Genomic DNA, 56,404 nt, shown 5'->3' on the forward strand with positions numbered 1-56,404 from the left:
CGGGTGCGCTGTCCAGCGTGCCGGTGGGGGCATTCGGGGCAGGCGTCGGGTCCGCAATCGGCCTTTGGGCAGGGGGTGCGCCTTTTGCACCGGTTGCGGCTTGGGCGGCGGGCGGCGTTGGGGTGGGTTTGGGCGGCTGCGGGGTGGGCGGTGCCGCGGGCGCGGGAGCTGGGGGCTCGGGCGCTGGCGGCGCAATGAACTGGGCAATCACCTCGGCCGGAATGATCTGTGGCTCTGGGGGGCGGTCCATACCGCTTTGCAAGGCCCAGATGCCTGCGGCATGCAAGGTCAGCACCACGCCGGTGATCATGGTCTTGTGACCAAAATGTCCGGCAGGCGCGAATTTTTCAGAAGGAGACATAGATATCAAAAAGCCGGCTGTCGCAGCCAGCAGGCCTGCCATCGCGGCCTAGTGCGCAAGGTGGAAGAAATCGTACGCCCAAAGCGTCGGTGCTGCGTCCGCTATTTGCGGAAGATCCACCATGAGCAGCCCAGAACCAGGATCAGGCTGCCTGCAACTGTTGAGACGAATGCCATGCTTTGCTCTCCAAGATAGGGGTGGCAAGCTGAACTGTCTGTACGCTGGCTTCGTTGTGAATGGCCGCCGCGGCACCGCTGCTGCAGCACTTGGCCACCACGTCACGGGCGCAGGTTTCGCAGCGACCGCATTGGGTGGCCACACCCAGTTCGAATTGAATTTCGTCAAAACTCATGCCCGCATGTGCATGGCGCGCGATCTCGCGATCAGAAACTCGGTGGCATACACAAACGATCATGGCTGCAAGCAGTTGTGGCTGGCTATTGATGTGATGTAGAAATTATAAATGCGAATTCATCGCATTTGCAAGCACTTTCTATGCGTCGGGTTAAAGCGAGGCCGCAGACAGGCGTAAAAAAACCGGCCGAAGCCGGTTGTCTGTGCGTCAGGTGAATCAGCTGACGTGCTTGCCGATCAGGCCAGCCATTTCGAACATCGAAACTTGGGGCTTGCCGAACACTTCCTTGAGCTTGGCATCTGCGTTGATCATGCGCTTGTTGGCAGCGTCTTGCAGCTTGTTGGCCTTGATGTAGACCCACAGCTTGCTGATGATTTCGGTGCGGGGCAGAGGATCCTTGCCCACCACGGCCGCCAGAGCCGGGCTGGGGGTCAGGGGTTTCATGAAGGCGGCGTTAGGAGTGCGCTTTTTTGCGGGAGCTGCGGTTGCAGCAGTTGCCTTCTTTGCAGTTGCCATGTTTGCTTTCCTTGTTGGGATGGGTGTTGTGCCAGCTTGGCGGGGCGCGGGCCTGCGCCACGACTGGTTGAGCCTGATGCTAATGGGAAAAATTAGGCTTTCCAAGCGGGCGAACCAGTTTTTTTCACCAGAGTTGTTGCAACAGAGCACGTCTTGACGCAAAAGCGTACCGTTTCTTTCCAGTCCGCCCAAGAAATGGGAGCATGCCTTTGTGTGAATCCAGAATCAAACCAAGGGCGTTGACCTGCCCGCAAGAGGAGATGTGATGCCAGTCAATTTTCAGACCTGTGACCTGTGCGACGCCCACAAGAGTGAGGACGGCGGGGCCTTCAGGGTGTTGCCGCCGGTGTTTCACCACTATGGGGGGCGGCGGCAGTTTGCGGGTCCCGTGGTCACCGTGAAGTGCTTTGAGGACAACAGCCTGGTCAAGCAGGCGGTGGACTCTGCCGGGAACGGGCGGGTCTTGGTGGTGGACGGCGGCGGGTCCCTGCGCAAGGCGCTGGTGGGAGGCAACCTCGCAGCGGCAGCGGCGCGCAACGGCTGGGCGGGGGTTCTGGTCGATGGGTGTGTGCGTGACGTTGCGGAGTTGCGCCGTGCGGAGGTGGGCATCATGGCCCTGGGTCTGATGCCCATGCCCACTGAGAAGCGCGGCGAAGGCCAAAAGGATGTAGCGGTGATGCTAGCGGGCGTGCCCGTGCGTCCGGGGGACTGGCTGTATGCGGATGAAGACGGGGTGGTGGTGACACATGGGCCGGTGCACATGGCCGCAAGCTGAATCAGCCTTTCAGCCGCAATTTTCACTTGGCAAGGATGTGTTTTCATATTGCAAAATTTCTCAATGTTGCAATGCAATAAAAAATTTCACGGATAAGAATTTGATTTTGTATTGAGAAATATGTGTATAAGTATTTGATTTTTAATGATGAAAATATTTGTCTTGTATAAGACATAAGAGCTTGCTTAACTCTTCTATAAGACTTAAATTTATCTCCAGGCCGACAAGAAATCGGCACCCAAGTTCGGACCATTGATTGACTTTTAACTGGAGACCCACCATGCCTGAATCCCTGAACCAACAACTCAGCCGTGAACAGCAGATCGCCGCCCTGGAAAAGGATTGGGCGCAAAATCCCCGCTGGAAAGGTGTGAAGCGTGGCTATACCTCTGCCGACGTGGTCCGTCTGCGTGGCAGCCTGCAGCCTGAGTACACCCTCGCCCAGCGCGGCGCAGCCAAGCTGTGGGAAAAGATCAACGGCGGTGCCAAGAAGGGTTATGTGAACGCCTTCGGCGCGATCTCTGCAGGCCAGGCCATGCAGCAGGCGAAGGCAGGGCTTGAAGCGGTGTACCTGTCGGGCTGGCAAGTGGCTGCCGACGGCAACACTTCCGAGACCATGTACCCCGACCAGTCGCTGTACGCCTACGACTCGGTGCCCACCATGGTGCGCCGCATCAACAACACCTTCAAGCGTGCTGACGAAATCCAGTGGGGCCGTGGCATCAATCCTGGCGACAAGGAGTTCATCGACTACTTCCTGCCCATCGTGGCGGATGCCGAAGCCGGCTTCGGTGGTGTGTTGAACGCCTTCGAATTGATGAAGAACATGATTGCCGCTGGCGCTGCTGGTGTGCACTTCGAAGACCAACTGGCTGCGGTGAAGAAGTGCGGCCACATGGGTGGCAAGGTGCTGGTGCCCACGCAGGAAGCCTGCGAGAAGCTGATCGCCGCGCGTTTCGCCGCTGACGTGATGGGTGTGCCCACCATTGTCCTGGCCCGTACCGATGCCGAGGCAGCCAACCTGATCACCAGCAACCACGATGCCAATGACCAGCCGTTCCTGACTGGCGAGCGTACCCAGGAAGGTTTCTACCGCGTCAAGAACGGCCTGGAGCAGGCGATCAGCCGTGGTGTGGCCTACGCACCTTATGCGGATCTGGTCTGGTGCGAGACCGGCGTGCCTGATATTGGCTTTGCCCGTGAGTTCGCACAGGCTGTGCACGCTGCCTGCCCTGGCAAGTTGCTGTCGTACAACTGCTCGCCCTCGTTCAACTGGAAGAAGAACCTCGACGACAAGCAGATCGCTGCGTTCCAGGACGATCTGTCGGCGCTGGGTTACAAGTACCAGTTCATCACGCTGGCCGGTATTCACGTCAACTGGTTCAATACCTTCCAGTTCGCCCATGCCTATGCCCGTGGTGAAGGCATGAAGCACTACGTGAACATGGTGCAGGAGCCCGAGTTCGCGGCGCGTGACAAGGGGTATACCTTCGTGTCGCACCAGCAGGAAGTGGGTGCGGGCTACTTCGACGACGTGACCACCGTGATCCAGGGTGGCTCTTCCAGCGTCAAGGCGCTGACCGGCTCGACCGAAGAAGAGCAGTTCCACTGATTGAGCGCCTGCCGGCGCAGAGCAAGGTGGGGTTCTGCGCTGGCTTGGGGTGATATGGCTTGGCCTGCAGTCGCTGACTGCGGGCTTTTTTGTTGTTGCAGCGTTAAAATGCGCAAATACTTAATCAACAAGGGCGAGAAAGGCAATCTGGTTATGACACCGCGAACGACGAGCACGGAGTTCTCTCGCAGCCATTGAGGCTGTGTGTTCGCGCCTGCCTGCAGTTGTTTGCCCTCCAGCGCGGACATGTCCGCGCTTTGTTTTTCAGCCACTGCGCGCTTCTGTCACAGACAAGTTTCCAAGGATTTTCATGCTAAAGATCACACTTCCAGACGGCTCGCAACGCGAATTTGACGGCCCTGTCACGCCCATGCAGGTGGCTGCATCGATTGGTCCTGGCCTGGCCAAAAACACGGTGGCTGGCAAGGTCAATGGCCGTTTGGTGGATGCCTGCGATCTGATCGAGCAAGACGCGCAGCTGCAAATCATCACACCCAAGGACCAGGATGGCCTGGACATCATTCGCCACTCCTGTGCCCACTTGGTGGGGCATGCCGTCAAACAGCTGTATCCGACCGCCAAGATGGTGATCGGCCCTGTGATCGACGAAGGCTTTTACTACGACATCTCGTACGAACGCCCCTTCACGCCCGAGGATATGGCGGCGATTGAAGCGCGCATGAAGGAGCTGATTGCGCAGGATTACGACGTTGTCAAGAAGATGACTCCGCGCGCCGACGTCATCAAGGTGTTTCAGGAGCGTGGCGAAGACTACAAGCTGCGTCTGGTCGAGGACATGCCGGACGAGCAGGCCATGGGCTTGTACTACCACCAGGAATACGTGGACATGTGCCGTGGCCCGCACGTGCCCAACACCCGTTTCTTGAAGGTCTTCAAGCTGACCAAGCTGGCGGGTGCGTACTGGCGTGGTGATGCCAAGAACGAGCAGCTGCAGCGTGTGTACGGCACAGCCTGGGCCGACAAAAAAGACCTGCAGGCCTATATCACCCGCATCGAGGAAGCTGAAAAGCGCGACCACCGCCGCCTGGGGCGCGAGCTGGACCTCTACCACATCGACGAATGCTCGCCCGGCACCGTGTTCTGGCACCCCAAGGGCTGGCGCGTGTGGCAGGAGGTGGAGCAGTACATGCGCCGCATTTACCGCGATAACGGCTACGAAGAAGTCAAGGGCCCCCAGATCCTAGATAAGACGCTGTGGGAGAAGACCGGTCACTGGGACAAGTACCGCGACAACATGTTCGTGACGGAGTCCGAGAAGCGCGACTACGCCTTGAAGCCCATGAACTGCCCCGGGCACATCCTGATCTTTAAGCAGGGCATCAAGAGCTACCGCGAATTGCCGCTGCGCTATGGCGAATTCGGCCAGTGCCACCGCAATGAGCCCACCGGTGGCTTGCACGGCATCATGCGCGTGCGCGGCTTCACGCAGGACGATGGTCACATCTTCTGTACCGAAGACCAGATCCAGCAGGAAGTGCTGAACTTCAACCAGCTGGTGCAGAAGGTGTATGCCGACTTCGGCTTCACCGACATCATTTACAAGGTGGCCACCCGCCCCGCAGCGCGCATCGGCTCGGACGAGATCTGGGACAAAGCCGAAAAAGCCTTGTTCGATGCACTGAAAGCATCGGGTTGCGACTACCAGATCGCGGTGGGCGATGGTGCCTTCTACGGCCCCAAGATCGAGTACACCCTCAAGGATGCGCTGGGTCGCCAGTGGCAGTGCGGCACCATCCAGGTGGACTTCTCCATGCCAGAGCGCCTGGATGCCGAGTACGTGGGCGAAGATGGCGCACGCCACCGCCCCGTGATGTTGCACCGGGCCATCGTCGGTTCGCTGGAGCGTTTCATCGGCATTCTGGTCGAACAATATGCGGGCGCCTTGCCTGTGTGGCTGGCGCCAGAGCAGGTCGCGGTGCTCAACATCACGGACGCACAGGCCGATTACGTGAAGGAAGTTGTGGCAAAGGTGCAAAAAGCATTGCCCCATCAAAGCCTTAAGGTCGTGTCTGATCTGCGCAACGAAAAGATCACGTATAAAATACGCGAGCATGCATTGCAGAAGCTGCCTTACATCCTGGTCGCTGGCGACAAGGAAAAAGCGGCAGGCACCGTCGCTGTGCGTGCCCGAGGTAACAAGGACTTGGGCGTCATGTCGGTGGAAGCGTTCATTGAACTGCTGACCAGCGATATCCACAATAAAGTCTGATGCAGTAAGGCGCGGCCAGTCCGCGCCGATCTCATCAATGCAAGCAGCTACGCTTTTCGTAGCGTTTTCAATTTAGGGTGAAAGCCATAGCTACAGAATTCCGTGACCGTCGCCACCGCGAGGAACGCAAACACCGTCTGAACCGTGAAATCATGGCGCCTGAAGTGCGTCTGTCGGGTCCTGAGAATGAGCCCCTGGGCATTGTTTCCTTGCAGGAAGCATTGCGCATGGCCGGTGATTTGGACGTTGATCTGGTGGAAATTGCCGCAACGGCAACGCCGCCCGTATGCCGCTTGATGGACTACGGCAAGTTCAAGTACCAAGAGCAGAAGAAGGCGGCGGAAGCCAAGGCCAAGCAGACCGTGATCGATATCAAGGAGGTGAAATTCCGTCCGGGTACCGATGATGGCGACTACAACATCAAGCTGCGCAACATCCGCCGTTTCCTGGCGGATGGCGACAAGGTCAAGGTGACCCTGCGTTTCCGCGGCCGTGAAATCACGCACCAGCAACTGGGTCTGGACCTGCTGAACCGTCTGCGCGACGAGCTGGCGGACTCCATTCAGGTGGAGCAATTCCCCAAGCTGGAAGGTCGCCAGATGGTGATGATGATCGCTCCTGCGCGCAAAAAGCCTGCCGGTGGCAAGCCCGCCGCAGACACGGGCGCACAAACCGCGTAAAATGCATCGTTTTTCGGGAGCCTGCCCGCAAGGGCGGGTTTTCGTTTTGCAGCTTGCAAAGCTGTAAAAGCCGGCGCAAGCCAGCACCCAGAAGTGTCTCGGGGCCTACAAGTTGGGGCAGGGTTGCCACAACGCCTCACGAGCACAACAAACAGGAGCATTCACATGCCCAAAATGAAGACCAAGAGCAGCGCGAAGAAGCGTTTTCGCGTTCGTCCCGGTGGTACCGTCAAGCGCGGTCAAGCCTTCAAGCGTCACATCTTGACCAAGAAGAGCACGAAGAACAAGCGCCACCTGCGTGGCATCACTTCCGTGCATGAAGGCGATATGGGCTCCATCGCAAAGATGTTGCCTGGCGCTGGTCTGTAATTCACTGACGAACTAGGAGAAAACACATGCCTCGCGTCAAACGTGGTGTAACGGCTCGTGCCCGTCACAAAAAAGTTCTGACCCTGTCCAAGGGTTTCCGCGGTCGTCGCGGTAACGTCTTCCGCGTCGCCAAGCAGGCGGTGATGAAGGCAGGCCAATACGCCTACCGTGACCGTCGTACCAAGAAGCGCGTGTTCCGCCAGCTGTGGATCGCCCGTATCAACGCCGCTGCACGTGAACTGGGCCTGACTTACAGCCAGTTCGCCAACGGCCTGAAGAAGGCTTCCATCGAAATCGACCGCAAGATGCTGGCCGATATCGCTGTGCACGACAAGGCTGCTTTCAGCAGCATCGTTGACCAAGTGAAGGCCAAGCTGGCTGCTGCTTAAGTTAACGGTTGGTTGCTACTCTTCGGGTAGCTGCTAGCGCACAAACGGCAAGGGCTAGGGCTTGAAAAGGCACTAGCCCTTGTTTATTTTTACAAGTCGATAAAGAGTCGATATGAACGAGTTGGATTCTCTGGTCGAAAGCGCGCAGCAGTTGTTTGCGCAGGCCCACACCCCCGCTGATCTGGAAAATGCCAAGGCGCAGTTTCTGGGCAAGTCGGGCAAGATGACCGAGCTCATGAAGGGCATGGCGCAGCTTTCCGTCGAAGAGAAAAAGTCGCGTGGCGCTGCCATCAACGTGGCCAAGCAGGCGATCGAAGCGGCCCTGACCGCGCGCCGCAAGGCGCTGGCCGATGCCGAGCTGCAGGCCCACCTGAAGGCCGAAGTGCTGGACGTGACCCTGCCGGGCCGCCGCCGCGGCACGGGCGGTCTGCACCCCGTGTCCGTGACGATGGAGCGCATCGAGGGCATTTTTGGCTCCATGGGCTTTGACGTGGCCGAAGGCCCCGAGATCGAATCCGACTGGTTCAACTTCACGGCGCTGAATACGCCCGAAGACCACCCCGCGCGTTCCATGCACGACACCTTCTATGTGGAAGGCGGCACGCAGCACGCGCCCAACCTGTTGCGCACGCACACCAGCCCGATGCAGGTGCGCCATGCCGTGCAGCACGTCAAGAAATACCGCAATGCGCTCGATGCCGGCCAGTCCATGCCCGAGATCCGCGTCATTGCCCCCGGCCGCACCTACCGTGTGGACTCGGACGCCACGCACTCGCCCATGTTCCACCAGTGCGAAGGCCTGTGGATCGGCGAGAACGTGAGCTTCAAGGACCTGAAGGTCGTGTTCACCGACTTCTGCAAGACCTTCTTTGAATCGGACGACCTGGTGCTGCGTTTCCGCCCCAGCTTCTTCCCGTTCACCGAGCCTTCGGCCGAAATTGACATCCAGTTCCAGAGCGGCCCGCTGGCTGGCCGCTGGCTGGAGGTGGCCGGCTCCGGCCAGGTGCACCCCAATGTGGTGCGCAACATGGGCCTGGATCCCGAAAAGTACATCGGCTTTGCCTTTGGCATGGGCCCCGATCGCCTGACCATGCTGCGTTATGGCGTGAACGACCTGCGCCTGTTCTTCGACGGCGACATCCGTTTCCTGTCGCAGTTCCAGTAATTCATAAAGTGAGCGGTTTGCGCGTGCCCATCAAGCGTTTCAGATGGTTTTGATATGGAAGTCCTTGATCGCCGCGCGCCAACAGCTCCTGCTTTTGAAAGTACGCCTGCCCAGTCCGCTGCAGACCTGCAAGGTGCAACGGGCATGAACGCCAAAGAGTCTGACTATGCAATTTCCTGAATCCTGGTTGCGCGAATACTGCAACCCGACACTGACGACCCAAGAGCTGGCCGACATCCTGACCATGGCTGGTCTGGAAGTCGAAGAACTCGACCCCGTGGCGCCTCCCTTCACCGGCATCGTGGTCGGTGAAATCAAGGAAGCCGTGCAGCACCCCGACGCCGACCGCCTGCGCATCTGCCAGGTCGACGTGGGTGGCCCCGAGCTGCTGAACATCGTCTGCGGCGCGCCCAATGCGCGCGTAGGCATCCGTGTGCCTTGCGCCACTGTGGGCGCCGAGCTGCCACCCGGTGAGGACGGCAAGCCCTTCAAGATCAAGATCGGCAAGCTGCGCGGTGTGCAGAGCTTTGGCATGCTGTGCTCGGCCAAGGAGCTGGGCATCGACGACGACGCCAGCGGCCTGCTGGAGTTTCCCGCCGATGCGCCCCTGGGCCAGAACGTGCGCGAGTACCTGAACCTGGACGACACGCTGTTCACGCTGAAGCTCACGCCCAACCTGGCGCACTGCCTGAGCGTGTATGGCGTGGCGCGCGAGCTGTCGGCCCTGACCGGCACGCCGCTCAAAGCCCTGTCCTTCCCCGCCGCCGCCGTGGCGCTGCAGGACAAGCTGCCCGTGAAGATCGAGGCGACCGACCTGTGTGGCCGCTTCTCGGGCCGCATCGTGCGCAACGTCAACACGCAGGTGAAGACGCCCCAGTGGATGGTGGACCGCCTGGCGCGCTGCGGCCAGCGCGCGGTTTCGCCCCTGGTGGACATCTCCAACTACGTGATGTTCGAGCTGGGCCGTCCCAGCCACATCTTCGATCTGGACAAGATCCACGGCGGCCTGAACGTGCGTTGGGGCAAGGAGGGCGAGACGCTCAAACTGCTCAACGGCAACACCATCCAGGTCGATGATTTCCTCCAGGTCGGCGTGATTGCCGACGACCAGGGCTTGGAATCGCTGGCTGGCATCATGGGCGGTGACGCCACGGCCGTGTCTGACGACACGAAGAACATCTACATCGAAGCCGCGTTCTGGTTCCCCAAGGCTGTGGCCGGGCGCTCGCGCCACTTCAATTTCTCGACCGACGCCGGCCACCGCTTCGAGCGCGGTGTGGACCCTGCGTTCACCACCGAGCACATCGAGCGCATCACCGCCCTGGTGCTGGAGATCTGCGGCACGCCCGACACACAGGTCGGCGCCCTGGACGACCAGCAGCCCAACATGCCCGCGCCCAAGACCGTGCAACTGCGCGTGGCGCGTGCGGCCAAGGTCATCGGCATGGCCGTGACGCAGCAGCAATGCCTGGATGCCTTGAATGGCCTGGGCCTGCCAGCCACCGTGGCCAGTGAAGGCGTGATTGCGGTCACCGCGCCCACCTTCCGTTTCGACATCAATCTGGAAGAGGATTTGATCGAGGAAGTGGCGCGCATGATCGGCTACGACAACCTGCCGACCACCAAGCCGTTGGCGCCCATCGCGCCCAAGCTGCGCGCGGAAAACCGCCGCAGCCCCTACGCCGTGCGCCATGCGCTGGCCGGCCTGGGCTACCAGGAAACCATCAACTTCTCGTTCGTGGAGGCCAAGTGGGAAGCCGAGCTGGCGGGCAACCAGGACCCCGTCAAGCTGCTGAACCCGATTGCCAGCCAGTTGAGCGTGATGCGCTCCAGTCTGATCGGCTCGCTGATGCAGGTGCTGAAGTTCAACGTCGACCGCAAGGCGCCGCGTGTGCGCGTGTTCGAGCTGGGCCGCGTGTTCTTCAAGGATGCGTCCGTGGTCGACTCCGACACCACCGTCAAGGGCTTCTACCAGCCCATGCGCGTGGCCGGTCTGGCCTATGGCGCGGCCGAGCAGCTGCAGTGGGGCCGTGCGGATGCCAAGGTCGACTTCTACGACGTCAAGGGCGATGTGGAAGCGCTGCTGGCACCGCTCAAGCCCGTGTTCGAGCCTGCCGAGCACCCCGCCATGCACCCCGGCCGTTGCGCGCGTGTGCTGCTGGACGGCCAGGCCATCGGCTTTGTCGGCGAGCTGCACCCCCAATGGCGCCAGGAATGGGATCTGGCCCAGGCGCCGGTGATGTTCGAGCTGGAGCTGGACGCCGTGCTGGCCCGTCAGGTGCCCGTGTTTGCCCCCGTGGCCAAGCACCAGGCGGTGGAGCGCGACATTGCTGTGGTGGTCAAGGAGGCCGTGACCCACGCCCAGGTGATGCAGGCGATTGCCGCGGGTGTGCCCGGGGGTATGCTGCGCCATGCCGTGCTGTTTGACGTGTTCCGTCCCAAGAAGCTCAAGGCCGGCGAGGAAGCGGCACCCGGTAGCCTGGCGCAGGATGAGAAGAGCCTGGCCGTGCGCCTGACCCTGGGTCGCGATGATGCATCGCTGACCGACGTGGACATCGACACCGCCATGCAGGCGGCGATTGCCGCCTTGCAAACCCAAGTGCAGGCCCGCCTGCGCGGATGAGGCACACCATGGAAGCAAGCAAAGTGCTGATGGACAGCGACGTGGACACGGCGGGTGCCTTGACCAAGGCCCAACTGGCCGATCTGCTGTTTGACCAACTGGGCGTGAGCAAGCGCGAGGCCAAGGACATGGTCGATGCCTACTTTGACCTGATCGCGCAAAGCTTGGTGCAGGGCGAGGAGGTTAAGCTCTCGGGCTTCGGCAACTTCCAGATCCGCACCAAGGCGCCGCGCCCCGGACGCAACCCGCGCACCGGCGAGCTGATCCCCATCGAGGCACGCCGCGTGGTGACCTTCCACGCCAGCACCAAGCTCAAGGAGCAGATCCAGGGCTGAGTGGAGGGCTAGGTCCTTGATTTCAAAGGATCTGGTTGAAATCTGTGGTTTGCGGCGTCTGATTTGCCTCAGATGCTACAAAAACTGGATTACAATCATGGCTTCGGCGTGTAGCGCAGCCTGGTAGCGCACTTGCATGGGGTGCAAGGGGTCGCGAGTTCGAATCCCGCCACGCCGACCAATTTATCGAAAATGTGCCAGATACCCATCTGGCACATTTCACTTTCCAAGCATCCTCAGTGTTTGGAAAAGTGGGTGTCAAAACCACGGTATAATCTGAGGCTTCGGCGTGTAGCGCAGCCTGGTAGCGCACTTGCATGGGGTGCAAGGGGTCGCGAGTTCGAATCCCGCCACGCCGACCAGTTTGAAAAGGTCTTGATCTTCGGATCAAGGCCTTTTTCATTGGTGCATATAAATCACCAAGCATAGCGGCCAGCGCAGGCCTGGCCGGCCTTTGCAATATCTTTGGCACCGAACGCCAGAAACAGTGCGCGCGAGTAGATATGTTTTTGGTAGCGGGTCAAGCCCTTTCTGTGCTTTGTTTTACGCAGGACAAGGCTTGGATGCCGCCGCGTTAATTAACGTCAAACTGTCATCGTGGGGCCGTGGCAGGCACTTAGGATCGCGCCTTTGTCTGGCGCCAGCCATGCCTTGCACCGATTTTGTGCGTGTGCGGGCTCTCTGAGAACGATGTGTATGCGCGAAAACCTTCCCGTGATGGACCAAGAATTTGATTACCCGGCGGACGAGCTGTTGATGTCCACCACCGACAGCCAGGGGCGCATCACCCACTGCAATGCCACTTTCGAGCGCGTCAGCGGCTACACCATGCAGGAATTGATGGGGCAGCCGCACAACCTGGTGCGCCACCCGGATATGCCGCCGGAGGCCTTCAAGGACATGTGGTCCACGATTGGCCATGGCCGCAGCTGGAAGGGGCTGGTCAAGAACCGGCGCAAGGACGGCAGCTTCTACTGGGTGGCAGCCCATGTCACGCCCATCGTGCACCAGGGTAGGCCGGTGGGCTATATGTCGGTGCGGGCCAAACCCACGCGGGCGCAGGTGCAGTCGGCCGAGGCCCTGTATGCGCAATTGCATGCGCAGCGGGGGCAACCACAGCCTTCGGTGGCGCTGCATGCCGGCCACGTGCGCCGCCAGGGCTGGCGCAACCACCTGGGCAAGCTGCAGCGCCTGTCCTTCACGCAGCGCATGGCCTGGTTGCTGGCGCCGGTGCTGGCGCTGGCCCTGATTTTCCCCTGGATGGGCTGGACCCAGGCGTGGCAGCTGGCTGTGCAGGCGTTGGCGCTGCTGGCGTTGATGGGGCTGGCGCTGTGGCGCTTGCATGTGCGTGTCAGCCAGCCGTTGGCGCAGGTGCAGGCGCTGGCCACGGACCTGGCCGGCTGCCAGCTGAACAAACCCTTGCCGCCCTTGCTGCCGGGGCGCCATCCCATGGCCTTGCTGATGGAGCGCTTGCAGCAGATTCACATCAACCTGCGCGCGGTGGTGGGTGATGCGCGGCATGAGATCGGCAGCTTCACCGATTTGTCGCACGGTATTGCGGCGGGCGCCACCCACCTGGCGCAGCGCACCGATGTGCAGGCCGGCAAGCTGCAGGAAACGGCCAGCACCATGCAGGTGCTGGCCCAGGCGCTGAGGCAGTCGCAACAGACCACGCTGGAGGTGATGGCGGAAAGCCAGAAGAGTGCGCAGCTGGCATCCGAGGGTGGCAAGGCCATGGAGCACGTGGAAAGCCTGGTGGAGAGCATCCGTCGTTCGTCGCAGCAGATGGGCAGCATCATCGCCACCATCGAGTCGATCGCGTTCCAGACCAACATCCTGGCGCTGAACGCCGCGGTGGAGGCCGCACGCGCCGGCGAGCAGGGGCGTGGCTTCGCGGTCGTGGCCGGGGAGGTGCGGGCCCTGGCGCAAAGCAGTGCCCAGGCGGCGGGGGAAATCCGGCGGCTGATCTCGGATTCGCACGCACAGATGGGGCAGGGGGTGGAGAAGATGCAGGATGCTGGGCGTACCATCACCGAGGTTGTGCAGGCCGTGGCCCATGTGAGTGATCTGATGGGGGCGATTGGCGATGCCTCGCGCGACCAGGCCAGTGGCATCGGTCAGGTGGATGCCGCGTTGCGCGATCTGGACACGGTGACCCAGGGCAATGCCCGCCAGGCCGAGGAATCGGCGCAGGCCGCCCTGGGCATGAGCAGCAATGCCACCATCCTGGGTCGCACCCTGGAGGTCTTCAGGCTGTAGCGGAGTGCGGTCCCCATCGGTGGATGGGGGGTGGCAATCAAAAAGCCCCGGAGCGCATGGCTGCCGGGGCTTTTTTGATGGGGTGTGCGCGGCTTAGGCGGCTTGCTGGTCCTGGATCAGGAAGTTCAGGCGGTCCTGGCCGGCGATCCACAGCGGTGGCTTGCCGCGGCCGGTCCAGGTGGCGCCCGTGGCGGGGTCGCGGTACTTGGGGGCCACGATCTTGGCGCCGGTGCTGGCGGCCGCGCGGGGGGCTTTCTTGGAGAAGACGTCTTCTTCGGTCAATTCGTACTCGGCCACGATGGCGCGCACCTGGGCGATGGCAGAAGCCAGGGCTTCTTTGCGTGCCGCTTCAATTTGCTTTTCCAGTTCTGCGCGCTGGGCCAGTAGCTCTTTATAAGTAGTCATCAAGTTCAGAGGGGTCGGTGAAAAGGGGAGTTACGCCGAAACGCAATCTCAATTGGGTTTCCATTTTATCTGAGTTTGCAGGAAACAAAAATTAATACGGACAGGGAGTGCAGCTTTCTTGCGGAAATCGTGGGTCGCTGAAGAAAAGGTGCTGCGCTCTACGTAATTCCACGAATGAAAATTGCATTCCATGGGCGTCAGCTTGTCGAAAGAGCGCCGTGAATAATGGCCGGCAGATAAAAAGTCAAGGAGACGAAACCATGGTGTCATTTGCTGAATTCCATCAGCGCTCGATTGATCCCGCCACCCGCGACGCATTTTGGTCCGAGCAGGCGCGCTGGGTGGATTGGGCGCAAGCGCCGCAGCAAATCTGCGATTACAGCAACCCGCCATTTGCGCGCTGGTTTGCCGATGGCCGATTGAATCTGTGCCACAACGCCGTGGACCGGCACTTGGCCGATCGTGCGGAGCAGGCCGCCTTGATCGCGGTATCGACCGAAACCGAAACGGAAAAGACCTACAGCTACCGCGAACTGCATGCCGAAGTGCAGCGCATGGCGGCGGTGCTGCAATCGTTTGGGGTGGAAAAAGGCGACCGGGTGCAAATCTATATGCCCATGATTGCCGAGGCCGTGTTTGCCATGCTGGCCTGCGCCCGTTTGGGGGCCATTCACAGCGTGGTATTTGGCGGTTTTGCGGCGGTGTCGCTGGCATCGCGCATCGAGGACGCCCAGCCCAAGGTGATTGTCAGTGCCGATGCCGGCTCGCGTGGCGGGCGCGTGGTGCCTTACAAGCCTTTGCTGGATGAGGCCCTGGGCCTCAGCGCCCACAAACCGCAGGCGGTGCTGCTGGTGAATCGCGGACTGGCCAAAATGGATTTGCGCGCGGGGCGCGACCACCTGTGGGGTGATTTGCGCGCCCGCTATCTGGATGCCCAGGTGCCTTGTACCTGGGTGCAATCCACCGACCCCAGCTATATCCTCTATACCAGTGGCACGACCGGCAAGCCCAAGGGTGTCCAGCGCGATACGGGCGGTTATACCGTGGCCCTGGCCGCCAGCATGCCGCATATTTTCGGCACCAAACCAGGGCAAACCTTTTTCTGCACCAGCGATATTGGCTGGGTGGTGGGCCACAGTTACATCGTATATGGCCCCTTGATTGCCGGCATGGCCACCATTTTGTATGAAGGCCTGCCCATCCGGCCCGATGCCGGCGTGTGGTGGAGCCTGGTCGAGAAATACCGCGTGACCCACATGTTCTCTGCGCCCACGGCAGTGCGCGTGCTCAAAAAGCACGATGCGGCTTTTCTGCGGCAATATGACCTGTCGAGCCTGCAGGCCCTGTGGCTGGCGGGCGAGCCCCTGGATGAGCCCACGGCGCAATGGATCAGCGAGGCCTTGCAGGTGCCCATCATCGACAACTACTGGCAGACGGAAACCGGCTGGCCGATTCTGACGCTGTGCAATGGCGTGCAGCCGCAGGTCAGTCGCTTTGGCAGCCCCGGCAAGGCCGTGTATGGCTACAACGTGCAGTTGCTGGATGACAAGACCGGCGAGGAACTGACCGAGCCGGACCACAAGGGGGTGCTGGCGATCGAAGGGCCCCTGCCGCCGGGCTGCATGCAGACCGTGTGGGGTGACGATGCCCGCTTTGTCAAAACCTACTGGCAGAGCATCCCGGGCAAGCTGGTCTACAGCACCTTCGACTGGGGCATCCGCGATGCCGATGGCTATTACTTCATCCTGGGGCGCACCGACGATGTGATCAACGTGGCGGGCCACCGGCTGGGCACCCGGGAGATCGAGGAAAGCATTGCCGCCCATCCGGACATCGCCGAGGTTGCCGTGGTCGGCGTGGCCGACAACCTCAAGGGGCAGGTGGCGATGGCGTTCGCGGTGGTGCGCGATGCCGGCAAGGTGGCCGATGCTGCGGCCCAGGCGCGCATGGAGGCCGATGTGATGAAGCTGGTCGACAGCCAGCTGGGGGCGGTGGCGCGTCCTTCGCGGGTGGTGTTTGTGTCGGCCCTGCCCAAGACGCGCAGTGGCAAGCTGCTGCGCCGTGCGCTGCAGGCGGTGGCCGAGCGCCGTGACCCCGGGGATCTGACCACCATGGAAGACCCGACGGCCCTGGCCCAGGTCAAGCAGCTACTGGAAGCCTGATCGACCTTTGCCCAGCACCAGGGACCGCAAGGTCCCTTTTTTGTGCCGGTTTTTTCAAAAAAAGGAGCTGTCAGCGCAAGCAGGATAAGCGCTGTAAGCCTATTTCTTGCATTTTCTGGGCGACGCAACGCGTCGTGGCCCGTGGGGGTGGTCGTGTACCCCGTGGGGGCTGGTGGCGTTGTCGGTCGCCCGATCTTCAGCGCATGGCGGCGGGGGCGACGGGCGGAGTGGCCTGGGCGGTTGACCAGGTCGACAGCCAGGCGGGCAACTGGGCCAGCGGCATTGGGGCCGCGAAGTGGAAGCCCTGGGCGATGTGGCAGCCCATGAGTTCCAGGGCAGTGCACTGGTCGGCGCTTTCCACGCCTTCGGCGATCACCGCGTAGCCGAAGGCCTGGGCCAGGCTGACGACGCCATGGACGATGGCGCAATCCCCGGGGTCGCTGAGCATGTCGCGCACAAAGCTGCGGTCGATCTTGAGCGAGTCCAGCGGCAGGCCGCGCAGATAGGTCAGCGAGGAGTAGCCGGTGCCGAAATCGTCCAGGGTCACGCTGATCCGCTGCGCGCGCAGTTGCGCCAGCACCTGGGCCACGTGCTGCAGGTCGTACAAGGCGGCGCTTTCCGTGATCTCCAGGTCCAGCCAGTGCGGGGGCACGTCCGGGTGGGCCTGCAGCAGCTCGGTCACCCATTGGGCAAATCCCGGCTGCTGCAGGTGCCGCGCGGAGATGTTGACGGCCACCTGCAACTGCAGCCCCTGTGCGATCAACTGCTCGATGCAGCCCATGGCATGGCGCAGCGCCCATTGGCCGAACGGCACTTCCAGCTCCGTGCCTTCGATCAGTGGCAGAAAGTCCTGGGGGCTGAGCACGCCGCGCTCCGGATGCAGCCAGCGTGACAAGACCTCCACGCCCACGACGCGCTGGTGGCGGGTGTCGACCTTGGGCTGCACGTAGAGCGTGAACTCCCCGCCCTCCAGCCCCTCGCGGATGCGCAGACCCTGGATCTGCTGCGCGCGCTGGCTGCGCTCCTGGCTGCTGTCAAAGGCCTGAATGCGGTTGCGCCCGCTTTGCTTGACTTGGTACATGGCCTGGTCGGCGTGGCGGATCAGGGTGTCGGCGTCGCAGTCGTCTTCGGGGTAGAGGGTGTAGCCGATGCTGGCGGTGACCTGCACGGCTTCGCCATCCAGGGTGTAGGGGCGGGAGATGCTGGCCATCAGCCGCTGCAGCAGGTTTTCGCACTGCACACGGGTGTGGATCTGGCTGAGCAGCAGCACGAATTCGTCGCCGCCAAAGCGTGCCACGCAGTCATCGGCGCGCAGGGCGTGCTGCAGGCGCTTGGCCACCAGGACCAGCAGCCGGTCGCCGGCGTCGTGGCCCAGGCGGTCGTTGATGGGCTTGAAGCCATCCAGGTCCAGGTAGACCACGCCCAGCAACTGCTGGCTCTGGCGCGCCTGGACCAGGGCTTCGTGCAGGCGCGCCGCCAGCTCGATCCGATTCGCCAGCCCGGTCAGGGCGTCAAAGTGCGCCAGCTGCTGCAGGCTGTGCTTTTGCTCCTGCTGGGTGGTGACGTCCAGGCACACGCCCAGCATGCGCATGGCGCGCCCATGCAGGTCGTAGCGCACCACCTTGCCCATGGAGCGCAGCCAGCGCGAGCGGCCATGCGCCGGCTGCAGGCGCCAGGTGACATCGAAAGGTCCGTCCTCGGGGTGGTCGATGTGGCGCAGCAACTCCTGGTTGAAGCGCGCAATGTCGTGGCTGCCAACGAGCTCGGTCCAGTGCCAGTCCTGGCGGGCCTGGCCCAGGCTGGCCGGGCCATCCTGCACGGGCAGGTGGTTGAGCGTGCTCCAGAACGCATCGCCGGTGATCAGCCCGGTGTGCAGGTCCCAGTCCCAGCGGCCCAGCGAGGCCGCCTCCAGCGTGATGGACAGCAGGGCTTCGCGCTCGCGGATGGATTCTTCCTGGCGCTTTTGCGCATCGATGTCCTGCATCACGCCGCGCATGGCAGTGATGCGGCCGTCGTCGTCCAGGACGGCTTCACCGCGCGAGCGCACCCACAGCTTGCGCCCGTCGGTGCGCAGGATCTGGATTTCCAGCTCCCAGTCGCTGCGTGCGCGCAGGCAGTGCTGCAACTGCGTGCGCATGCGGTCACGGTGCTCGGGCACCACAAAGGTGTTCAGGTAGTCGCGTGGCAGCGCACTGCCGCGGGGCACGCCATGCATGTCGTAGCAGACGTCGGACCAGTAGACCAGTCCCTGGCCGCGCCGGTCTTCCCAGGCGCCCAGGCGCGCCAGGTGGCCAGCTTGCTGCAGCTGGCGGTTGAGGGCGTACAGCTCCTGCAAGGTGCGTTCATGCTCGCGCATGTCGTGGAAGACGAACAGCATGCACTCTTCGCCCGCCACCGTGATCGGGATGGCCGAGATCGTGCCTGGCACCAACTCGCCCCCGGTCTGGCACAGGATGCGCATTTTGTCGACCTGGCCCTTGAGGGACAGCTCGTCCAGCAGCTTGCTGCGTTCGTCCGGGGTGGCGTAGACCTGCAGCTCGGCATTGGTGCGGCCGATGACCTGCTGCAACTCCAGCCCCATCATGCGGCAGAACGCCGGGTTGACATCCACAAAGCGCCCATCGCGCAGCGAGGTGATGCCGGCGGCATCGGGCAGGGTGCGGTAGGCCGCGCTGTAGATGGTCTGCACCACCTGGCGCTGCGCGCTGATGTGGTTGTGCCAGAGGTGGGCCAGGGCGGCCCAGGCCAGCGCAACGGCCAGCCAGGGCAGGTTCAGCCAGTCCCAGCCCTGGCCCCACCAGGCGCCGGGGTGCTGCGGCCACTGCTGCGTTTCCCAGATCGCCACCAAGGTGACGGCCAGGGCCACGGCCAGGCCCAACGCCGCGGTGCGGGTGCGCAGCAGGGAAAGAAAGAGCGGACGGAGGGCATTCATGGACCAGGGAGTGTGGGGCAGCCGAGTGCAGCCGCAATGCTGGGGGCGGTCCCCGCCCGTTGGAATCGGGGATTTCCTTGTAACAACATGTTTTTCGTGCTGCATCAAGCTTTCGCCTGGGCTTGTGCAGACGGGGTGGACGGCGCCACTAAAATGTGGCTGCAGGCACGACGGACGTGCCTTGTTTTTTTGCAGATCCAACGCTGAGGACACCACTGTGCAGATTGCTGCTTCCATCTTCAAGGCCTACGACATTCGCGGCATCGTGCCTTCCACGCTGAACGAGGACGTGGCGCGCAGTGTCGGGCGGGCCTTTGGCCAGGCTGCCCTGGCCGAGGGGGAGCGGGTGGTGGCCGTGGGGCGCGATGGTCGCCTGTCCGGCCCGGCGCTCAGCCAGGCGTTGATGGCCGGGTTGGTGGAGGCGGGGGTCGACGTGCTGGACGTGGGCATGTGCACCACGCCCATGCTGTACTTTGCGGCCAGCACCTTGTGCACCAGCGGCATCATGGTGACTGGCAGCCACAACCCCAAGGATTACAACGGTTTCAAGATGGTGCTGGCCGGTCGGGCCATCTATGGCCCCGAGATCCAGGCCCTGCGCCAGACCATCGAGACCGAGCACTGGTCGCTGCCCGGTGGCGGCCAGGTGCGCCAGGCCGATGTGCTGGAAGCGTACAGGGCGCGCATCGTGGGCGACGTGCAGCTCAGTCGCCCGATCAAGGTGGTGGTCGATTGCGGCAATGGCGTGGCCGGTGCCACGGCGCCGGGCATCTTCCGCGCCCTGGGCTGCGAGGTGCTGGAGCTGTTCTCGGAGGTGGATGGCACCTTCCCCAACCACCACCCCGACCCCAGCAAGCCCGAGAACCTGCGCGACGTGGTGCGTGCGCTGCAGGAGACGGATGCCGAGCTGGGCCTGGCCTTTGACGGCGACGGCGACCGCCTGGGCATCGTCACCAAGGATGGCCAGACCATTTACCCCGACCGCCAGATGATGTTGTTTGCCAAGGACGTGCTGTCGCGTGTGCCGGGCGGCACCATTTTGTTCGACGTGAAGTGCACGCAGCGCCTGGCGCCAGCCATCCGGGAAGCCGGCGGCGTGCCCGAGATGTACAAGACCGGCCACTCGCTGGTCAAGGCGCGCATGAAGGAGGTCGACTCGCCCCTGGGCGGCGAGATGAGCGGGCACATCTTCTTCAAGGAGCGCTGGTTCGGCTTCGACGACGGCACCTATGCCGGCTGCCGCCTGCTGGAAATCCTGAGCCGCGAGGCCGACCCCAGTGCCGTGCTGAATGCGCTGCCCACCAGTTTTTCCACGCCCGAGCTGAACGTGGCCTGCGCCGAGGGCGAGCCCCATGCGCTGACCGCCGAGTTGCAGGCCCTGGCCCCCACGGTGTTGACTGCGCCGGCGCAGATCAGCACCATCGACGGCCTGCGCGTGGACTGGCCCGATGGCTTCGGCCTGATCCGTGCCAGCAACACCACACCCGTGCTGGTGCTGCGCTTCGAAGGCCAGACCGAGGCTGCGCTGCAGCGCATCGAGGCGCAGATGCTGGCGCTGCTGGAGCGTGTCAAGCCGGGCGCCCAGGTGGGCCATGCGGCGCACTGAACCGCAGACCCTGGCTGCATAGGGACCCCGCGCATGAACTGGAGTTTGGCTGCCTATTCGGCCCTGGCCTGGGCCGCACAACCGCTGCTGCGGCGCAAGCTGCGCCGCCGTGCGCAGGCCGAACCCGGCTACGGCGAGTCCGTGGAGGAGCGCTTTGGTCGCTACGCCCCGGCCGACCTGGGCCGTGACGGCGCCGGACACTGGGTCTGGGTGCATGCCGTCTCGCTGGGCGAGACCCGGGCGGCCGCCCTGTTGATCGCAGAGCTGCGCGTGGCCCTGCCCGGCATGCGGCTGTTGCTGACCAATGGCACGGCCACCGGCCGTGCCGAGGGGCGCAAGCTGCTGCAGCCCGGGGACCTGCAGGTCTGGCAGCCCTGGGACAGCCCACAGGCCGTGCGGCGGTTTTTGCGCCAGTTTCGCCCCGCCGTGGGCGTGTTGATGGAAACCGAGATCTGGCCCAATCTGGTGGCCGGTTGCCACCAGGCCGGCATCCCCCTGGTGCTGGCAAATGCGCGGCTCAACCCCAAGTCCCTGGCCGGTGCGCGGCGCTGGCCGGCGCTGTTCGGCCCCACCTACGCCGCCTTGCGGGCCGTCTGGGCGCAGTCCCAGGAGGACGCCGAGCGCCTGCGCAGCCTGGGCGCGCCGGTGCAGGCCGTGCTGGGCAATCTGAAGTTCGATGTCCAGCCTGACGCGCAACTGCTGGCCCGCGGCCAAGCCTGGCGCGCCGCCAGCCCACGCCCGGTGGTGATGCTGGCCAGCGCCCGCGAGGGCGAGGAAGCCCAGTGGGTGGCCCAGTGGGATGGCCGCAAATTCCACGGTGTGGCGGGCCAATGCCAATGGCTGATCGTGCCGCGCCATCCGCAGCGCTTTGAGGCGGTGTATGCCCTGTTGCAGGGGGCCGGCCTGCGCGTGGCCCGCCGCAGCGATTGGGGCGATGGCCTGCCGCCTGCGGATGTGGATGTCTGGCTGGGCGACAGCGTGGGCGAGATGCCGCTGTACTACGCCGCCGCCGATGTCGGGCTGCTGGGTGGCAGTTTCGAGCCCCTGGGCGGGCAGAACCTGATCGAGGCGGCCGCCTGCGCCTGTCCGATGGTACTGGGGCCGCACACCTTCAACTTTGCCCAGGCTTCGCAGCAGGCCTGCGAGGCCGGGGCCGCGTTTCGCGTGCTTGACATGGAGCAGGGCGTGCAACTGGCCACCGCCCTGGCGCGCGATGCCGATGGGCTGCGCCGTGCGCGCCAGGCGGCGCTGGAGTTTGCCCAGGCCCACCGCGGTGCCGCGCGGGCCACGGCCCAGGCGATTGCAGCGATCGTGCACGCGGGCGATACTTTGAAAAAGTGAGCTATCAGCGCTTGCCAGTTGTGCGCTGGAAGCCATTTTTATTGATATTTTTGCGACCGCATCGGTTCGGCGCTGCACGATGTACAACACCCACGATCCCCAAGTCCTTCCCATCCGCGACGGCGTCAAGCCCAGTTGCGTGGTCTTGCCCAGCACCGGGCAGTGCCGCACCCTGGACTATCTGGTGCAGCGCCTGCCCGCTGTGACCGGGGACGACTGGCTGGCCCGTATGGCGCGCGGCGAGGTGGTGGATGAACTGGGCCGCCCGGTGCAGCCGGACACCCCGCTGCTGCATGGCCTGCGCGTGTACTACTACCGCGAGGTGGACACCGAGCCCCATATCCCGTTCGAGGCCGAGGTGCTGTACCAGGACGCGCACATCGTCGTGGCCGACAAGCCGCACTTTCTGCCCGTGGTGCCCGGCGGGCGCTACCTGCAGAACACCTTGCTGGTGCGGCTGAAAAAGCAACTGGGCCTGCCCGACCTGTCGCCCGTGCACCGCATCGACCGGGACACGGCGGGGCTGGTGCTGTTCGCCATCCGGCGTGAGGACCGCGGGGCCTACCAGGCCCTGTTTCGCGAGCGCACGGTGCACAAGACCTACGAGGCGATTGCGCCCTGGAACCCGCAACTGCACTTTCCCCGCGAGCACGCCAGTCGCATGGTCGAAAGCCAGAACTTCATCCGCATGCACGAGGTGGCGGGCGTGCCCAACAGCCTGACGCGCATGGAGCTGCTGGAGCACAACCGGCAATGGGCACGCTACCGGCTCAGCCCCGTCAGCGGCAAGCGCCACCAGCTGCGCGTGCACATGGCCGCCCTGGGCCTGGGGCTCAAGGGCGATGGCCTGTACCCGGTGGTGGACGATGCGCCGGAAGGCGACTTTTCGCGCCCGCTGCTGCTGCTGGCCCAGACCCTGGCGTTCCAGGACCCGGTCACCGGCGCGGCGCGGCAGTTCCGCACGCGCCGCAGCCTGGGGCCGTTGCCAGACCCGGCGCCGGCAGCCTGAACCTGCCCGCGTGGTGCGCGAGGCGCAATTGCAGGCCTGCGCCCGTGGTACAGGCCTGCAAACCTATAATCCCCGGTTGTCCCGTGCCGCGAGCTTTGCGCACAACGAAACCACATATCCATGAGCACTCCCACTTTCTCCGTTGCAGACATCCGCAAGACGTTCCTGGACTTCTTTGCCTCCAAGGGCCACACCATTGTGGAATCCAGCCCGCTGGTGCCCGGCAATGACCCCACCTTGATGTTCACCAACTCGGGCATGGTCCAGTTCAAGGACGTGTTCCTGGGGACCGACAAGCGCCCCTACACGCGTGCGACCAGCGTGCAGACCTGCCTGCGCGCCGGCGGCAAGCACAACGACCTGGAGAACGTGGGCTACACGGCCCGCCACCACACCTTCTTCGAAATGCTGGGCAACTGGTCGTTCGGCGACTACTTCAAGCGCGAATCGCTGAAGTGGGCCTGGGAGCTGCTGACCGAGGTCTACAAGCTGCCGGCCGAGCGCCTGCTGGCCACCGTCTACGCGGAAGACGACGAGGCCTATGACATCTGGACCAAGGAAATCGGCCTGCCCCCCGAGCGCGTGATCCGCATCGGCGACAACAAGGGCGGCCGCTACAAGTCCGACAACTTCTGGATGATGGCCGACACCGGCCCCTGCGGCCCCTGCTCGGAAATCTTCTACGACCACGGCCCGGAAATTCCCGGCGGCCCTCCAGGCTCGCCCGATGAAGACGGCGATCGCTACATCGAGATCTGGAACAACGTGTTCATGCAGTTCGACATGGCCGAAGACGGCTCGGTCAAGCCGCTGCCCGCACCTTGCGTGGACACCGGCATGGGCCTGGAGCGCCTGGCGGCCATTCTGCAGCACGTGCACAGCAACTACGAGATTGACCTGTTCCAGAAGCTGATCGCCGCGGCCGGCCGCGAGACCCACACCGCCGATCTGGCGACCCCCTCGCTGAAGGTGATTGCCGACCACATCCGCGCCACCGCCTTCCTGGTGGCCGACGGCGTGATCCCTTCCAACGAAGGCCGTGGCTACGTGCAGCGCCGCATCGTGCGCCGTGCCATCCGCCACGGTTACAAGCTGGGCCAGAAGACCCCGTTCTTCCACAAGCTGGTCAAGGACCTGGTCGCCGTGATGGGTGATGCCTATCCCAAGATCCGCGAACAGGAAGCCCGCATCACCGACGTGCTGCGCGTGGAAGAAGAGCGTTTCTTCGAAACCCTGGCCAACGGCATGGACATCCTGGACAGCGCGCTGGCCGGTGGTGCCCAGGTGCTGCCCGGCGATGTCGCCTTCAAGCTGCATGACACCTACGGCTTTCCGCTGGACCTGTCCAACGACGTGGCGCGCGAGCGTGGCGTGACGGTGGACGAGGCTGGTTTCCACGCGGCCATGGAGCAGCAGAAGAACCAGGCCCGCGCGGCCGGCAAGTTCAAGATGGACCGTGCGCTGGAGTACACCGGTGCCTCCAACACGTTCACCGGCTATGACCGTCTGGTGGAATCTGCAAAGATCGTAGCGCTGTACGTCGATGGCACGCCCGTTTCAGCGCTGAACAACGGCCAAAGCGGCGTCGTGGTTCTGGACACCACACCCTTCTACGCCGAATCCGGCGGCCAGGTCGGCGATCAGGGTGTGATCAGCGCAGGCTCGGCCCGCTTTACCGTGGCCGACACCCTCAAGATCAAGGCCGACGTGTTCGGTCACCACGGCACGCTGACCACCGGCACGCTGAACGTGGGCGATAGCGTGCAGGCCGAGGTCGACACCCAGCTGCGCGCGGCCACCATGCGCAACCACTCGGTCACGCACATCATGCACAAGGCCTTGCGCGAGGTGCTGGGTGAGCATGTGCAGCAAAAGGGCTCGCTGGTCAACGCCGACCGCACCCGCTTTGACTTCACCCACAACGCCCCCGTGACCGCGGAAGAAATCCGTGAGATCGAGCGCCGTGTGAACGCGGAAATCCTCGCCAACACCGCCACCGACGCTCGCGTGATGGACATCGAAGCGGCCAAGGCCACCGGCGCCATGATGCTGTTCGGCGAGAAGTACGGCGAATCCGTGCGTGTGCTGGACATCGGCAGCAGCCGTGAACTGTGCGGCGGCACCCACGTGCACCGCACCGGCGACATCGGCCTGTTCAAGGTCGTGGGCGAGTCCGGCGTGGCCGCTGGCGTGCGCCGTATCGAAGGTATCACCGGCGAGAACGCGCTGGCCTATCTGCAATCGCTGGAATCCACCGTGGACCAGGCCGCTGCGGCCTTCAAGGCACCAGCGACCGAGCTGACCCACCGCATCGGCGGCGCCCTGGAGCAGATCAAGGCCCTGGAAAAGGAAATCGCTGCCCTTAAGGGCAAGCTGGCCTCCAGCCAGGGCGATGAGCTGCTGACCCAGGCGGCAAACGTCAAGGGTGTGAAGGTGCTGGCCGCCAAGCTGGAAGGTGCCGATGCCAAGACCCTGCGCGACACCATGGACAAGCTCAAGGACAAGCTGGGCGCGGCCGTGATCGTGCTGGCGGCCGTGGACGGCGACAAGGTGCAATTGGCGGCGGGCGTGACCAAGGCCGAGACCGCCAAGGTCAAGGCCGGCGAACTGGTGAACTTTGTGGCCCAGCAAGTGGGTGGCAAGGGGGGCGGCAAGCCCGACATGGCCATGGCCGGCGGCACCGATGCCGCGGCGGTGCCCGCTGCGCTGGCCTCCGTGCAAGCCTGGGTGACCGAGCGCATCTAAGACGCAAACGGCCCAGCCGTTCGACAGCCAGGGCTTCCGCTCCCTGGCTTTTTTTTGCCTGCCATCCGGGAAAGGGAAGGGTAGTGCTTCGCTTATTCCTATTGGATTGCTTGGTCTATTGATTTTTTAAAAGCTTTTACGCTTAATCTGTATCCATGTCTGTATGCAAGCGGCTGACTTCAGCGCTTACGGTGGCCTGCTGTTTGTTGCGTCACGCCAAGTCGGTGGGCTTGTGCGTGGCTGCCGCATGGGCCGCCATCTGCATGCCGGCCACTGCGCAGTCGGTGGTGTTCATCAATCCCGGTAAAGCCACTGAAACCTTCTGGGCCTCTGCTTCCGACGCCATGCACAGGGCGGCCCAAAGTCTGGGCATGCAATTGCGCGTTATCTATGCCGAGCGGGATCGGCTGGAGCCGATTGCGATTGCCCAGCGTTTGGCGCAGCTGCCGCCTGCACAACGTCCGCAGTACGTGGTCTTCTCCAACGACTACAGTGTGGCACCGGCGGTGTTGCGTGCCCTGGAAGGCTCCAGCATCCAGGCTTTCCTGGCCTACAGTGCCATCCAGCCGGAGCTGCGTGACCAGGTCGGGGTGCCCAGGGGGCGTTACCCATTCTGGCTTGGCAGCCTGGAGCCCCGAGCCCAGGACGCCGGTTATCTGACGGCCAAGGCCCTGATCGAGGCCGCGCGCAAGCGCCCCGTGCTCAAGGCCGCGGATGGAAAATTCCACCTGCTGGCGATTGCCGGGGATCGCTCCACCGCCTCCTCCATCGCGCGCAACCAGGGCCTGCACCGGGCTGTGCTGGAAGCGCCGGATACCGTGCTGCTGCAGGAGGTCTATGGCGAGTGGCGGCGCGACAAGGCGCGCTTGCAGGCGCAGGAGTTGTTCCGCCGTTATCCGGAAGCGCGCTTGGTCTGGAGTGGCAATGATGAAATGGCCTTGGGCGCCATGCAGGCCTGGCAGATCCAGGGCGGCAAACCCGGCAAGGACGCGCTGTTCAGTGGGATCAATACATCGGCACAAGCCTTTGAGGCCTTGCGCCAGCAGGAATTGAGCGCCCTGGCGGGCGGGCACTTTCTGGCGGGGGCCTGGGCCTTGGTGCTGCTGTTTGATTACCACCACGGGGTGGACTTCAGCTCCGAAGGCCTGGAGCTGGTGTATCCGATGTTTAAACTCTTTGGTACATCCAGCAGCCTGCGATTTGAGAAAAGCTTTGGCACAGGACAGCACCCCCTGGACTTCAAGCCGTTCAGCAAATACCACCATCCTGCTTTGCGACGTTACGACTTTGACTTGGACCAGCTGCTGCGTTAGCAGCGTGTGAATGTATGTACCGTGAAGCCGGGGAGTTCCGCTCGATTGCCACTTTGATGTTGCAGCGCATCATCGCGCTGGCACTGGTCTGCCTGATCGGGACGGGGGGGCTGCAGCTGTGGCTGGAGCGCCAGCAGCAGGAAAAGCTGTTCTTCCAGACCATGGCCTTGATGGTGGAGACCAGCAGTCAGGCGATGGCGCATGCCATCTGGGACATTGATCGCGATGTGCTGAGCTTCCAGATCCGTCGTCTGACGGAGCTGGAGGCGGTGGGGCTGGTCCGGGTGTACATCCGGTCGACCGGCGAAATCCTGACATCCGGGCGTGCCGGGGTGGCTCAGGATGTGCCGTCCTACCAGACGGTGATTTACGCCCCCCACGCGCTGCAGCAGCCCTTGGGCACGATCGAGGTCTGGGCCGATCGCACCTATTACCGCAATCTGTTGTGGGAGTCCCAAAAGCGCGTGATTCCCGGCTATCTGATCTTCACGGTGCTGATGTGCCTGATGGTGGCCTGGGTCATGCGCCGCGACCTGGGTCTGCCGCTGCGCCAGATCGCGGACTTTGCGCGCAATCTCAGGCCCGAGACGTTGAACCAACCGCTGGAAGTCCGGCGCCCGGAACGGGCCCGCGCCGACGAGATCGATATGGTGATGAAAGGTTTCGAGCACCTGCAACAAGCCCTGGATCGCCACATCAAGGACCTGGATGGCATGGTCAAGGAGCGCACGGCGGAGCTGAGCGCCCTGGTGGATGAAGTCAAGCGCCTGTCCCAGCTGGATGCGTTGACTGGGACCTTCAACCGCCGCGCCATGGAGCAGCGCCTGCCGCTGGAGATGGAGCGTTGCGTGCGCTATGGGCGCCCGTTTGCGATCATTTTTGCGGACATTGACCATTTCAAGCGCATCAACGACCAGCACGGCCATGCCGTGGGGGACGCTGTGCTCAAGGCCGTGGCATCGCGCTTGCAGGCATGCCTGCGGGCCAACCTGGACTGGATGGTGCGTTTCGGTGGCGAAGAGTTCGTGATCTTCATGCCCGAAACTGATCTGTCACACGCCCAGGCCGTGGCCCAGCGGCTGGCCGAGGACATGCGCGCTACGCCTTGGGCGTGCAACGGCTTGAGCCTGTGGCTGACCTGCAGCTTCGGCGTGGCCGAATACCAGTCGGGGGATTCGATGGAGAGCCTGCTGGAGCGTACCGACCACATGCTTTATCGGGCCAAGGACCTGGGGCGGGACCGCGTGTGTGCGGATGCCACGGTGTGAGTCACGGCAGTGCGGTGCTTCGGCCCAGCCCATCCCTTGGCGCAGGTGCGGTTAAGGGGCTCAGAACAGCTCGACGTCCGCGTGTGACACCTGGGAGCCACCCAGCAGGCCTTGATCCTGCAGGCTCTCGAAGTGGCAGACGCGGTTGCGGCCATGTTCCTTGGCGTAGTACAGGGCCTGGTCTGCCTGCCCCAGGATTTCCACGGGCGAGCAGAGTTTGGCGCCGGCAAAGCCGACACTGACGGTGACCTGCCCGACCTGCGGAAAATCATGCCGCGCCACCATGGCCCGGAAGGCTTCGAGCGAGGCCTGCGCGGATTCCTTGGCCATCGGGGGCATCAGCACCACGAATTCTTCGCCACCAAAGCGGAAGATGCGGTGGCGCGGGCCGAAGGCCGAGCGCAGCAGGTTGGCCACCAAGATCAGCACCTCATCACCGAACAGATGACCAAAGCGGTCGTTGACCAGCTTGAAGTGATCGATGTCGATCACGGCCAGCCACGGCTGGATCTCGGTCTGCATGCTGACGGCGCTGGCAAAGCGCAGCAGGTGCTCGTCGAAGGTCTTGCGGTTCAGCAGATCCGTCAGCGCATCGCGTTCGCTGTAGTCCAGCAGGCTTTGGTAGTTCTGGTAGACGTTGAACACCCCGGTGATCACGTCCAGGTTGTGGGTGTTGAAGGGCTCGGACTGGGTGATCTCAATGCACACATGCACTTGTTCGTGCATCCAGACGGGCAACCAGATGGTGTGCTGGTGCGCGTCGGAGTGCTGGGCCTGTTGCGCCTTGTGGGCAATGCAGGCCTTCAGGTGGGGCAGGGCCTGCAGCGGAATGCGCTGGGCATCGTTGGCAAAGTCCTGCTCGGCCGCCACCAGTTGGCCGGCTTCGTACCAGGTGCGGGGGCGCACCCAGTATTGGTCACCGAGCTTGAGCAGCTCCAGTGCCCGAACATTCGTGATGTGCGGTAACTGCAAGAACGTGGAGAGTACGGACAACTCCAAGCGCAAATGATCGCGTTGGCCGGTCATTTGAACCAAGTTTTGCAGAAGGTGCATGAAGTTCGGCGCGGTGGTGACAACCAGGAAGCGCGCAGCTTAACACTTGGTGAAGACTAAGTCCCAGACTCCGTGGCCTAAACGCAGCCCCCGATTTTCAAATTTTGTTAACGGGCGGTAATCTGGCTTGGCGGCATAGCCCTGCGCGGTGTTGGCCAGCTGCGGTTCGGCGCTGAGCACTTCCAGCATCTGCACGGCATAGGGTTCCCAGTCGGTGGCGCAGTGGATGTAGCCACCGGGTTTCAGACGGGTGGCCAGCTTGGCGACCAGCGGCGACTGGATCAGGCGGCGCTTGTTGTGCTTTTTCTTGTGCCAGGGGTCGGGGAAGAAGATGTGCACGCCGTCAATGCTGCCTTCGGGCAGCATGTGGTCGATCACCTCCACGGCATCGTGCTGCAGGATGCGGATGTTGGTGATGTCGTGCTCGCCAATGCGCTTGAGCAGGGCGCCGACGCCGGGCTCGTGCACTTCGCAGCACAGGAAGTTGTCGTCGGGGCGTACGCGGGCAATGTGCGCGGTGGCCTCGCCCATGCCGAAACCGATCTCCAGGATCAGCTTACCGGGGCGGCCGAATGCGGCCTGGGCGTCGAGCGGTGCGTTCGCGTAGCTCAGCAGGAACTGGGGGCCCAGGTCCTCGAACGCCTTGGCCTGGCCGGTGGTCACACGGCCGGTGCGGCGCACATAGCTGCGAATGGTTTTGGGAAATGCCACATCCGCCGGGGCCTGGCCTGCGGCGTGTGCTTGGGGGGCGGCTGCGTCCGGGGCAGCCTGGGGGGTGTTTTGTTGCTCAGTCACGCTGCGCATTGTAAGTGGAGCGCCAGATTTCAACCCACTGCGCCAGCGCATCGGCCACCGTGGTTTCGGGGTTTGCCGCGGGCAGTTGCAGCACCTGGGCTGCGGCATTCAAGGCCTGCAGCGGCTGGTGCAGCTCCACCGCCGGGGCGCCATGCTGTTTGGAGAGTTTTTCGCCATCGGGCATGCGCACCAGGGGGGTGTGCAGGTACTGCGGATGCTGCAGACCCAAGGCGTGCTGCAGCAACAGCTGGCGGGGTGTGTTGTCGGCCAGGTCCTCGCCGCGCACGACGTGGGTGATGCCTTGCAGGGCATCGTCCACCACCACGGCCAACTGGTAGGCATACAGGCCATCGGCGCGCTGCAGCACAAAGTCGCCGGCCACCTGGCCGGGGCATTGCTGCTGCGGGCCCAGGCGGCGGTCGTGCCAGTGCAGGCAACCGTCAATTATGGAAAAAGGAGCACTCAGCGCTTGCCCTGTCTGCGCTGCAGGCCAATTGGATACATAGGCGTCAAGGGCAAAGCGCCAGCTGCGCACCGGCTTGCCGTGCAGCCCCTGGCGGCAGGTGCCGGGGTAGGGGCGTTCCACATGCCGCTGGTGGGACAGTCCCAGGTGCTGCCACGCGGCCTCGATGTCCTTGCGGGTGCAGCCGCAGGCATAGGCCAGGCCCGCCTGCTGCAACTGGGCCAGGGCCTGGGCGTAATGGCTGTGGCGCTGCGATTGCCAGGTGGGGGCTTCATCCGGCAGCAGGTGGCACTGGGCCAGCTGCTGCAAGATGGTCTGGTCCGCCCCGGGGGGCAGCGCGGGGGGTCGATGTCCTCGATGCGCACCAGCCAGGTGCCGTGGTGGGCGCGCGCATCCAACCAGCTGGCCAGGGCAGCCACCAGGGAACCCGCATGCAGCGGCCCGGTGGGCGAGGGCGCAAAGCGCCCGCGGTACGCGGTGCGGGGCATGGGGTCAGGCCTGTACCGGGCCGGCCACGGCCGTGGGCGACAGGCGGTGGTCGTTGAGCAGGGCTTTCTGGGTCACCGGGCTTTGCAGCTGGGTCAGCCACCAGTGCAACGCCTTGCCCAGTCCGCCACTGCTGGGTTTTTTCCAGGCATAGCGCATGCGCAGCTGGCGTGTGGGGCGGGTGACGGGCTTGGTGACCAGCAGTCCGGCTTCCACATAGGGGCGGGCCATGCTTTCGGGCAGGAAGCCGCAGCCCAGGCCACGCACCTGGGCGTCGATCTTGGCCTGGACGGTGTCGACCGTGAACGTGTCCTGGCCGCCCAGCAGGCCGATGGAGGTGCGCTCGCGCTGGGCCGAGTCGGCGACGACGATCAGGCGGTGCTCCAGCAGCAGTTCGTCGGTGATGGGCTGCTCCACCTGCGCCAGGGGGTGGAACGGCGCCACGGCAAAGACAAAGGTGATGTCGCCCAGGTCCTCCAGCTGCAGCCCGGGCACGCTGGTGTTGTTGCTGCCCACACCCAGGGCCAAGTCGGCCCGGCCGGTGCTCAGCAGCTCGACCGGTCCCGTCAGCGTGCCCATGCCCAGCTTGATCCGGGTGGGGGACTTCAGGGCATAGAAGGCCTCGACCAGGTCGAACAAGGTGGCCTGGGAGATCACGCCATCGGCGACCAGGGTGAGTTCCGGCTCCCATCCGGTGGCAACGCGGCGCACGCGGTGCGCCACGGCGTCGATGTCCTGCAGCAAGCGGATGCCCTCGGTCAGCAGGGCCTGGCCCGCCTCGGTGGCCTGGGCCTGGCGGGTGCTGCGGTCGAACAGCAGCACATCCAGCGCTTCTTCCATCTGGCGCACGCGATAGGTCAGCGCACTGGGCACCAGGTGCAACTGTCGCGCCGCAGCGGCAAAACTGCCAGTGTCGGCAATGGCCTGCAACATGGCCAGGCTGTCTGGCGTTAAAACATCACGAGGGCTGGGCATGCGGTGGAACGCTCATTCAAAGAGTTTGAATGATGCCATCAAACGGTGGCGATCAACGCTGGAACTGGCGCCCTTACAGTTCTGGACATGGCAGGTCACGACCTGCAGATGCAAGGAGCACCCCATGATTCAAATCCGCAAATCCCACGAACGTGGCTACGCCGACCACGGCTGGCTCAAGTCGTTCCACAGCTTTTCGTTCGCCGGCTACTACGACCCGGCCCACATGGGCTGGGGCAACCTGCGCGTCATCAATGAAGACCGCATCGCAGCCGGCACCGGCTTTGGCGCCCACCCCCACCACGACATGGAAATCGTCAGCTATGTCATGGAGGGCGAGCTGTCGCACAAGGACAGCATGGGCAACGTCCAGACGATTGCGCCGGGCGAAGTCCAGCGCATGACGGCCGGCACCGGCGTGGTCCACAGCGAACACAACCACGCGGCCGGCCGCACCACCCATTTTCTGCAGATCTGGCTGCTGCCCAGCCGCCAGGCGCTTGAGCCTGGCTATGAGCAAAAACGCTTCAGCGATGCTGAGAAGACCAATGTCCTGCGCCTGGTGGCGTCTCCCGACGGCCAGCAAGGCTCCGTCCACCTGAATGCCGATGCCAGCATCTACGCCAGCCTCGTGCGACCGCAGCCCGGGCAGACGGTACAGCTGGAGCACGTGTTGCCCCAGGGACGCAAGGCCTATGTCTTGGTGGTCCAGGGCCACATCGAGATTGCGGGACAAAAGCTGACAAGCGGCGATGCGCTGCTTGCAGAAAATGAGCGCAGCCTGCGCATGGAGAGCCAGCAGGCTGCCGAGTTACTGGTGTTTGATTTGGCACCCTGAGTGCCTGGTTTGTTGATGGATTCCCCCAAGGACACTGCCCATAGAAAGCAATAGATATGAACAACTCTCTTCAAGACACTCTGGCCTTGATGGGCCGCATTCTGCTGGCATGGCTGTTTGTGCCCGCCGGTTTTGGCAAGATTGCCGGCTTTTCCGGCGCTGTCGGCTATGCGACATCCGTGGGTCTGCCCCTGCCCGAGGTTGGGGTGGCGGTGGGGCTGCTGATCGAGCTGGTGGGCGGGCTGATGCTGCTGGTCGGCTTCATGACGCGCCCTGCTGCTGTGCTGCTGGCGTTCTTCACCTTGGTGGCCAGCTTCTTCTTCCATGCCTATTGGTCGCTGCCGGCGGACCAGGCCATGATGCAGCAACTGATGTTCAACAAGAACATCGCCATCTCGGGCGGTTTGCTGGCCTTTGCCGCCTTCGGGGCAGGCCGCTGGAGCCTGGACGCCAAGCGCCTGCGCGTTTGAGCGTGATCGGTGGTGGCTTGGCCGCCACCGTCATCTAACCATCAAAAAGAGCTGCATAACGCAGCTCTTTTTTGATGGGCATCGCGCAGCAATCACTCGGGCTGCGGCGCAGGCAGCATGGACTTGATGCGGCTGGCCAGTTGGGCCACCGCAAGCGAGGCCGCACAGCCCGGGGTGGCCTGCAGCAACAGTTGGCGGCGCATCACGGCATCGCGCACGGCCTTGTCGGCAGGGATGTCGCCCATGTGGATCAGGCGCATGGGCAGGCCCGACTCGGTGTTGACAAAGCGGTTCAGCACCTGTTGCAGCTGGCCGGTGATGGCGCGGCCATCGCCAGGGCGGATGGCCTGGTTGATCACCAGGCGCATATTCTGGCGCTTTTGCTGGGTGGCCAGCACCTTGATGGCCGCATAGGCATCGGTCAGCGAGGTGGGCTCCGGCGTGGCCACGATCAGCACTTCCTTGGCCAGCGAGACCGAGAACAGCACCACGTCGGAGATGCCGGCGCCCGTGTCCAGCAGCACCACGTCGTAGTTGGGGGCCAGGGTGTCGATCACATGGATCAACTGATTGCGCACCTCGGGTGTCAGGCGCGAGTATTCGACCATGCCCGAGCCGGCCAAGAGCGCATGGAAGCCGCCGGGGGCTGTGACCACCGCGTCTTGCAGCGAGGCCTTGCCGGTGAACACATCGTGCAGCGTCACCTTGGGGTAGAGGTTTAGCACCACGTCCAAGTTGGCCAGGCCCAGGTCGGCGTCCAGTACCAGCACGCGCAGTCCCAGGCGGGTCAGCGCGGCGGCCAGGTTGGCGGAGACAAAGGTCTTGCCCACCCCGCCTTTGCCACTGGTGACGGCAATGATGTGCGCGTTCGAGGTGCGGATGGTGCGCAGTTCGCCGCCAGGGATGGTGGCCTTGGTGGGGTGGAGGGGGGACAGCACGTCGCTCATCTCAATGCTTTCAGTTGACGCCATCTGTCGAGCCCAGGGGGGCGGCGAATACATCGGACCAATCCCCGGGCCAGCTGGTATCGCCAGTCAAATCGGGGACAAAAAGCAGTTTTTTTTCTTCTGCAGTCACGGTGCTGTCAGGTTGTTGTTCGATTTCAATCCGGTTGCGGCCATGGCTCTTGGCTTGGTACAACTGCTGGTCCGCGCGCTCGATCCACAGCTTGCGCGTGCTGCGTATCCATTGCAGGGCGTAGGCACCGCCGATGCTGACGGTGACGGTCAACTCCTGGCCCGGCGCGATCGGCACGCGCAACGCTTCGACCGCCTTGCGCACGCGTTCGGCCACATTCTGGCCATAGGCGGGCTGGCAGGCCGGCAGGACGATGGCGAATTCCTCGCCGCCATAGCGGGCCAGCGTGTCCATGGGGCGCACACAGCTATTCAGGGCCTGGGCCACCACTTGCAGCACCAGGTCGCCGACGTTGTGGCCGTGCAGGTCGTTGACGCGCTTGAAATGGTCCACGTCGATCATCAGCAGCAGGGCCACGTCACCGGAGCGTGCCACACGGTCCAGTTCACGGTCCAGGATGGTGTCGAACTGGCGGCGGTTGGCGCAGCCGGTCAGCGGGTCGCGCAGGGAGAGGTCGCACAGCTCATCGATGATGGCTTGCAAGTGGCCGGAGGGATCGTGGTCCGCTGGAGGCAGGCCTGCACTTTCTTCTTTACCCAGCAGTGCAAGCGCTCCGTCCAGACGGAGCTGATGCAGCGTGATGGGGAGAGTTGTGGCAGTACCAGTCACAAAAAACGATCCAGCGTGGTTAATTCGTTCAAGTGTAGCAGTCCATGCAGACTGGGTGCGGGCTTCCTGCCATTTACCTCAATAAGCGTTGCGCAAAAAAGCCAGTGCTTGTGTATTGGTACGGTGCAGGTGCAGGCCGGTGCCGGGGGTCAGGCATCCTGCTTTGTCCAGTATCGCTTGCACCGGCAATTTCAATCCGCCGATATGCAGGTCAATCCCGCGCTTTTGCAGGCTTTGGCGCAAGCGCAGAAAGCTCTCCACGCCGGTGACATCGATCCGGTTGATGGGCTGGGCGTCCAGGTACAGGGCCTGCAGGTCCGGATGCTCCTGCAGTGCCTGGGCCAGATGGCGTTCCAGCGCGGCGGAGGAGGCGAAGTCCCACTCGGCATCCAGGCGCACGGCCAGCACGTGCGGGGTGATGGGGGGCAGGTTCCAGATGGCCCGCGAGCGCAGGCTGCCATCCGCGTGTTCGCCGATCTCGACGATCCGCGGGTGCAGGCGGTGGTACAGGAAGTGGCATAGGCTCAGCAGCACACCCGTGAGCACGCCCCAGTACAGGCGCGGCGCGGTGGCCAGTGTCAGCACGAAGGTCGTCAGGGCGATGCTGCCTTCCACCGCCGAGATGCGAAACAGCGCCTGCAGGCTGCGCGGCTGGATCAGGTTGATGACGGCCGAGACCACCACCGCTGCCAGGGCCGCCTGGGGGATGTGGTACAGCCAGGGCGTGAGCCACAGTACCGTCACCAGCACCATGCCGATCGCGAACACGCTGGTCCAGCCGGTCTTGGCGCCCACGTGCAGCGTGACGGCCGAGCGGGAAAACGAGGCACTGATGGCAAAGCTGCCGCTCAGGCCAGACACCACTTTGGACATGCCCTGGGCGATCAGGTCCTGGTTTTCATTCCAGCGCGTGCCGGCCTGGCGGTGCTCCAGCTGGGCACTGGACGCCACCTCCAGAAAGCTCACTAGGCTGACCATGATCACGGGCAGCAGCAGGCGCGAGACCTCGTCCCAGCCGATGGCGGCCGGCCAGCTCAGCCCGGGCAGGCCCGCCGGCAGGTGGCCGACGATGTTGCCGTCGCGTTCGGCATAGCCCAGGGCGGCGCTGAGCATGCCGCACAAGGCCACCACGAGCACGGCCGCGGGCCAGCGCGGGGCCAGTTTCTTGAGCAGCAGCAGCAGGCCCAGCCCGCCCAGGCCGAAGCCGGCGGCCCAGCCGTCGAAGTGGTGCAGGTCGGGGTTGTGGAACCAGGCGCTCCAGGTGCTGCGCAGCCCCAGCAGGTCGGGCAGCTGCGACAGCAGGATCAGAATGCCCGCCGCCTGGGTGAAGCCGTTCAGCACCGGCGAGGTGACCAGGTTGACCAGCCAGCCGCTGCGCAGCGCGCCCAGCAGCCACTGCACGGCACCGGCCATAATGGCCATCCAGCAGGCCAGGGTGACCCAGTGGGCGCTGCCGGGTTCGGCCATGCCGGCAAGCGATGCACCGATCAGCAGGCTGGTCAGGGCTGTGGGGCCGACGCCCAGGCGGGGGGAATTGCTCCACAGCACGGCCACCAGCGAAGGCAGCAGGGCCGCGTAGATGCCGGTGACCAGCGGCATGCCCGCGAGCGCGGCATAGGCCACGCCCTGGGGCAGCAGCATCAGGCCGACTGTGACCCCTGCCAGCATTTCGCCGCGGGCCAGCGCCCAGGTGGGGCGGGGCCAGGCCAGGAAGGGGAACCACTGTTTCAATTGCATAAGCCGCTATTGTGGAGGGATTGCAGGGCGTCTTGGATGTTCGCGCTTGTCCTACGGACGCTTCGGCCCTCTCCGACCGGGCGGGATTCGGGTTGCCCCTAGGATTCACCCCACGTCGTCACGGTGTTGAGGCCGTGGCTTTGCCTATATGAAGATTGATGAGGAGCTTTCACACATGTCGATATCTCACAAGCGCGTTGTTCAAGTGCTGGCTGTCTCGGCCCTGGCCCTGGGCCTGGCCGCATGCGGTCCCAAGGAAGAAACCGCCGGCCAGAAGCTGGACAACACCATTGAGCGTACCGAGCAAGCTGCTGAAAAGGCCAAGATGGAGGCAGACCGCGCCGCCGAGGCAGCCGGTCAGAAAATGGAAAACGCCGTAGAGGCCACCAAGGAGGCCGCGCAGCAGGCCGCCGATGCCACTAAGGATGTGGCCAGCGACGCCTTGGCCGTGGCCAGCGAGGCCAGCATTACCGCCAAGGTCAAGGCCGCACTGGTGGGCGATGCCGACCTGAGCGCGCTGAAGATCAATGTGGACACCAAGGGCAGCGTGGTCACCCTGCACGGCGAAGCCCCCACCCAGGCAGGCAAGGACCGTGCCGAGCAACTGGCCAAGGCCGTGGAGGGCGTGTCCTCCGTCAACAACCTGCTGACCGTGAAGTAATCCGGCGCACGGTTTCCAAGAAGGCCGCCTTCGGGCGGCTTTTTCTTGGCCGGCGTGCGCGGTGGGCGGCTTAACATGTGGGCATGAAGCAAGCACGCCACATCACGACCGAGCTGGTACACCACGTGTACCAGGCCCCCGCCGCTTTCTCCGCGCCGCAGCCGGCGGTGCACAAGGCTTCCACCGTCCTGTTCGACAACGTGCAGGACATGCGCACGCGCCGCTGGTTGGACAAGAGCGGCTACACCTATGGCCTGCATGGCACGCCCACGACCTACCAGCTGGAAGAGCGCCTGTGCAGCCTGGAAGGCGGCCAGCAGTGCCTGCTGGTGCCCAGCGGGCTGAGCGCCATCAGCACCGTGGCCCTGGGTCTGCTGTCAGCGGGCGATGAGGTGCTGATTCCCGACAACGCCTACGGCCCGAACAAGGATTTCGCCGACCACGAGCTGACCCGCTGGGGCATCCGCCCGGTGCTCTACAACCCCATGGATCTGGCCGACCTGCAGGCCAAGATCACGCCGGCGACCACGCTGGTGTGGCTGGAAGCCCCGGGCAGCGTGAGCATGGAGTTTCCCGACCTGATCGCCCAGGTCCAGGCCTGCCGCGCGCGCGGTGTGACCACGGTGCTGGACAACACCTGGGGTGCGGGACTGGCCTTCCAGCCGTTCGACCTGCTGGCCGATGGCGGCAGCCTGGGGGTGGATGTGTCCGCGCATGCGCTGACCAAGTACCCCAGTGGCGGTGGCGACGTGCTGATGGGCAGCATCATCACGGCGGACGCGGCCCTGCACATGCGCATCAAGCTGACGCACATGCGCCTGGGCATTGGCATCGGCGCCAACGATGCGGAGCTGGTGCTGCGCTCGCTGTCCAGCGTGGCCCTGCGTTACCGCGCGCACGATCTGTCGGCCCGCACCCTGGCGGCGGCGCTGCAGCGCCAGAGTGCTGTGGTGCAACTGCTGCACCCGGCATTCGCCGGCGCGCCTGGCCATGCCCACTGGCAGCAATTGTGCGGCGGCGCCAACCAGGGCCAGGGCGCGGCTGCGGGCCTGTTCAGCGTGGTGATTGACCCGCGCTACGACCGTGCCGCCATCGACAAGTTCTGCGACAGCCTGCAGCTGTTCCGCCTGGGCTACAGCTGGGGCGGGCCCATGAGCCTGGTCGTGCCCTATGACATTGACAGCATGCGCAGCTGCGGCCGCGGCAGCCTGCAGGCCGGCTCCGTGGTGCGCTTTTGCGTTGGGCTGGAAGATACGCAGGACCTGCTGCAAGACCTGGCCCAGGCGTGGCAACTGGCTTTCGGCACGCCCTGGCAGGGCTGAGGTCGCCTGAAAAACAAGAGCTGCTGGCGCTTGTATACATTGGTTTTCAGGGTGAAATATCTCTGAAGCCTTTGTTGGAGGCGCGCCAGCCGCTCTTTTTTTTATCGGGTGTTTTCCGCAGATTGACGCCTGCGGGTGGCTATGTTTTCCTGTCTCCCACAGGAGGACAGCCATGGCAACACCGGATTCCCCCGTGCATGTGGTCGCCGCCAGCGAGGGCGCGCCCATCGTCATTCGCAGCGTCGGGTGGCAAGAACCCTTGCGCTGGCTGGCCGCCGGCTGGTGTGACATCCGCCGCGCCTGGGGCGTGGCCCTGTTCTACGGCAGCTGTTTCTGGCTGATGGCGCTGGCGCTGGCCTGGGTGTTTCGGGCCAGCCCGGAATACACCATGTCGCTGGCCAGCGGCTGCCTGCTGCTGGGGCCGTTTCTGGCCATGGGGCTGTACGACACCAGCCGCCGCCTGGAGCAGGGGCTGGCCCCGGACCTGGGTCAGTCCATCACCTGCTGGGACAAGCAACTGGCCAGCATGGGCATGCTGGTGCTGGTGCTCATCGTGCTGGAGCTGCTGTGGGGCCGCGCGTCGCTGGTGGTGTTTGCCGTGTTCTTCAACACTGGCATGCCGTCCACCACCGGCGTGGTCCAGGCCCTGTTCAGCGTCGACAACTGGGAATTCATCGCGGTCTACACCGCCGTCGGTGGCGTGTTTGCGGCCCTGGTGTTTGGCAGCACTGTCGTCTCGCTGCCGATGATGCTGGACCGCGGCACCGATGCCATGACCGCCGCCATCACCAGCTTGCGCGTGGTGACCACGCAGACCGGGGTGCTGGTGCTGTGGGGGCTGCTGATCGTGCTGCTGGTGGCGGCCGCCTTGCTGGTGCCCTGGCATTGGCCGCTGGTGGTGGTGGGGCCGTGGCTGGGCTGCGCCAGCTGGCACGCCTATCGGGCTTGCGTGGGATCGCAGCCAGTCACAGCAGAGGGCGCAGCACCGGCCACACGTTCTCCAGCATGAGCGGCTGGGCCTGGGCGTTGGGGTGGATGCGGTCGGCCTGGAACAGGGCCAGCGGGTCCTTGCCATCGGCCACGCCCTGCAGGAAGAAGGGCAGCAGCGCGGCCTTGCGCTCCTGCGCCACGCTGGCAAACAGCTGTTCAAAATCCTGGGCGTATTGCCGGCCGTAGTTGGGTGGCATCTGCATGCCCAGCAGCAGCACCTTGGCGCCGGCCTCCTGCGCCGCCTGGGTCATCCAGCGCAGGTTGTCGCGCGTGCCGGACAGCGGCAGGCCGCGCAACGCATCGTTGCCCCCCAGCTCGATGATGACCACGCTGGGCCGGTGCTGGCTCAGCAGGCCCGGCAGCCGCGCGCGCCCGCCCGAGGTGGTGTCGCCACTGACGCTGGCATTGGTGACCTGCACCGGCTGCGGGTGCTGCGCCAGGCGCTGCGCCAGCAGGGCCACCCAGCCCGTGCCGCGCGCCAGGCCGTATTCGGCGCTCAGCGAATCCCCGACCACCAGCACATGCTTGGCAGGGCGCGCCTGCGCCTGCACGCCGCCGGCCAGGGTGGATAGGCCCAGGGCCAGCGAGGACGCGATAAAGTGGCGGCGGTGTTTCTTTGTTTGTGCGTCTTGCATGCTAGCGATAAGGCCTTTCATGTCTGCTGAATTGATGTCTGCCCCGGTGATCGAAGTCGAGCACCTGCATAAAACCGTGAGCGACTCCACCGGTGCGCTGGAGATTTTGCGGGATATCCATTTCAGCCTGCAGCCCCGACAGACCGCAGCCATCGTGGGGGCATCGGGCTCGGGCAAGAGCACCTTGCTGTCGATGCTGGCCGGGCTGGACACCCCCACGCAGGGCACGGTGCGCCTGCAGGGGCAGGACATTTTTGCACTGGACGAGGATGCGCGCGCGGCCTTGCGTGGACAGAAGATGGGTTTTGTGTTCCAGAGCTTCCAGCTGCTGCCGAACCTGACGGCACTGGAAAACGTGATGCTGCCGCTGGAGCTGGCCGGCGTGCGCAGCGCGCGCCAGCAGGCCAGCGAGATGTTGCAGCGCGTGGGGCTGGGCCAGCGCCTGGGGCACTACCCCAAGCTGCTGTCCGGCGGGGAGCAGCAGCGTGTGGCCCTGGCGCGTGCCTTTGTGGTGCAGCCGGCCGTGCTGCTCGCGGATGAGCCCACGGGCAGCCTGGACTTCGCCACCGGGGCAGCGGTGATGGCGCTGATGCTGTCGCTGAACCGCGAGCTGGGCACGACCCTGGTGCTGGTCACCCACGACCGCGAGATTGCCGCGCAGTGCGAGCGCACCCTGACCATCGAGGCCGGGCGCCTGGTGTGAGTGCCAGGGCATTGCCAAATGCACGACAATCGCCGCATTCGTGAATTGGGGCCCTGTGCCCGCAGACCTGGAAATTTTTTATGACTGACGCTATCGCCCGCCCAGAATTGCCCGATCACCTGTCGATCGACCCCAGCAGCAAGTTCTTCGTGGCGGCCGTGTTCGAGCACGACATCGGCATCCGCTTCAACGGCAAGGACCGCAACGATGTGGAGGAATACTGTGTGAGCGAAGGCTGGGTGAAGGTGCCGGCCGGCAAGACCCTGGACCGCAAGGGCCGTCCCCTGCTGATCAAACTCAAGGGCACGGTGGAAGCCTACTACCGCTGAGTACGAATCGGCCCAGCCCCCTGCAGCAGCCTTCGGGCTGCTTTTTTGTTTCACGATGACTCCAGTACCGTAATTCGCTGGACTACGCCAAGGCTCGATACAGCAGGTTTATCAATTACTTAGGCGAGTTCAACATATGCCGGTGCTTTCCGAAACTTGACCCGGCTTCCCCTCGCGTGGCTCCCATGCGGCTCTTGGAAACCGGGCTTTCCGAGGAGTCATCGTGGCAAGAATAAAACTCACCAAGTCCGCAGTCGATGCGACGCAACCTCAAGACAAGGCCATCGAACTGCGGGACACCGTGGTGCCCGGCTTCCTGTGCAAGATCACCCCGGCAGGGCGCAAGGTCTTCATGCTTCAGTACCGCACGAACGCCGGCGAGCGCCGCAAGCCCGCCTTGGGCCAGTACGGGGAACTGACGGTCGATCAGGCGCGCACGATGGCGCAGGAGTGGCTGGCCGAGGTTCGCCGGGGCGGCGACCCCAGCGCGGCCAAGAATGCCGCGCGCAAGGCGCCGACCATGAAGGAGTATTGCCACACCTTCATGGAGGACTACTCCAAGCAGCGCAACAAGCCCAGCACGCAGCGCGGCTATCAGGGCGTGATTGACCGTTGCATCATCCCGATCATGGGGCGGATGAAGGTGCAGGACGTGAAGCGCCCGGACGTGGCCGCGCTGATGAAGAAGCTGGCCTACAAGCAGGCCGAAGCCAACCGCACCTTCGGCGTCTTGCGCAAGATGTTCAACCTGGCCGAAGTGTGGGGGCTGCGCCCAGACGGCACGAATCCGTGCCGACACGTCCCGATGTACCCGCCCGGCAAGGAAACCCGGCTCATCGTGGACGATGAGTTGGTGCGGATCTTCCGCCAGTTGGAGAAGCTGGAGGCCGAGGGGCTGGAGAACTACGTCATTCCGCTGGCGATTCGCCTGCAATTCGAGTTCGCCGCACGGCGCTCGGAAATCTGCCCGCTCGAATGGGCATGGGTTGATCTGGAAAAGCGCCGCGTCGTCTGGCCCGACAGCAAGACGGGTGGCATCTCCAAGCCCATGAGCGAGGAAGCCTATCGGCTGCTTTCGACGGCACCGCGCCGGGAAGGCTGCCCCTATGTCCTACCGTCGCCGAACGACCCGACCCGGCACCTGACCCACGGCGAGCACTACGGCGGCTGGACGCGCGTGCTCAAGGCGGCAGGCGTGCCGCATGTCGGTACACACGGCATCCGCCACCGGGCGACGACCGACATTGCCAACTCGGGTGTTCCGACCAAGGTGGGCATGAAGCTCACAGGTCACAAGACCGTGGCGATGTTCATGCACTATGTTCATACCGAGGACAAGCCGGTGCGGGACGCGGCCGAACTGGTGGCGAATCGGCGGCTGGCGATTACCGGGGCATCCCGTTCTATGGAGGCGACAGCATGACAAGGAAGACGCCTGTGGCAACGCGGAAGCCCGCCGCCTTACCTGCCGGCTACGCCGGCATCCACGGCGGCATCGTCGAGCTGCTGGATGCGGCGCGCCAGGCGGCGGCGCGCAGTGTCAATGCAATGATGACCGCCAGCTATTGGGAAATCGGCCGCCGGATCGTCGAGGCCGAGCAGAAAGGCAGGCGGCGGGCTGGTTACGGCGAGCAATTGATGGAACGCTTGTCCGCCGACCTGACGGCCCGATTCGGGCGCGGGTTCGGCGTCAACAACCTGGAGAGCATGCGGCGTTTCTACCTCGCGTACCCCCAACCAGAGATTTCCCAGACACTGTCTGGGAAATTGGGAAACGAGTCGCCCCCTGAGAAATCCCAGACAGTGTCTGGGAAATTGAGTCTGTCCGAACTGGCTCAGGTCTTTACCCTGCCGTGGTCGGCCTATGTCCGGCTGCTGTCGGTCAAGGATGACCATGCCCGCCGGTTCTACGAGACCGAAGCACTGCGCGGTGGCTGGAGCGTGCGCCAGCTCGACCGGCAGATAGGCAGCCAGTTCTATGAACGCACGGCCTTGTCCAAAGACAAGGCCGTGATGTTGGTCAAGGGTGCGGCGGCCAAGCCCGAGGATATCGTCACGCCCAATGACGCCATCAAAGACCCGTATGTGCTGGAGTTCCTTGACCTCAAGGACGAGTACTCGGAATCCGACCTGGAAGCGGCCTTGATCCAGCGGTTGGAAGACTTTCTGCTGGAGCTGGGCGAAGGCTTCACCTTCGTTGGGCGGCAGCGCCGGTTGCGCATCGACCAGACCTGGTACCGGGTGGATCTGCTGTTCTTCCATCGCAAGCTGCGCTGCCTGGTCATCATCGACCTGAAGTTGGGCAGCCTGACCCATGCCGATGTGGGGCAGATGCATATGTACTGCAACTATGCCAAGGAGCATTGGGCCTACCCGGACGAGAACCCGCCGGTGGGCCTGATTCTGTGTGCCGACAAGGGCCATGCTTTGGCGCGGTATGCGCTGGATGGCTTGCCAACCAAGGTGATGGCGGCGAACTACCGCACTGTGCTGCCAGATGCCGAGTTGTTGCAAAAAGAACTGGAGAACACGCGGCGGCTGCTCGAATCTCGCGGAGCGCTGTCCTTCAAGGACGGCAAGCCATAGTTGTGCGTCCCGGCGTACCGCCGTCGGGCTCGCGGGCTGCGCCCCGTGCTTCGTGCCGAATCACAGCCATTCGGCGCTGATCCCTGACGCCTCCGGCCTGGATCGTTGATCCGGGCCTGCGCGTGCTGCGCACTTGCCAACGGCGGGTGTGTGGCTGAGTGGGGTGTAGGCGGTCTTGCTGTTCCCTTCACCGTATCACGGCGTTCTCGCCGTCAATGACTGCGCGTGCTCGCACGCTTGCGGCCTAGTGGCCGTCTTCGATCTCTGACTGCTTGCGCTGCGCCGTGCTGGCAACGGTTCCGGGCAATTCCGCCCGAGCAACCGGAGCACGATTATGTCGCAACTGTCCTTTTCCTCGTTCGATGACGCTTTGCTGGTGCGTGACGCCCAAGGGCGCTACATGCCGGCATCGGTGGATCAAATTCTCGAAGCGGCGCGCCAGGCCATCGAGTTGAAAATGCAGCGTGGTGCTGAGTTCACTTCCCCGGCGCTGGTCAAGGAGTACCTGCGCAACAAGCTGGCAGGCTTCGAGCATGAAGTCTTTACAGTGCTGTTTCTGGACACGCGCCACCGGCTGATCGAGTACCGGGAGATGTTCCACGGCACCATCGACAGTGCATCGGTGTATCCGCGTGAAGTGGTCAAGGAAGCCCTGCGGCTCAATGCGGCGGCGGTCATCCTCTCGCACAACCATCCGAGCGGGAATCCTGAGCCGTCACAGGCCGACAGGGTGTTGACGCAGCGGCTGAAAGAGGCTCTGACGCTGGTGGAAGTTCGCACGCTGGATCATGTCATCGTGGCCGGTGCAAACACGGTGTCGTTTGCAGAGCATGGCTTGTTATGACACACGGGGGCTATTGCCCCCGTTTTCTGATACGAGGAAGGACATTCGGGACTTACCCGTCTAGCATATCTTCGAGCGATATCTCCCCACGCAACATCTTTAAGAACGTGGCTTGTCCACCACTGCCTGGTGCGAAATTTCGGGTTGTAAAGTCTTCGTCTTTTAACTCGATGTGATCCAGTTTTTTATAAAATTCATTCACGGACGGAATCAGTCCATAGTTTCCTTGCGCAAGTTCTGGATACGCATCTTCTCGCAAATAAATCATGAAGGCTTTAAAGGCGTTTGATCGAGGAAGGAGATTGCCCACGCGATCAGTTGCATTCCATGAGTCTGGCCATTTTTTCTCAACTGCCTTAAAGTAGTTGTAAATTATTTCGGTAATATCAATCTCTTTTCCATCAATAAATAAATTTCTAAATGGAAATTTTTTCAAATCAGATCCAGCGACGTGCTTTATTTTCTTCCCTGCCAAGAGATCATTTCTATCTTGAACGGGGTTGGGTGAAATGAATTTAACTAAAGATTCAACAAAGGATGCTTGTGTCAAGGGCTCTTTTTTTCGACCTGGCGTAGCTGTTCCTAGCCGCTTAATCCTTTGATATAGCGGGCTGCTTGGCTCTTTATCCAATGCCACCGCTACATTGTGGCATGTCTTATGAGGACTTGATGTTTTTGCCAGCTCCGTCAGGTCATACACAAGGCTTTTATTAACTTTTGTTTGCGCAAGATTTACGGTTGCAAATATATTTGCCTGCTCGGAGACATCCGCCCCGATAAATATCGCAACATTAATATCAAAATCTCGCTCATCGTAATCAAAACACCAATTATTGTTTTCATCCATGAAGGCAGCAATGCGGTGTTGACCATCTATAACTTTTGCAATTCTAGCGTAAGGTATTGAGTCTGCCTCATCAGAGGCATCGGCTTGATACTCCTTAAGAACCAGTGTGCCGATGCCGTTCCCATCTGAGTCATATTCAGCGCACTTTTCATCCACAGCAAGGATAACTGATGTTGGAAATGTCGAATCCTCTCCTTCGATATATTGCTTTATTTCTTTAATTCTCTTGGGGCTGACAGGGCGCTGGATACCAAGATATTTCTCAAGGTCACGCTGGTCTTTGGCTAACCGCCTTACATCCGAGAAGGATATATCTACTAGGTCTTGTGCCCTTATTGATGCGATATAAAAATCGCCAATTGGCTGGCGGACTTTCAGGACTGTAAGCTTTAATTCTTTACTCATCACCAGACTCCCGAGCACGCAGCCTTGCAGAAAAATCGTTCACTATATTTTTTTCAGAGCTTCTATTCTCCGATACAAAATCACCTCTCCATGCTCCATCAAGGAGCGTGAGATACCAGCAGTATAAAGAAAAGATGTAGATTGGCAGTGATAAACTACTTAGGTAGTAGCCGAGAAACGAGTTTTGGAAGTCACTCGACCCTGCCTTAATCTGCCCGAAAGCAATAGCGGTCAAGATCATGATGACGATTGAAATCAACGCCAGCAACCCGTAGCCCTTGAATAACCTTCTAACGCTTTGTACTATTTTTTCGCCAAATTGAGTTTCTGATGATTCTTGGTACTTCTCAAAAATCATATAGAAAATAGGCGTAAGAAATGTGGCGGTGTACACAAATAATTCTGAAACTGTAATGGACTCTCTTAGCTTCAGCAGAAGCTTTACTCCCACACCCGAGGTTCCATCTGGTATTGGCGACAGAAATACAGCGACGATGACAGGAAGGCTGGTCAAAATCCAAAGCGTAGAGAATTTCTTTAATGCTGTTTTATGAGCATTCAGAGGAAAATGCACCAGGCATTGAATTAGAGGCAGGCGGCCGATGGTCTTTAGTAGCATTTGATGACGACCTCCTCGTACCTGCCCCGAGCGGAAGATTTCCCGGCTATGATGCTGGCTCTATTTAACGTTGAGATCTCGCCTAGGTTTTCATATAGGCGTTTTATGCTGTCATGGCAGGCGTTAGTCACAAGCACTTTTGCCCCTCGTGATACAGCAAGCTCGACGGCATCACGAAGTCGAACCTGGTCTTCCCAGGAAAATATACTTTCGTTGTACTTTAGAAAGCCGTTGTAGTTATGTTTGACTGTATAAGGAGGATCTATAAAAACAAAATCCCCCTGCCCGGCCTTTTCAAGAGCAATTTCAAAGTCGCCAGAGAGAAGCTCTACATTTTTTAAGCACAAGGCGATTTTTTCAAAATCATCAGTCGACAGAACTACATTCTGCTTCGTTCCTATTGGGACGTTGAATTCACCTTTCTTATTTACCCGGTATAAGCCATTCCAACAGGTTCTGTTTAGGTAAATAAATTGCGCTGCTCGTGTTTCTGGCGTGCGTAACCGCTTTCGGCGAGTTTGATAATAATATTCTGAAGAGTGATTTTTGTGATGAACTCGAAGCAAATCTGCAACTTTCTTCCAGTCGCTTTTTATTGCCTCATAAACTTCTATGAGCTTTTCGTTTTTATCGCAAAGAATAGCGGAATGCGGAAGCAGGCTAAAAAAAACTGCGCCACTACCCACAAAAGGCTCGATATATCTTTCGTGCTCTATATTTAGAAGGTGTGAGTGCTTTTCGACCAACCACCTTTTCCCTCCTGCCCATTTCAGAAAAGGCGAGGTTTCTTGATAGTGGCTATTCGCGTGCGGTGGGGCGGGAATGATTTTTGTTTCGCAAAAACCTTCCTCCAACTCCAAAGAGACCCCTTCGATCGTTGCAACAGCAGCGCATTGGAATGGGTTATTTTCCCTTGATTGCCTCAAGCCCATTTTCTGTTTCCTTCATCAATTCAGAAGCGCTGCATCCCAGTGCTCTAGCAATTTTCAAGATAATCGCCAGAGTGGGCATATGCTCTCCTCGTTCAATCTTCCCCATATGTGAGCGCTCGATTCCTGCACGATTTGCCAAAGTTTCTTGCGCAACACCCTGTGCAGTCCTGATAGAGCGTACTGCGGCGCCAAACGCTTGTGCCGGCTCCGCTTCAAAGGTTGTCGCGCCCGTCGGTCGGCCACGCTGGATGGATCGCTTCTGCATATGCAGAAGTTTCAGTTTGTACAAAATTTAAAACCACGTTATATTTAACTCATTCATCCGATCCCACTTGTTTTTGTGCCTTTGAAGAAATCCACATCAGCGGCTTTCTTCAAAAGCGGAGAGCCTGATCCGTGTCTTTCCTGACTTCCGTACATGCGCCTGCGTGGCTCTACGCTTCTGCGGATTCGTACGCTTGCGCATTTGTGCATCAGGGCGCAAGCACGAATGCGCTTCAGCGCTTGCGTGCATTCGTGCAAGGCGCGCGGTCGTGACCCCGCTTGTCACCGAGGACGACCGGGCGCGGCTGCTGGCCCACGGCCAGGCCCGCGCCGCCGGGCAGGATACCGACCCGCTGCCCGTGGTGCGGCTGTTCACCCCCGACGCGCACGCAACCTGGCTGCTGGCCTCGCTCGATCCCACCGACGGCGATACGGCCTATGGCCTGATCGACCTGGGCATCGGGATGCCTGCCCTGGGCACGGTGAAGCTCTCCGATCTGGCGTCCATCGTCGGGCCGCGCAAGCAGCCCGTGATGCGCGATCGTTACTTTCAACCGACACGGCGGCTGTCGGAGTATGTGCGGCTGGCCGAAGAAGACGGTTCGATACCGGACTGATGCAGGCCCGCGCAGCGAGGCCAAGCGCAGCGCATTGTGACTATTTCCGTCTCACTCAAGACCCGCCCGGTCTGAATCCGCATTCTTGCACCGAAGCGGTGCAACTCTGATGTAAACAGTCATGGTCTTTGGCCCGGGCTGCGGCACGGTATCGGCTGCTGACCGTCGATTCCAGGCGGCACAGCCGTCGCATTCAGACGATTTTCGCAATGCACCGGAGCCAATCGGACTTGACACCCGTAGTTTCAGCTTAACCCGATAACGATGACGTTTTGATGTTGAAACGATAGCTCCCGCATGCCGAGCCGCAGCGACGTTCCTGCTGACTGACAGGAGGTTGCGTCATGGCTGGCCCGAGTGCCGAACATCGAGAACACTGGTATCCGACCGCTGCGTATCTCTACACGCTGCATCTTGATGGCCCGGCCTTGGCCTGGGAGTACCTGCGCCGCAATCCCGACTACCGGCTAGACTGGCTGCGCCGTCGCCGCCGCCCGGATGCGGCGCACCGCTGGGGCCTGCGCCTGCTGGAAGATCCCGCCCTAGACGCACGTGACGCGCATCCGGCCTGGTTTCCCGACCACGATGCCGTGGTGCAGCTTTATCCCGATGCCGACCCACCGCCCGAAGTCTATGCCTTCGAGTTCTGGTGTGTTCCCGGCCGCAAGCATCTGATCCACGACGGCAAACGCCTGGTGCTGGTGTCGCGCTGGCCCGGTTGCTGCCTGCGGCTCGCGCTGGCGCCGGGCCTGGAAGACGGCATGGCCTACCTCTACGCTACCCGCGCCTGCGCCACACCCTGCGCGCGTTATCAGGCACTGGTGGCCGAACTGGACAAGCTGGCGGCGCTGCCGGATGCCGTGCCTGCGGCAATGGCCCGTTCCCGGCCCACGCTCGCGGCGGTGCAGGAACTGCACACGCTCCAGGCGCTTGACGCGACCCTGGCCGGCGCGTCCTTGCGCGAGGTGGCCGAAGGGTTGTTCGGCGTGGATGCCGTGGCCGCCGACTGGCACGCCGACAGCGCCTTGCGTGCCCGCGTGCGGCGGCTGGCGCGTCGCGGCGAGGCGCTGATGCGCGGCGGCTATCGCAGCCTGGCGCAGCTTGGGCCAGTTGCATCGTAGCAAGGGGGGACGTTTTGCACTCCCTGCAATTCGTCCCTTAGCAGGAAGCCTGAATTTCTCGAAAGTGCCTCCATCCGGCCGCGTGGTGTGGCCGGGCTTGATGGAGGTAAATCCCATGCGACCCGCTCCCTTGCGGCCCTCTGTAACCGCTCCTTCCGCTGCTGTTGCTGCGCCCGCGCAGCCCCAACGCTATCTGACCAACGACGAAGCCGCCGACTACCTGCGGCTGTCGCCCCGCACGCTGGAGAAACAGCGCGTGATCGGCGGCGGGCCGAAGTTCCGCAAGTTCGGCCGGCGCGTCATGTACGCGGTGGCCGACCTGGATGCCTGGGCCGATGCGCGCAGCTTCGATGCCACCTCCGACCCGGAGTACGCCGAGCGCCATGCGGGTGACTACCGTGATCGCCGCTGATCGCAGGTTCACGGGTGGCCGCCGTCATGTCCAGTCTCGCGCTGCCGCCCCGGCAGCGGTCGGTGCAGGAGCGCGAACAGCTCGACCTGTTTCGCGCCTTGCCGGGCGACATGGCGCCGCGCGACAGCCAAGACTTGATGGCCTATCCGTTCTTCTCGCTGGCGAAGTCCAAGCGGGTCAAGCCCATCGACTTCCGGGCGGGCAACGTGACGATCCGCGTGGAAGGCACGACCGAGCATGGCATCGCCACGATCTGGGATGCCGACATCCTGATCTGGGCCGCCAGCCAGATCGTGGAGGCGCAGGACGCGGGCCTGCGGCCATCGCGGCTGATGCACGCCACGCCCTACGAGATCCTGCGCTTCATCGGGCGCGGCACCGGCTCACGCGACTACCAGCGTCTCAAGGCCGCGCTCGACCGGCTGCAATCGACCACGGTGGCCACGTCCATCCGCGAGACCACGGGAAGGCGGCTGCACCGCTTCTCGTGGATCAACGAGTGGAAGGAACTGGCCGACGCCAGCGGCACGCCATTGGGCATCGAACTGATCCTGCCGGACTGGTTCTACGCCGGCGTGCTCGATGCCGCCCTGGTGCTGACCATCGACCCGGCGTATTTCCGGCTGACCGGCGGTATCGAGCGATGGCTGTACCGGCTGGTACGCAAGCACGGTGGCAGGCAGGAATACGGCTGGCAGTTCGATTTCCGCTACCTGCACCAGAAGTCCGGCAGTACCGCCAAACCTTACGACTTCGCCTGCGACCTGCGCGCGCTGGTGGCGCGGCAGTCGCTGCCCGGCTACGTCCTGGGCATCGAGCGGATGCCGGACGACGGAACGGAGTTATTGACCTTCCGACCCGTGCCGTCCACGGCACGGGGATAACTCCGGGACAACCTGTGAATAGTGTCGTGCTATCAGGCGTGCGGGGTATCGTGCTATCAGGCGTGGCCCTATCGTGCTATCAGGCGTGCCAATCGGCCGAAAACCCGCGCCAGCATTGGGTTTGCGCGCTCTCTAACATACATAACTTAAATTCTCTAACTTTTAGTAGAGAAGCGCCGCTGCGGTGGACAACCGCCACGCGGCCACAAACGGCAGGCAATCCAAGCCGCCAGAAATCAGGTTTTGCAGGCGACTCGAAGCAAGGCTTTCCAGCACGGAGGGCCGCGCCATGATCGTCGCGTTACTCAACCAAAAAGGCGGCGTCGGCAAGACCACGCTCGCCACCCACATCGCCGGCGAACTGGCGATGCGCGGCCAGCACGTCGTCCTGCTGGATGCCGACCCGCAGGGTTCATCGCTGGACTGGACGCAGCGCAGAAGCCAGCAAGGCTTGCCACGGCTGTTCAGCGCCGTGGGCCTTGCACGCGAAACGCTGCACCAAGAGGCGCCAGAACTCGCCCGCCGCGCAGATCACGTCATCATCGACGGGCCGCCGCGCATCGCCGCCTTGGCGCGCTCCGCGCTGCTGGCAGCCGAGCGCGTGCTGATTCCGGTGCAGCCCAGCCCCTACGACTTGTGGGCCAGCGCCGAGATGGTGGCACTGATCCGTGAGGCGCAGGTGTTCCGGCCTGCGCTGCGCGCGGCCTTCGTCATCAACCGCCGCGTTAGCACCACGGTGATCGGTCGGGAGGCGCGGCAATCGCTGGCCGAACAGCCGTTGCCGGCGCTGCGCGCTGAGGTTCGGCAAAGGATCGTCTTCGCCGACAGCGTGGCCGCTGGTCGACTCGCCCGCGAGACGGCGCCCGACAGCGCCGCCACCCGCGAGATCGCCGCGCTGGTCGATGAACTGCTGCGGTGGCCGACATGACCGCACAGTCGCCACCGAACAGCAAGCGCACGGCCAAGCGCATTGGCATCGGTGCGCGCCCACCGGCGAATCCGCACGCTGAGGCGTGGATTCGCCAGGGCGACGCTGATGCGCTCAATAAGGGCGACCTCTACACCGCACGCCTGACCCTCGACGTGACGCCAGCGCTGCGCGCGCGCATCAAGATCGCCGCCTTCGGTCAGGGCGTGACCGTGGCCGAACTGCTCCGCGGCCTGCTGGAACGGGAGTTTCCCGAGACCCGCACGGAGAACCTGCCATGAACGCATCCATCGCACCTGCCGCGAACGCGGTCACGGCTTCTGCATCGACCACGCCAGCGACTTCGCTTTCGACACTCGCCCGCCAGGCCGGCAACGTGCCGCTGACGCGCGTATCGCTGGCCTACATCGAACCGCGCTTCAAGCTCTACCTGCGCTTCGGCGAACCTGCGCGCACGCTCCAGCTCGACCGCTGGCGGCGCTGCGCGGTGTTCCTGCCGAACGCTGTTCTCTGCCGCATCCGCTGGCAGACCAACGACTACGGCACGATCCGCTGGCAGCTCATGGTGATGCAGGCTGGCACGCCATTGGATGCCTTGCAGCGCATCCCCGGCGTGCGGCCAGGCGCACGTCTGCTGCTGCACGCCGAGGATGACGCCAACGTGCGCGCCGTGTTGGAACGCATCGACGGCATCGAGGCGCTGGGCATCGCCGCGTCTGCCGTCTCGCCCGCGTACTGGCGCACGCTGGGCAACCGTCTGGAGGCCCGCCTGCCGCTGCCCGAATACACCGCCGAGCGGCATTCCGCGTGGCTCGCTGGGAAGGCGCTGCCATGACGACCGTTTCCACTTCGTCCGCCTCGCCGCATCCTCGCTCGCGCCTGCGCGCTCGCATCGTGCTGGCGGGCTTCGCCGCAGTCGGCCTCGCTGCGCTGGCCTGGGCGGCGTTCGTGCAACCGCTGCCGCGCCTGACGTACAACCCATCCGACAGCGTGGCGGTCGGATGGTATCGCATCGAACCGTTCGACCCGCGCACTGCTTCGCTGCTACGTCCGTTGTCCGTGGACAGCATCGTGCTCGTGCCGTTGCCAGTCGAGGTAGCCGCACTGGCTGCGCAGCGCGGCTACCTGCCGACGCGCGTTCCGCTGCTCAAACGTGTGGGCGCAGTCGCACCGCAACACGTTTGCATCGTCGCTGGACAGGTACGCATCGACGGCGTGCCTTCGGCCGCCGTGCTGCCTGCCGACCGGCTGGGCCGGTCGCTGCCATCCTTGCAGCTTTGCCGCCACCTCGAACCGGGCGAGCTGTTCCTGTTGAGCGTGACAAAGCCGGCATCGTTCGACAGCCGCTATTTCGGGCCGGTCAGCGCATCCACCGTGATCGGCGTTGCGCATCGGGTCTGGCTGGAGGCACGCCCATGATGGCGGCCGATTCGCTGCACGCTGCCGTGCATCTCATCGTGCCATCGGGCATGTCGTTCTGGCTGCTGCCGCCATGTCGTCGCGCGTGCAGTGCGGGTGCATTCGCACCGCACTTCGCGCTGCCATCCAGTGTGCAGGCGTCTTGCCTCGAACGCGCCCGGCTAGCGGCCATCGGCGTGTCCCTCTGCGCGTTCGCCGGCGGGCTGGCTGCAAGCAGCACAGCACCGCCGGGCCGCCGACGCCTGGAGCACCAGCGACAGGCAAAGGCGGAAGGCAAGACAAAAGGACGCGGCACCGGGCCGCGTCGAAAGCCAGTCTGCACATGGGGGTGGCGCGGCACGGAGCGGCTTTGCCGCCGTGCCGCGTTCGGCGCGAAGGTCGCGCCAATGCAGGCATGTCCGCGTGCTTCGCACGACAGGACACGCCAGAGCTTGCAGGGAGCGCAGCCATGACCGACCGCCGCGACGACGATTTCCGCGTGCGCCCCAGCGCCCCGAAGAACCGGGGCAAGGGCCAGGGGCAGAGCTTCGTTTCCAAGGTGCTCAAACAGGCGGGCAAAGCCAGCAGCGGCAAGTCCACGGTGCGCCGTCCGGCATCGGCGAGTGGCACCGGCCAGCGGCCCGGCTCGCGCCTGGGGCGCGGCCACACGGCAGCACGCTTCGCCGGGGCGAAGCTGACGCCTATGTCGCGGCGCGCGACCATCAAGACGCTGCTGGTGAACCACCAGCGGGCCAGCCCGCAGTCGCTCGCCAAGCACCTGCGCTACATCGAGCGCGACGGCGTGGGCCGCGACGGCGAGCCGGGCCAAGCCTACGGGCCGCAGACAGACGTGGCCGATCTCGACGCCTTCAAGGAACGCTGCGCCGACGACCGGCACCATTTCCGCTTCATCCTCTCGCCCGAGGATGGCGCGGAGCTGGAAGACCTGCGCACCTACACGCGGCACCTCATGGGCCGCATGGAGGCCGACCTGGGTACGGGCCTCGATTGGGTGGCCGTGAACCACTGGAACACCGACAACCCGCACACGCACATCGTCGTGCGCGGGCGCGACGACACCGGCAAAGACCTCATCATCGCGGGCGACTACATCGCCGATGGCTTCCGCTATCGCGCCGCCGAGCTGGCGACCGAATGGCTGGGGCCGCGCACCGAACTGGAGATCCAGCAGACCTTGCAGCGTGAGGTGGAGCAAGAGCGGTGGACGAGCCTGGATCGCACCCTCAAGCGTGAGATAGGCGAGGCCGGCGGCGATGGCCTGGTGCGCGTCGAAAGGTTCAACGCCCCCCGCTTGCAGCGCCAACGCCTGATGCTAATCGGCCGCCTGCAACGCTTGCAGCGCCTGGGCCTGGCCGACGAGATGCAGCCGGGCACCTGGGCCGTCCATGCCGACGCCGAAAAGACCCTGCGCGCCCTGGGCGAGCGCGGCGACATCATCCGCACCGTGCAGCGGGCCATGCGCGGCGAGCCGCGCGAGCTGGCCGTGTTCGAGCCGGGGGACGATGGCCGAACCATCCTCGGCCGTGTGGCCGCGAAGGGGCTGGCCGACGAGCTGCGCGACCGGGGCTATCTGGTCATCGACGGGGTGGACGGCAAGGCCCATTACGTCGCGCTCAACGCCCGCGACGAGCTGGCGAACTACCCGAGCGGCGCCGTGGTGGAGGTGAAAGGCTCGGCCGACGTGCGCGCAGCCGACAAGAACATCGCCGCGCTGGCGAGCGATGGCCTGTACCGCACTGACCATCACCTGGCGATCGGGCAGGGCCGGGCCAAGGCCGGACGCGACCCGCAAGAAGTCGTCGCCGCCCACATCCGCCGGCTGGAGGCCCTGCGTCGGGCCGGCATTGTGGAGCGCGTTGCCGAAGGGCTATGGAAGGTGCCGGACGACCTGGCCGAGCGTGGCCGCCAGTACGACGCGCAGCGCCTGGGCGGCGTGGCCGTGGAGCTGAAATCGCACTTGCCCATCGAGCGGCAGGCCCGCGTGATCGGGGCCACGTGGCTCGACCAGCAGTTGATCGGCGGCGGCTCGGGCCTGGGCGACCTGGGCTTTGGTGGCGAGGCCAAACAGGCCATGCAACAGCGCGCCGACTTCCTGGCCGAACAGGGGCTGGCCGAGCGGCGCGGGCAGCGCGTGATCCTGGCGCGCAACCTGCTGGGCACACTGCGCAACCGGGAACTGGCACAGGCCGCGAAGGGCATTGCCGCTGAAACCGGCCTGGAGCATCGCCCGGTGGCCGACGGGCAGCGCGTGGCTGGCATCTACCGGCGCAGCGTCATGCTCGCCAGCGGGCGCTACGCGATGCTGGACGACGGCATGGGATTCAGCTTGGTGCCGTGGCGGCCGGTGATCGAGCAGCGGCTGGGGCAGCATATCGCCGCCGTGGTGCGCGGTGGCGGCGTATCTTGGGAGCTTGGACGGCAGCGCGGGCCAAGTATTTCTTGAGACCCTTCATCTACTTGTCGAACGGCCGAGCGCCTTCATCAGCCCCGGCTTCTGGCTCGCAAAGGTGCCATAGAAGACCTCATTACCGATGAGCGTGATCGGAGCCACGCGCACGCCGGTTCGTGACTTGGCTTCCGCAGAAATCTTCGGGTCGGTCAGGTCGCGTTCTTCAAACACGATGCTCTGCTGGGACAGCCACTCCTTCAGCACCCGACAGTCCGGGCAGGCTGGAGTGCTATAGATGATGATGCGCGGGGTGCTGGCTTGGTTCATGGTCGTGCCTTCACTTTCCCCGAGCGGCAAGCCAGCTCTTCATCATGGCGATCTCTCCTTCGTGCGCAGAGATAACCTCCTGAGCCAACTCGCGGACCTCCGGGTCCTTGCCGTACTGCAACGCCACCTTGGCCATGTCGATCGCGCCCTGGTGATG

The 56,404-nt window shown here is 63.2% G+C and carries 54 protein-coding genes, 2 tRNA genes and 2 pseudogenes (1 of these 58 cut by a window edge); 39 read left to right on the top strand and 19 right to left on the bottom strand.

What is annotated here, in order from left to right; translation table 11 throughout:
• From SJH88_RS03615 to SJH88_RS03625, 3 genes and pseudogenes are all read right to left on the bottom strand, one after another.
• A pseudogene (locus SJH88_RS03615) lies at positions 1–310 on the bottom strand (energy transducer TonB); the annotation flags it as partial.
• 193 nt (positions 311–503) lie between these two features.
• Positions 504–776 (bottom strand): (2Fe-2S)-binding protein, encoded by a 273-nt coding sequence (locus SJH88_RS03620; RefSeq protein WP_081888958.1) that lies wholly within the window; start codon positions 774–776, stop codon positions 504–506.
• A gap of 156 nt (positions 777–932) precedes the next feature.
• Complete coding sequence (locus tag SJH88_RS03625) at positions 933–1,232, bottom strand: SWIB/MDM2 domain-containing protein (RefSeq protein WP_042416534.1); 300 nt, start codon at positions 1,230–1,232, stop codon at positions 933–935.
• Here SJH88_RS03625 and SJH88_RS03630 point away from each other — a divergent pair.
• The 13 genes from SJH88_RS03630 (at position 1,159) to SJH88_RS03690 (ending at position 13,669) form a co-directional block, all read left to right on the top strand.
• Positions 1,159–1,389: a hypothetical protein gene (locus SJH88_RS03630; RefSeq protein WP_162524685.1), complete on the top strand. Its 231-nt coding sequence runs from the start codon at positions 1,159–1,161 to the stop codon at positions 1,387–1,389. The genes SJH88_RS03625 and SJH88_RS03630 overlap by 74 nt on opposite strands.
• Before the next feature lie 108 nt (positions 1,390–1,497).
• On the top strand, positions 1,498–2,007 hold the full coding sequence (gene rraA / locus SJH88_RS03635; RefSeq protein ID WP_274753634.1) for a ribonuclease E activity regulator RraA: 510 nt from the start codon (positions 1,498–1,500) through the stop codon (positions 2,005–2,007).
• 280 nt (positions 2,008–2,287) lie between these two features.
• Complete coding sequence (gene aceA, locus SJH88_RS03640) at positions 2,288–3,619, top strand: isocitrate lyase (protein ID WP_274753635.1); 1,332 nt, start codon at positions 2,288–2,290, stop codon at positions 3,617–3,619.
• Positions 3,620–3,929: 310 nt separating this feature from the next.
• A complete protein-coding gene (thrS, locus tag SJH88_RS03645; RefSeq protein ID WP_183302479.1) occupies positions 3,930–5,849 on the top strand; it encodes a threonine--tRNA ligase in 1,920 nt (639 codons plus the stop codon).
• Between the two features lie 77 nt (positions 5,850–5,926).
• A complete protein-coding gene (gene infC, locus SJH88_RS03650; protein ID WP_081770728.1) occupies positions 5,927–6,529 on the top strand; it encodes a translation initiation factor IF-3 in 603 nt (200 codons plus the stop codon).
• 165 nt (positions 6,530–6,694) lie between these two features.
• Positions 6,695–6,898, top strand: a complete 204-nt coding sequence (gene rpmI, locus SJH88_RS03655; RefSeq protein ID WP_042416520.1) for a 50S ribosomal protein L35 — start codon at positions 6,695–6,697, stop codon at positions 6,896–6,898.
• Positions 6,899–6,924: 26 nt separating this feature from the next.
• On the top strand, positions 6,925–7,287 hold the full coding sequence (gene rplT / locus SJH88_RS03660; RefSeq protein WP_042416517.1) for a 50S ribosomal protein L20: 363 nt from the start codon (positions 6,925–6,927) through the stop codon (positions 7,285–7,287).
• A 112-nt stretch (positions 7,288–7,399) separates the two neighbouring features.
• Positions 7,400–8,452: a phenylalanine--tRNA ligase subunit alpha gene (gene pheS / locus SJH88_RS03665; protein ID WP_043383557.1), complete on the top strand. Its 1,053-nt coding sequence runs from the start codon at positions 7,400–7,402 to the stop codon at positions 8,450–8,452.
• 166 nt (positions 8,453–8,618) lie between these two features.
• Positions 8,619–11,075: a phenylalanine--tRNA ligase subunit beta gene (gene pheT / locus SJH88_RS03670; RefSeq protein WP_274753636.1), complete on the top strand. Its 2,457-nt coding sequence runs from the start codon at positions 8,619–8,621 to the stop codon at positions 11,073–11,075.
• Positions 11,076–11,083: 8 nt separating this feature from the next.
• On the top strand, positions 11,084–11,410 hold the full coding sequence (locus SJH88_RS03675; RefSeq protein ID WP_042416617.1) for an integration host factor subunit alpha: 327 nt from the start codon (positions 11,084–11,086) through the stop codon (positions 11,408–11,410).
• Between the two features lie 104 nt (positions 11,411–11,514).
• Positions 11,515–11,591, top strand: a tRNA-Pro gene (locus tag SJH88_RS03680).
• A gap of 104 nt (positions 11,592–11,695) precedes the next feature.
• A tRNA-Pro gene (locus tag SJH88_RS03685) sits at positions 11,696–11,772 on the top strand.
• Positions 11,773–12,106: 334 nt separating this feature from the next.
• Positions 12,107–13,669 (top strand): methyl-accepting chemotaxis protein, encoded by a 1,563-nt coding sequence (locus tag SJH88_RS03690; RefSeq protein WP_274753637.1) that lies wholly within the window; start codon positions 12,107–12,109, stop codon positions 13,667–13,669.
• A gap of 93 nt (positions 13,670–13,762) precedes the next feature.
• Here SJH88_RS03690 and SJH88_RS03695 read toward each other — a convergent pair whose 3' ends face one another.
• On the bottom strand, positions 13,763–14,074 hold the full coding sequence (locus tag SJH88_RS03695; RefSeq protein WP_274753638.1) for an H-NS histone family protein: 312 nt from the start codon (positions 14,072–14,074) through the stop codon (positions 13,763–13,765).
• 236 nt (positions 14,075–14,310) lie between these two features.
• On the opposite strand from SJH88_RS03695, the gene SJH88_RS03700 reads away from it, so the two are divergent.
• Complete coding sequence (locus tag SJH88_RS03700) at positions 14,311–16,236, top strand: propionate--CoA ligase (RefSeq protein WP_274753657.1); 1,926 nt, start codon at positions 14,311–14,313, stop codon at positions 16,234–16,236.
• Between the two features lie 196 nt (positions 16,237–16,432).
• Here SJH88_RS03700 and SJH88_RS03705 read toward each other — a convergent pair whose 3' ends face one another.
• The gene (locus SJH88_RS03705; protein WP_274753639.1) at positions 16,433–19,168 is read right to left on the bottom strand and encodes a sensor domain-containing protein; all 2,736 of its coding nucleotides are present in this window, start codon (positions 19,166–19,168) and stop codon (positions 16,433–16,435) included.
• Positions 19,169–19,385: 217 nt separating this feature from the next.
• Between SJH88_RS03705 and SJH88_RS03710 the strand changes: the two genes are divergently transcribed.
• The 6 genes from SJH88_RS03710 (at position 19,386) to SJH88_RS03735 (ending at position 28,450) form a co-directional block, all read left to right on the top strand.
• Entirely contained in the window at positions 19,386–20,774 is a 1,389-nt protein-coding gene (locus tag SJH88_RS03710; RefSeq protein ID WP_274753640.1) for a phosphomannomutase/phosphoglucomutase, read from the top strand.
• A gap of 33 nt (positions 20,775–20,807) precedes the next feature.
• A complete protein-coding gene (locus SJH88_RS03715) occupies positions 20,808–22,115 on the top strand; it encodes a 3-deoxy-D-manno-octulosonic acid transferase (protein WP_274753641.1) in 1,308 nt (435 codons plus the stop codon).
• A 79-nt stretch (positions 22,116–22,194) separates the two neighbouring features.
• Positions 22,195–23,124, top strand: a complete 930-nt coding sequence (locus tag SJH88_RS03720; RefSeq protein WP_274753642.1) for a pseudouridine synthase — start codon at positions 22,195–22,197, stop codon at positions 23,122–23,124.
• 120 nt (positions 23,125–23,244) lie between these two features.
• On the top strand, positions 23,245–25,869 hold the full coding sequence (gene alaS, locus SJH88_RS03725) for an alanine--tRNA ligase (RefSeq protein WP_274753643.1): 2,625 nt from the start codon (positions 23,245–23,247) through the stop codon (positions 25,867–25,869).
• A gap of 287 nt (positions 25,870–26,156) precedes the next feature.
• On the top strand, positions 26,157–27,182 hold the full coding sequence (locus tag SJH88_RS03730) for an ABC transporter substrate-binding protein (RefSeq protein WP_274753658.1): 1,026 nt from the start codon (positions 26,157–26,159) through the stop codon (positions 27,180–27,182).
• 14 nt (positions 27,183–27,196) lie between these two features.
• Complete coding sequence (locus tag SJH88_RS03735; RefSeq protein ID WP_274753644.1) at positions 27,197–28,450, top strand: GGDEF domain-containing protein; 1,254 nt, start codon at positions 27,197–27,199, stop codon at positions 28,448–28,450.
• A 60-nt stretch (positions 28,451–28,510) separates the two neighbouring features.
• Here SJH88_RS03735 and SJH88_RS03740 read toward each other — a convergent pair whose 3' ends face one another.
• The 4 genes and pseudogenes from SJH88_RS03740 to SJH88_RS03755 form a co-directional block, all read right to left on the bottom strand.
• Positions 28,511–29,503, bottom strand: coding sequence for a GGDEF domain-containing protein (locus SJH88_RS03740; RefSeq protein ID WP_274753645.1), 993 nt, complete (start codon positions 29,501–29,503; stop codon positions 28,511–28,513).
• A gap of 39 nt (positions 29,504–29,542) precedes the next feature.
• Positions 29,543–30,307 carry a tRNA (guanosine(46)-N7)-methyltransferase TrmB gene (gene trmB / locus SJH88_RS03745; RefSeq protein ID WP_043383511.1) on the bottom strand — a complete coding sequence of 255 codons (765 nt, stop codon included), beginning with the start codon at positions 30,305–30,307 and terminating at the stop codon, positions 29,543–29,545.
• A pseudogene (gene gluQRS, locus SJH88_RS03750) lies at positions 30,291–31,249 on the bottom strand (tRNA glutamyl-Q(34) synthetase GluQRS). Before gluQRS ends, trmB begins: the two are co-directional and overlap by 17 nt.
• 4 nt (positions 31,250–31,253) lie before the next feature.
• Positions 31,254–32,222 (bottom strand): LysR family transcriptional regulator, encoded by a 969-nt coding sequence (locus SJH88_RS03755; protein WP_210931200.1) that lies wholly within the window; start codon positions 32,220–32,222, stop codon positions 31,254–31,256.
• A gap of 124 nt (positions 32,223–32,346) precedes the next feature.
• Here SJH88_RS03755 and SJH88_RS03760 point away from each other — a divergent pair, with 124 nt between their 5' ends.
• Together SJH88_RS03760 and SJH88_RS03765 are read left to right on the top strand one after the other, a co-directional pair.
• Positions 32,347–33,060, top strand: coding sequence for a pirin family protein (locus SJH88_RS03760; RefSeq protein WP_043741213.1), 714 nt, complete (start codon positions 32,347–32,349; stop codon positions 33,058–33,060).
• A 56-nt stretch (positions 33,061–33,116) separates the two neighbouring features.
• Positions 33,117–33,530, top strand: a complete 414-nt coding sequence (locus SJH88_RS03765; protein ID WP_274753646.1) for a DoxX family protein — start codon at positions 33,117–33,119, stop codon at positions 33,528–33,530.
• A gap of 92 nt (positions 33,531–33,622) precedes the next feature.
• Here the strand turns inward: SJH88_RS03765 and SJH88_RS03770 are convergent, their stop codons facing one another.
• The 3 genes from SJH88_RS03770 to SJH88_RS03780 all read right to left on the bottom strand — a co-directional run bounded on the left by SJH88_RS03770 (position 33,623) and on the right by SJH88_RS03780 (position 37,013).
• Positions 33,623–34,477, bottom strand: a complete 855-nt coding sequence (locus SJH88_RS03770) for a MinD/ParA family protein (RefSeq protein WP_274753647.1) — start codon at positions 34,475–34,477, stop codon at positions 33,623–33,625.
• A 10-nt stretch (positions 34,478–34,487) separates the two neighbouring features.
• Positions 34,488–35,276 (bottom strand): GGDEF domain-containing protein, encoded by a 789-nt coding sequence (locus SJH88_RS03775; RefSeq protein ID WP_270147348.1) that lies wholly within the window; start codon positions 35,274–35,276, stop codon positions 34,488–34,490.
• A gap of 78 nt (positions 35,277–35,354) precedes the next feature.
• Entirely contained in the window at positions 35,355–37,013 is a 1,659-nt protein-coding gene (locus tag SJH88_RS03780) for a SulP family inorganic anion transporter (RefSeq protein WP_270147346.1), read from the bottom strand.
• Between the two features lie 175 nt (positions 37,014–37,188).
• Between SJH88_RS03780 and SJH88_RS03785 the strand changes: the two genes are divergently transcribed.
• From SJH88_RS03785 to SJH88_RS03795, 3 genes are all read left to right on the top strand, one after another.
• Positions 37,189–37,674 carry a BON domain-containing protein gene (locus SJH88_RS03785; protein ID WP_274753648.1) on the top strand — a complete coding sequence of 162 codons (486 nt, stop codon included), beginning with the start codon at positions 37,189–37,191 and terminating at the stop codon, positions 37,672–37,674.
• Between the two features lie 83 nt (positions 37,675–37,757).
• Complete coding sequence (locus SJH88_RS03790; protein WP_274753649.1) at positions 37,758–38,996, top strand: PLP-dependent transferase; 1,239 nt, start codon at positions 37,758–37,760, stop codon at positions 38,994–38,996.
• Between the two features lie 172 nt (positions 38,997–39,168).
• On the top strand, positions 39,169–40,005 hold the full coding sequence (locus tag SJH88_RS03795; RefSeq protein WP_274753650.1) for a DUF2189 domain-containing protein: 837 nt from the start codon (positions 39,169–39,171) through the stop codon (positions 40,003–40,005).
• On the opposite strand, the gene SJH88_RS03800 is transcribed toward SJH88_RS03795, so the two are convergent.
• Entirely contained in the window at positions 39,962–40,621 is a 660-nt protein-coding gene (locus tag SJH88_RS03800; protein WP_274753651.1) for an arylesterase, read from the bottom strand. The two genes, SJH88_RS03795 and SJH88_RS03800, sit on opposite strands and share 44 nt — an antisense overlap.
• A gap of 19 nt (positions 40,622–40,640) precedes the next feature.
• Here SJH88_RS03800 and SJH88_RS03805 point away from each other — a divergent pair, with 19 nt between their 5' ends.
• The 5 genes from SJH88_RS03805 to radC all read left to right on the top strand — a co-directional run bounded on the left by SJH88_RS03805 (position 40,641) and on the right by radC (position 45,083).
• A complete protein-coding gene (locus SJH88_RS03805) occupies positions 40,641–41,324 on the top strand; it encodes an ABC transporter ATP-binding protein (protein WP_042416454.1) in 684 nt (227 codons plus the stop codon).
• A gap of 80 nt (positions 41,325–41,404) precedes the next feature.
• Entirely contained in the window at positions 41,405–41,653 is a 249-nt protein-coding gene (locus SJH88_RS03810) for a DUF3297 family protein (protein ID WP_042416452.1), read from the top strand.
• A gap of 223 nt (positions 41,654–41,876) precedes the next feature.
• Positions 41,877–43,076: a tyrosine-type recombinase/integrase gene (locus SJH88_RS03815; protein WP_073646482.1), complete on the top strand. Its 1,200-nt coding sequence runs from the start codon at positions 41,877–41,879 to the stop codon at positions 43,074–43,076.
• Positions 43,073–44,239 carry a PDDEXK nuclease domain-containing protein gene (locus tag SJH88_RS03820; protein ID WP_073646483.1) on the top strand — a complete coding sequence of 389 codons (1,167 nt, stop codon included), beginning with the start codon at positions 43,073–43,075 and terminating at the stop codon, positions 44,237–44,239. Before SJH88_RS03815 ends, SJH88_RS03820 begins: the two co-directional genes overlap by 4 nt.
• A 334-nt stretch (positions 44,240–44,573) precedes the next feature.
• Entirely contained in the window at positions 44,574–45,083 is a 510-nt protein-coding gene (gene radC / locus SJH88_RS03825) for a RadC family protein (protein ID WP_073646484.1), read from the top strand.
• Positions 45,084–45,135: 52 nt separating this feature from the next.
• On the opposite strand, the gene SJH88_RS03830 is transcribed toward radC, so the two are convergent.
• The 4 genes from SJH88_RS03830 to SJH88_RS03845 are packed head-to-tail and all read right to left on the bottom strand — an operon-like array spanning position 45,136 to position 48,151.
• The gene (locus SJH88_RS03830) at positions 45,136–46,335 is read right to left on the bottom strand and encodes a DGQHR domain-containing protein (RefSeq protein WP_073646485.1); all 1,200 of its coding nucleotides are present in this window, start codon (positions 46,333–46,335) and stop codon (positions 45,136–45,138) included.
• A complete protein-coding gene (locus SJH88_RS03835) occupies positions 46,328–46,954 on the bottom strand; it encodes a hypothetical protein (protein WP_124164490.1) in 627 nt (208 codons plus the stop codon). Before SJH88_RS03835 ends, SJH88_RS03830 begins: the two co-directional genes overlap by 8 nt.
• Positions 46,945–47,886 carry a DNA adenine methylase gene (locus SJH88_RS03840; protein WP_079867145.1) on the bottom strand — a complete coding sequence of 314 codons (942 nt, stop codon included), beginning with the start codon at positions 47,884–47,886 and terminating at the stop codon, positions 46,945–46,947. The genes SJH88_RS03835 and SJH88_RS03840 overlap by 10 nt, the downstream gene beginning before the upstream one ends.
• Positions 47,858–48,151 (bottom strand): helix-turn-helix domain-containing protein, encoded by a 294-nt coding sequence (locus SJH88_RS03845; RefSeq protein ID WP_073646486.1) that lies wholly within the window; start codon positions 48,149–48,151, stop codon positions 47,858–47,860. The genes SJH88_RS03840 and SJH88_RS03845 overlap by 29 nt, the downstream gene beginning before the upstream one ends.
• Positions 48,152–48,419: 268 nt before the next feature.
• On the opposite strand from SJH88_RS03845, the gene SJH88_RS03850 reads away from it, so the two are divergent.
• From SJH88_RS03850 to SJH88_RS03890, 9 genes are all read left to right on the top strand, one after another.
• Positions 48,420–48,767 carry a DUF2958 domain-containing protein gene (locus SJH88_RS03850; RefSeq protein ID WP_073646487.1) on the top strand — a complete coding sequence of 116 codons (348 nt, stop codon included), beginning with the start codon at positions 48,420–48,422 and terminating at the stop codon, positions 48,765–48,767.
• 344 nt (positions 48,768–49,111) lie between these two features.
• Positions 49,112–49,888 carry a DUF2285 domain-containing protein gene (locus SJH88_RS03855; RefSeq protein ID WP_274753652.1) on the top strand — a complete coding sequence of 259 codons (777 nt, stop codon included), beginning with the start codon at positions 49,112–49,114 and terminating at the stop codon, positions 49,886–49,888.
• Between the two features lie 115 nt (positions 49,889–50,003).
• Positions 50,004–50,300, top strand: a complete 297-nt coding sequence (locus tag SJH88_RS03860; RefSeq protein WP_073646489.1) for a helix-turn-helix domain-containing protein — start codon at positions 50,004–50,006, stop codon at positions 50,298–50,300.
• Positions 50,301–50,326: 26 nt separating this feature from the next.
• Positions 50,327–51,184 (top strand): replication initiator protein A, encoded by an 858-nt coding sequence (locus tag SJH88_RS03865; protein WP_073646490.1) that lies wholly within the window; start codon positions 50,327–50,329, stop codon positions 51,182–51,184.
• Positions 51,185–51,473: 289 nt separating this feature from the next.
• Positions 51,474–52,112, top strand: a complete 639-nt coding sequence (parA, locus tag SJH88_RS03870; protein WP_073646491.1) for a ParA family partition ATPase — start codon at positions 51,474–51,476, stop codon at positions 52,110–52,112.
• Positions 52,109–52,393, top strand: a complete 285-nt coding sequence (locus SJH88_RS03875) for a chromosome partitioning protein ParB (protein WP_073646498.1) — start codon at positions 52,109–52,111, stop codon at positions 52,391–52,393. The genes parA and SJH88_RS03875 overlap by 4 nt, the downstream gene beginning before the upstream one ends.
• Positions 52,390–52,947 carry a DUF2840 domain-containing protein gene (locus SJH88_RS03880; RefSeq protein ID WP_073646492.1) on the top strand — a complete coding sequence of 186 codons (558 nt, stop codon included), beginning with the start codon at positions 52,390–52,392 and terminating at the stop codon, positions 52,945–52,947. Before SJH88_RS03875 ends, SJH88_RS03880 begins: the two co-directional genes overlap by 4 nt.
• Positions 52,944–53,531 (top strand): S26 family signal peptidase, encoded by a 588-nt coding sequence (locus SJH88_RS03885; RefSeq protein WP_073646493.1) that lies wholly within the window; start codon positions 52,944–52,946, stop codon positions 53,529–53,531. Before SJH88_RS03880 ends, SJH88_RS03885 begins: the two co-directional genes overlap by 4 nt.
• A gap of 448 nt (positions 53,532–53,979) precedes the next feature.
• Positions 53,980–55,974, top strand: a complete 1,995-nt coding sequence (locus SJH88_RS03890; protein WP_274753653.1) for a relaxase/mobilization nuclease domain-containing protein — start codon at positions 53,980–53,982, stop codon at positions 55,972–55,974.
• A gap of 6 nt (positions 55,975–55,980) precedes the next feature.
• Here the strand turns inward: SJH88_RS03890 and SJH88_RS03895 are convergent, their stop codons facing one another.
• Positions 55,981–56,247: a glutaredoxin family protein gene (locus SJH88_RS03895; RefSeq protein ID WP_008786730.1), complete on the bottom strand. Its 267-nt coding sequence runs from the start codon at positions 56,245–56,247 to the stop codon at positions 55,981–55,983.
• 10 nt (positions 56,248–56,257) lie between these two features.
• Positions 56,258–56,404, bottom strand: the 3' end of a protein-coding gene (gene copM / locus SJH88_RS03900; RefSeq protein ID WP_274753654.1) for a CopM family metallochaperone. Its footprint extends 552 nt past the window's final position; the window shows 147 of its 699 coding nt (coding positions 553–699); the start codon falls outside the window, past its right edge; the stop codon is at positions 56,258–56,260.

It is taken from the genome of Comamonas sp. GCA5 (genome assembly GCF_036541385.1).
In the GTDB taxonomy this organism is placed as follows: Bacteria; Pseudomonadota; Gammaproteobacteria; order Burkholderiales; family Burkholderiaceae_C; genus Comamonas; species Comamonas aquatica.

Coding starts and splice junctions, on each gene's coding strand:
- SJH88_RS03625 (WP_042416534.1), bottom strand. CDS start 1,232: ATGGCAACTGCAAAGAAGGCAACTGCTGCAACCGCAGCTCCCGCAAAA.
- rpmI (WP_042416520.1), top strand. CDS start 6,695: ATGCCCAAAATGAAGACCAAGAGCAGCGCGAAGAAGCGTTTTCGCGTT.
- SJH88_RS03845 (WP_073646486.1), bottom strand. CDS start 48,151: ATGCAGAAGCGATCCATCCAGCGTGGCCGACCGACGGGCGCGACAACC.
- SJH88_RS03630 (WP_162524685.1), top strand. CDS start 1,159: ATGAAGGCGGCGTTAGGAGTGCGCTTTTTTGCGGGAGCTGCGGTTGCA.
- SJH88_RS03840 (WP_079867145.1), bottom strand. CDS start 47,886: ATGGGCTTGAGGCAATCAAGGGAAAATAACCCATTCCAATGCGCTGCT.
- SJH88_RS03890 (WP_274753653.1), top strand. CDS start 53,980: ATGACCGACCGCCGCGACGACGATTTCCGCGTGCGCCCCAGCGCCCCG.
- SJH88_RS03715 (WP_274753641.1), top strand. CDS start 20,808: ATGAACTGGAGTTTGGCTGCCTATTCGGCCCTGGCCTGGGCCGCACAA.
- SJH88_RS03880 (WP_073646492.1), top strand. CDS start 52,390: ATGAACGCATCCATCGCACCTGCCGCGAACGCGGTCACGGCTTCTGCA.
- SJH88_RS03860 (WP_073646489.1), top strand. CDS start 50,004: ATGCGACCCGCTCCCTTGCGGCCCTCTGTAACCGCTCCTTCCGCTGCT.
- SJH88_RS03675 (WP_042416617.1), top strand. CDS start 11,084: ATGGAAGCAAGCAAAGTGCTGATGGACAGCGACGTGGACACGGCGGGT.
- SJH88_RS03620 (WP_081888958.1), bottom strand. CDS start 776: ATGATCGTTTGTGTATGCCACCGAGTTTCTGATCGCGAGATCGCGCGC.
- SJH88_RS03885 (WP_073646493.1), top strand. CDS start 52,944: ATGACGACCGTTTCCACTTCGTCCGCCTCGCCGCATCCTCGCTCGCGC.
- rraA (WP_274753634.1), top strand. CDS start 1,498: ATGCCAGTCAATTTTCAGACCTGTGACCTGTGCGACGCCCACAAGAGT.
- rplT (WP_042416517.1), top strand. CDS start 6,925: ATGCCTCGCGTCAAACGTGGTGTAACGGCTCGTGCCCGTCACAAAAAA.
- SJH88_RS03830 (WP_073646485.1), bottom strand. CDS start 46,335: ATGAGTAAAGAATTAAAGCTTACAGTCCTGAAAGTCCGCCAGCCAATT.
- SJH88_RS03895 (WP_008786730.1), bottom strand. CDS start 56,247: ATGAACCAAGCCAGCACCCCGCGCATCATCATCTATAGCACTCCAGCC.
- SJH88_RS03865 (WP_073646490.1), top strand. CDS start 50,327: ATGTCCAGTCTCGCGCTGCCGCCCCGGCAGCGGTCGGTGCAGGAGCGC.
- SJH88_RS03780 (WP_270147346.1), bottom strand. CDS start 37,013: ATGCAATTGAAACAGTGGTTCCCCTTCCTGGCCTGGCCCCGCCCCACC.
- SJH88_RS03820 (WP_073646483.1), top strand. CDS start 43,073: ATGACAAGGAAGACGCCTGTGGCAACGCGGAAGCCCGCCGCCTTACCT.
- SJH88_RS03770 (WP_274753647.1), bottom strand. CDS start 34,477: ATGAGCGACGTGCTGTCCCCCCTCCACCCCACCAAGGCCACCATCCCT.
- SJH88_RS03855 (WP_274753652.1), top strand. CDS start 49,112: ATGGCTGGCCCGAGTGCCGAACATCGAGAACACTGGTATCCGACCGCT.
- SJH88_RS03755 (WP_210931200.1), bottom strand. CDS start 32,222: ATGCCCAGCCCTCGTGATGTTTTAACGCCAGACAGCCTGGCCATGTTG.
- SJH88_RS03760 (WP_043741213.1), top strand. CDS start 32,347: ATGATTCAAATCCGCAAATCCCACGAACGTGGCTACGCCGACCACGGC.
- SJH88_RS03720 (WP_274753642.1), top strand. CDS start 22,195: ATGTACAACACCCACGATCCCCAAGTCCTTCCCATCCGCGACGGCGTC.
- SJH88_RS03800 (WP_274753651.1), bottom strand. CDS start 40,621: ATGCAAGACGCACAAACAAAGAAACACCGCCGCCACTTTATCGCGTCC.
- radC (WP_073646484.1), top strand. CDS start 44,574: ATGTCGCAACTGTCCTTTTCCTCGTTCGATGACGCTTTGCTGGTGCGT.
- SJH88_RS03790 (WP_274753649.1), top strand. CDS start 37,758: ATGAAGCAAGCACGCCACATCACGACCGAGCTGGTACACCACGTGTAC.
- thrS (WP_183302479.1), top strand. CDS start 3,930: ATGCTAAAGATCACACTTCCAGACGGCTCGCAACGCGAATTTGACGGC.
- SJH88_RS03785 (WP_274753648.1), top strand. CDS start 37,189: ATGTCGATATCTCACAAGCGCGTTGTTCAAGTGCTGGCTGTCTCGGCC.
- alaS (WP_274753643.1), top strand. CDS start 23,245: ATGAGCACTCCCACTTTCTCCGTTGCAGACATCCGCAAGACGTTCCTG.
- SJH88_RS03695 (WP_274753638.1), bottom strand. CDS start 14,074: ATGACTACTTATAAAGAGCTACTGGCCCAGCGCGCAGAACTGGAAAAG.
- pheS (WP_043383557.1), top strand. CDS start 7,400: ATGAACGAGTTGGATTCTCTGGTCGAAAGCGCGCAGCAGTTGTTTGCG.
- SJH88_RS03810 (WP_042416452.1), top strand. CDS start 41,405: ATGACTGACGCTATCGCCCGCCCAGAATTGCCCGATCACCTGTCGATC.
- SJH88_RS03690 (WP_274753637.1), top strand. CDS start 12,107: ATGCGCGAAAACCTTCCCGTGATGGACCAAGAATTTGATTACCCGGCG.
- SJH88_RS03740 (WP_274753645.1), bottom strand. CDS start 29,503: ATGCACCTTCTGCAAAACTTGGTTCAAATGACCGGCCAACGCGATCAT.
- SJH88_RS03765 (WP_274753646.1), top strand. CDS start 33,117: ATGAACAACTCTCTTCAAGACACTCTGGCCTTGATGGGCCGCATTCTG.
- SJH88_RS03735 (WP_274753644.1), top strand. CDS start 27,197: ATGTACCGTGAAGCCGGGGAGTTCCGCTCGATTGCCACTTTGATGTTG.
- aceA (WP_274753635.1), top strand. CDS start 2,288: ATGCCTGAATCCCTGAACCAACAACTCAGCCGTGAACAGCAGATCGCC.
- pheT (WP_274753636.1), top strand. CDS start 8,619: ATGCAATTTCCTGAATCCTGGTTGCGCGAATACTGCAACCCGACACTG.
- SJH88_RS03805 (WP_042416454.1), top strand. CDS start 40,641: ATGTCTGCTGAATTGATGTCTGCCCCGGTGATCGAAGTCGAGCACCTG.
- SJH88_RS03835 (WP_124164490.1), bottom strand. CDS start 46,954: ATGCTACTAAAGACCATCGGCCGCCTGCCTCTAATTCAATGCCTGGTG.
- trmB (WP_043383511.1), bottom strand. CDS start 30,307: ATGCGCAGCGTGACTGAGCAACAAAACACCCCCCAGGCTGCCCCGGAC.
- SJH88_RS03795 (WP_274753650.1), top strand. CDS start 39,169: ATGGCAACACCGGATTCCCCCGTGCATGTGGTCGCCGCCAGCGAGGGC.
- parA (WP_073646491.1), top strand. CDS start 51,474: ATGATCGTCGCGTTACTCAACCAAAAAGGCGGCGTCGGCAAGACCACG.
- SJH88_RS03705 (WP_274753639.1), bottom strand. CDS start 19,168: ATGAATGCCCTCCGTCCGCTCTTTCTTTCCCTGCTGCGCACCCGCACC.
- SJH88_RS03875 (WP_073646498.1), top strand. CDS start 52,109: ATGACCGCACAGTCGCCACCGAACAGCAAGCGCACGGCCAAGCGCATT.